The organism is Desulfothermus okinawensis JCM 13304, assembly GCF_054654515.1.
In genome coordinates this window covers 1-57,671 of record NZ_BAAIEW010000021.1, presented here as the reverse complement: position 1 = coordinate 57,671, position 57,671 = coordinate 1, and the positions used below count along the sequence as shown (strand labels likewise).

The 57,671-nt window shown below is 36.9% G+C and carries 55 protein-coding genes and 1 pseudogene (1 of these 56 running past the window's edge); 12 read left to right on the top strand and 44 right to left on the bottom strand.

All coding sequences use genetic code 11. The features are described from left to right. The 9 genes from ACYQ0O_RS09145 to fliR form a co-directional block, all read right to left on the bottom strand. Positions 1-177, bottom strand: partial view of a hypothetical protein gene (locus tag ACYQ0O_RS09145; RefSeq protein WP_459892331.1) — the beginning only. Its footprint begins 255 nt before the window's first position; only the first 177 of its 432 coding nucleotides appear in the window; the start codon lies at positions 175-177; its stop codon lies off the left edge, out of view. A 1-nt stretch (position 178) separates the two neighbouring features. Continuing rightward, positions 179-499 (bottom strand): hypothetical protein, encoded by a 321-nt coding sequence (locus ACYQ0O_RS09140; RefSeq protein ID WP_459892329.1) that lies wholly within the window; start codon positions 497-499, stop codon positions 179-181. 11 nt (positions 500-510) lie between these two features. Continuing rightward, entirely contained in the window at positions 511-1,251 is a 741-nt protein-coding gene (locus tag ACYQ0O_RS09135) for a flagellar basal body-associated FliL family protein (protein WP_459892328.1), read from the bottom strand. Next, positions 1,251-2,045 carry a FliA/WhiG family RNA polymerase sigma factor gene (locus ACYQ0O_RS09130; protein WP_459892327.1) on the bottom strand — a complete coding sequence of 265 codons (795 nt, stop codon included), beginning with the start codon at positions 2,043-2,045 and terminating at the stop codon, positions 1,251-1,253. Before ACYQ0O_RS09130 ends, ACYQ0O_RS09135 begins: the two co-directional genes overlap by 1 nt. Next, positions 1,996-2,817, bottom strand: a complete 822-nt coding sequence (locus tag ACYQ0O_RS09125) for a MinD/ParA family protein (protein ID WP_459892341.1) — start codon at positions 2,815-2,817, stop codon at positions 1,996-1,998. Before ACYQ0O_RS09125 ends, ACYQ0O_RS09130 begins: the two co-directional genes overlap by 50 nt. A 97-nt stretch (positions 2,818-2,914) precedes the next feature. Then, positions 2,915-3,955: a flagellar biosynthesis protein FlhF gene (locus ACYQ0O_RS09120; protein ID WP_459892325.1), complete on the bottom strand. Its 1,041-nt coding sequence runs from the start codon at positions 3,953-3,955 to the stop codon at positions 2,915-2,917. Beyond that, a complete protein-coding gene (gene flhA, locus ACYQ0O_RS09115; protein ID WP_459892323.1) occupies positions 3,945-6,050 on the bottom strand; it encodes a flagellar biosynthesis protein FlhA in 2,106 nt (701 codons plus the stop codon). The genes ACYQ0O_RS09120 and flhA overlap by 11 nt, the downstream gene beginning before the upstream one ends. A 193-nt stretch (positions 6,051-6,243) precedes the next feature. Next, a complete protein-coding gene (flhB, locus tag ACYQ0O_RS09110; protein WP_459892321.1) occupies positions 6,244-7,317 on the bottom strand; it encodes a flagellar biosynthesis protein FlhB in 1,074 nt (357 codons plus the stop codon). A 91-nt stretch (positions 7,318-7,408) separates the two neighbouring features. Further along, positions 7,409-8,182 (bottom strand): flagellar biosynthetic protein FliR, encoded by a 774-nt coding sequence (gene fliR, locus ACYQ0O_RS09105; RefSeq protein ID WP_459892319.1) that lies wholly within the window; start codon positions 8,180-8,182, stop codon positions 7,409-7,411. A gap of 212 nt (positions 8,183-8,394) precedes the next feature. Between fliR and ACYQ0O_RS09100 the strand changes: the two genes are divergently transcribed. After that, a complete protein-coding gene (locus ACYQ0O_RS09100; protein ID WP_459892317.1) occupies positions 8,395-9,576 on the top strand; it encodes an acetyl-CoA C-acetyltransferase in 1,182 nt (393 codons plus the stop codon). A 150-nt stretch (positions 9,577-9,726) separates the two neighbouring features. After that, a complete protein-coding gene (locus ACYQ0O_RS09095; RefSeq protein WP_459892315.1) occupies positions 9,727-10,398 on the top strand; it encodes a phosphatase PAP2 family protein in 672 nt (223 codons plus the stop codon). A 4-nt stretch (positions 10,399-10,402) separates the two neighbouring features. Here ACYQ0O_RS09095 and ACYQ0O_RS09090 read toward each other — a convergent pair whose 3' ends face one another. From ACYQ0O_RS09090 to ACYQ0O_RS09010, 17 genes are all read right to left on the bottom strand, one after another. Further along, positions 10,403-11,134, bottom strand: coding sequence for a thermonuclease family protein (locus ACYQ0O_RS09090; protein ID WP_459892313.1), 732 nt, complete (start codon positions 11,132-11,134; stop codon positions 10,403-10,405). After that, on the bottom strand, positions 11,124-12,878 hold the full coding sequence (gene rpoD, locus ACYQ0O_RS09085) for an RNA polymerase sigma factor RpoD (protein WP_459892311.1): 1,755 nt from the start codon (positions 12,876-12,878) through the stop codon (positions 11,124-11,126). The genes ACYQ0O_RS09090 and rpoD overlap by 11 nt, the downstream gene beginning before the upstream one ends. A gap of 169 nt (positions 12,879-13,047) precedes the next feature. Beyond that, positions 13,048-14,727 carry a DNA primase gene (dnaG, locus tag ACYQ0O_RS09080; RefSeq protein ID WP_459892309.1) on the bottom strand — a complete coding sequence of 560 codons (1,680 nt, stop codon included), beginning with the start codon at positions 14,725-14,727 and terminating at the stop codon, positions 13,048-13,050. A gap of 236 nt (positions 14,728-14,963) precedes the next feature. After that, positions 14,964-17,282, bottom strand: a complete 2,319-nt coding sequence (locus ACYQ0O_RS09075) for an endonuclease MutS2 (protein ID WP_459892307.1) — start codon at positions 17,280-17,282, stop codon at positions 14,964-14,966. A gap of 213 nt (positions 17,283-17,495) precedes the next feature. Next, positions 17,496-17,696 (bottom strand): 30S ribosomal protein S21, encoded by a 201-nt coding sequence (gene rpsU / locus ACYQ0O_RS09070; protein ID WP_459892305.1) that lies wholly within the window; start codon positions 17,694-17,696, stop codon positions 17,496-17,498. 167 nt (positions 17,697-17,863) lie between these two features. Continuing rightward, positions 17,864-18,043, bottom strand: coding sequence for a hypothetical protein (locus ACYQ0O_RS09065; protein ID WP_459892303.1), 180 nt, complete (start codon positions 18,041-18,043; stop codon positions 17,864-17,866). Between the two features lie 15 nt (positions 18,044-18,058). Next, a complete protein-coding gene (locus ACYQ0O_RS09060; RefSeq protein ID WP_459892301.1) occupies positions 18,059-18,334 on the bottom strand; it encodes an HU family DNA-binding protein in 276 nt (91 codons plus the stop codon). A 172-nt stretch (positions 18,335-18,506) separates the two neighbouring features. Then, positions 18,507-19,268 (bottom strand): 16S rRNA (adenine(1518)-N(6)/adenine(1519)-N(6))-dimethyltransferase RsmA, encoded by a 762-nt coding sequence (gene rsmA, locus ACYQ0O_RS09055; protein ID WP_459892299.1) that lies wholly within the window; start codon positions 19,266-19,268, stop codon positions 18,507-18,509. Between the two features lie 132 nt (positions 19,269-19,400). After that, positions 19,401-21,452, bottom strand: coding sequence for an elongation factor G (fusA, locus tag ACYQ0O_RS09050; RefSeq protein WP_459892297.1), 2,052 nt, complete (start codon positions 21,450-21,452; stop codon positions 19,401-19,403). A gap of 279 nt (positions 21,453-21,731) precedes the next feature. Beyond that, on the bottom strand, positions 21,732-22,628 hold the full coding sequence (locus tag ACYQ0O_RS09045) for an MBL fold metallo-hydrolase (RefSeq protein ID WP_459892295.1): 897 nt from the start codon (positions 22,626-22,628) through the stop codon (positions 21,732-21,734). 11 nt (positions 22,629-22,639) lie between these two features. Then, the gene (locus ACYQ0O_RS09040) at positions 22,640-23,410 is read right to left on the bottom strand and encodes an acyl-CoA dehydratase activase (RefSeq protein ID WP_459892293.1); all 771 of its coding nucleotides are present in this window, start codon (positions 23,408-23,410) and stop codon (positions 22,640-22,642) included. Positions 23,411-23,548: 138 nt separating this feature from the next. Beyond that, the gene (locus ACYQ0O_RS09035; RefSeq protein ID WP_459892291.1) at positions 23,549-24,766 is read right to left on the bottom strand and encodes a 2-hydroxyacyl-CoA dehydratase subunit D; all 1,218 of its coding nucleotides are present in this window, start codon (positions 24,764-24,766) and stop codon (positions 23,549-23,551) included. Between the two features lie 12 nt (positions 24,767-24,778). Then, positions 24,779-25,906 carry a 2-hydroxyacyl-CoA dehydratase subunit D gene (locus tag ACYQ0O_RS09030; protein WP_459892289.1) on the bottom strand — a complete coding sequence of 376 codons (1,128 nt, stop codon included), beginning with the start codon at positions 25,904-25,906 and terminating at the stop codon, positions 24,779-24,781. 63 nt (positions 25,907-25,969) lie between these two features. Further along, complete coding sequence (locus tag ACYQ0O_RS09025) at positions 25,970-26,734, bottom strand: Mut7-C RNAse domain-containing protein (RefSeq protein ID WP_459892287.1); 765 nt, start codon at positions 26,732-26,734, stop codon at positions 25,970-25,972. Beyond that, positions 26,721-27,524 (bottom strand): nucleoside triphosphate pyrophosphohydrolase, encoded by an 804-nt coding sequence (gene mazG / locus ACYQ0O_RS09020; protein WP_459892285.1) that lies wholly within the window; start codon positions 27,522-27,524, stop codon positions 26,721-26,723. Before mazG ends, ACYQ0O_RS09025 begins: the two co-directional genes overlap by 14 nt. A gap of 140 nt (positions 27,525-27,664) precedes the next feature. After that, a complete protein-coding gene (gene ldhH / locus ACYQ0O_RS09015; protein WP_459892283.1) occupies positions 27,665-29,785 on the bottom strand; it encodes an L-lactate dehydrogenase (quinone) large subunit LdhH in 2,121 nt (706 codons plus the stop codon). Positions 29,786-29,796: 11 nt separating this feature from the next. Then, on the bottom strand, positions 29,797-30,261 hold the full coding sequence (locus ACYQ0O_RS09010; protein ID WP_459892281.1) for an LUD domain-containing protein: 465 nt from the start codon (positions 30,259-30,261) through the stop codon (positions 29,797-29,799). A 250-nt stretch (positions 30,262-30,511) separates the two neighbouring features. On the opposite strand from ACYQ0O_RS09010, the gene ACYQ0O_RS09005 reads away from it, so the two are divergent. From ACYQ0O_RS09005 to ACYQ0O_RS08980, 6 genes are all read left to right on the top strand, one after another. After that, positions 30,512-31,591, top strand: a complete 1,080-nt coding sequence (locus ACYQ0O_RS09005) for a TRAP transporter substrate-binding protein (RefSeq protein WP_459892279.1) — start codon at positions 30,512-30,514, stop codon at positions 31,589-31,591. 61 nt (positions 31,592-31,652) lie between these two features. Then, positions 31,653-32,153: a TRAP transporter small permease subunit gene (locus ACYQ0O_RS09000; RefSeq protein WP_459892277.1), complete on the top strand. Its 501-nt coding sequence runs from the start codon at positions 31,653-31,655 to the stop codon at positions 32,151-32,153. Further along, positions 32,153-33,478 (top strand): TRAP transporter large permease, encoded by a 1,326-nt coding sequence (locus tag ACYQ0O_RS08995; protein ID WP_459892275.1) that lies wholly within the window; start codon positions 32,153-32,155, stop codon positions 33,476-33,478. The genes ACYQ0O_RS09000 and ACYQ0O_RS08995 overlap by 1 nt, the downstream gene beginning before the upstream one ends. Positions 33,479-33,491: 13 nt before the next feature. Continuing rightward, positions 33,492-34,871 carry an FAD-binding oxidoreductase gene (locus ACYQ0O_RS08990; protein ID WP_459892273.1) on the top strand — a complete coding sequence of 460 codons (1,380 nt, stop codon included), beginning with the start codon at positions 33,492-33,494 and terminating at the stop codon, positions 34,869-34,871. Then, positions 34,871-36,127, top strand: coding sequence for a (Fe-S)-binding protein (locus ACYQ0O_RS08985; protein ID WP_459892271.1), 1,257 nt, complete (start codon positions 34,871-34,873; stop codon positions 36,125-36,127). The genes ACYQ0O_RS08990 and ACYQ0O_RS08985 overlap by 1 nt, the downstream gene beginning before the upstream one ends. Next, positions 36,096-36,809, top strand: coding sequence for a FadR/GntR family transcriptional regulator (locus ACYQ0O_RS08980; RefSeq protein ID WP_459892269.1), 714 nt, complete (start codon positions 36,096-36,098; stop codon positions 36,807-36,809). The genes ACYQ0O_RS08985 and ACYQ0O_RS08980 overlap by 32 nt, the downstream gene beginning before the upstream one ends. A 6-nt stretch (positions 36,810-36,815) precedes the next feature. On the opposite strand, the gene ACYQ0O_RS08975 is transcribed toward ACYQ0O_RS08980, so the two are convergent. From ACYQ0O_RS08975 to ACYQ0O_RS08895, 17 genes are all read right to left on the bottom strand, one after another. After that, a complete protein-coding gene (locus tag ACYQ0O_RS08975; RefSeq protein ID WP_075068996.1) occupies positions 36,816-37,376 on the bottom strand; it encodes a CvpA family protein in 561 nt (186 codons plus the stop codon). A 266-nt stretch (positions 37,377-37,642) separates the two neighbouring features. After that, positions 37,643-38,266 (bottom strand): YkgJ family cysteine cluster protein, encoded by a 624-nt coding sequence (locus ACYQ0O_RS08970; protein WP_459892267.1) that lies wholly within the window; start codon positions 38,264-38,266, stop codon positions 37,643-37,645. Beyond that, positions 38,248-38,787 carry a hypothetical protein gene (locus ACYQ0O_RS08965; protein ID WP_459892265.1) on the bottom strand — a complete coding sequence of 180 codons (540 nt, stop codon included), beginning with the start codon at positions 38,785-38,787 and terminating at the stop codon, positions 38,248-38,250. The genes ACYQ0O_RS08970 and ACYQ0O_RS08965 overlap by 19 nt, the downstream gene beginning before the upstream one ends. Positions 38,788-38,797: 10 nt before the next feature. After that, positions 38,798-39,949, bottom strand: coding sequence for a class I SAM-dependent RNA methyltransferase (locus ACYQ0O_RS08960; protein ID WP_459892263.1), 1,152 nt, complete (start codon positions 39,947-39,949; stop codon positions 38,798-38,800). Next, a complete protein-coding gene (locus ACYQ0O_RS08955) occupies positions 39,949-41,043 on the bottom strand; it encodes a uroporphyrinogen decarboxylase/cobalamine-independent methonine synthase family protein (protein WP_459892261.1) in 1,095 nt (364 codons plus the stop codon). The genes ACYQ0O_RS08960 and ACYQ0O_RS08955 overlap by 1 nt, the downstream gene beginning before the upstream one ends. Then, complete coding sequence (gene queF / locus ACYQ0O_RS08950) at positions 41,036-41,446, bottom strand: preQ(1) synthase (protein WP_459892259.1); 411 nt, start codon at positions 41,444-41,446, stop codon at positions 41,036-41,038. The genes ACYQ0O_RS08955 and queF overlap by 8 nt, the downstream gene beginning before the upstream one ends. A gap of 28 nt (positions 41,447-41,474) precedes the next feature. Next, positions 41,475-41,657, bottom strand: coding sequence for a DUF2283 domain-containing protein (locus tag ACYQ0O_RS08945; protein ID WP_459892257.1), 183 nt, complete (start codon positions 41,655-41,657; stop codon positions 41,475-41,477). 67 nt (positions 41,658-41,724) lie between these two features. Continuing rightward, complete coding sequence (locus tag ACYQ0O_RS08940; RefSeq protein ID WP_459892255.1) at positions 41,725-42,825, bottom strand: deoxyhypusine synthase family protein; 1,101 nt, start codon at positions 42,823-42,825, stop codon at positions 41,725-41,727. 182 nt (positions 42,826-43,007) lie between these two features. Continuing rightward, positions 43,008-43,883 (bottom strand): agmatinase, encoded by an 876-nt coding sequence (speB, locus tag ACYQ0O_RS08935; protein WP_459892253.1) that lies wholly within the window; start codon positions 43,881-43,883, stop codon positions 43,008-43,010. A gap of 53 nt (positions 43,884-43,936) precedes the next feature. Further along, on the bottom strand, positions 43,937-44,482 hold the full coding sequence (locus ACYQ0O_RS08930; protein ID WP_459892251.1) for a pyruvoyl-dependent arginine decarboxylase: 546 nt from the start codon (positions 44,480-44,482) through the stop codon (positions 43,937-43,939). Positions 44,483-44,607: 125 nt separating this feature from the next. Continuing rightward, entirely contained in the window at positions 44,608-45,252 is a 645-nt protein-coding gene (locus ACYQ0O_RS08925; protein WP_459892249.1) for an SPOR domain-containing protein, read from the bottom strand. Between the two features lie 3 nt (positions 45,253-45,255). Next, entirely contained in the window at positions 45,256-46,914 is a 1,659-nt protein-coding gene (argS, locus tag ACYQ0O_RS08920; RefSeq protein ID WP_459892247.1) for an arginine--tRNA ligase, read from the bottom strand. A gap of 13 nt (positions 46,915-46,927) precedes the next feature. Continuing rightward, positions 46,928-47,836 carry an ACP S-malonyltransferase gene (gene fabD, locus ACYQ0O_RS08915; protein ID WP_459892245.1) on the bottom strand — a complete coding sequence of 303 codons (909 nt, stop codon included), beginning with the start codon at positions 47,834-47,836 and terminating at the stop codon, positions 46,928-46,930. 103 nt (positions 47,837-47,939) lie between these two features. Next, the gene (locus ACYQ0O_RS08910) at positions 47,940-50,897 is read right to left on the bottom strand and encodes a DEAD/DEAH box helicase (RefSeq protein WP_459892243.1); all 2,958 of its coding nucleotides are present in this window, start codon (positions 50,895-50,897) and stop codon (positions 47,940-47,942) included. Then, a complete protein-coding gene (locus ACYQ0O_RS08905) occupies positions 50,894-52,273 on the bottom strand; it encodes a sigma-54-dependent transcriptional regulator (RefSeq protein ID WP_459892241.1) in 1,380 nt (459 codons plus the stop codon). Before ACYQ0O_RS08905 ends, ACYQ0O_RS08910 begins: the two co-directional genes overlap by 4 nt. 200 nt (positions 52,274-52,473) lie before the next feature. Next, positions 52,474-53,952 (bottom strand): sensor histidine kinase, encoded by a 1,479-nt coding sequence (locus tag ACYQ0O_RS08900; RefSeq protein WP_459892239.1) that lies wholly within the window; start codon positions 53,950-53,952, stop codon positions 52,474-52,476. Next, entirely contained in the window at positions 53,868-55,046 is a 1,179-nt protein-coding gene (locus ACYQ0O_RS08895) for a pyridoxal phosphate-dependent aminotransferase (protein WP_459892237.1), read from the bottom strand. The genes ACYQ0O_RS08900 and ACYQ0O_RS08895 overlap by 85 nt, the downstream gene beginning before the upstream one ends. Positions 55,047-55,187: 141 nt before the next feature. Here ACYQ0O_RS08895 and ACYQ0O_RS08890 point away from each other — a divergent pair, with 141 nt between their 5' ends. Genes ACYQ0O_RS08890 through ACYQ0O_RS08875 form a run of 4 tightly spaced genes read left to right on the top strand, consistent with a single transcriptional unit; the run spans position 55,188 to position 57,411 of the window. Further along, positions 55,188-55,451, top strand: a complete 264-nt coding sequence (locus tag ACYQ0O_RS08890; protein WP_459892235.1) for a LysO family transporter — start codon at positions 55,188-55,190, stop codon at positions 55,449-55,451. Beyond that, the gene (locus tag ACYQ0O_RS08885; RefSeq protein WP_459892233.1) at positions 55,448-56,050 is read left to right on the top strand and encodes a LysO family transporter; all 603 of its coding nucleotides are present in this window, start codon (positions 55,448-55,450) and stop codon (positions 56,048-56,050) included. The genes ACYQ0O_RS08890 and ACYQ0O_RS08885 overlap by 4 nt, the downstream gene beginning before the upstream one ends. 6 nt (positions 56,051-56,056) lie before the next feature. After that, positions 56,057-56,803 (top strand): tRNA1(Val) (adenine(37)-N6)-methyltransferase, encoded by a 747-nt coding sequence (locus ACYQ0O_RS08880; RefSeq protein WP_459892231.1) that lies wholly within the window; start codon positions 56,057-56,059, stop codon positions 56,801-56,803. Next, entirely contained in the window at positions 56,797-57,411 is a 615-nt protein-coding gene (locus ACYQ0O_RS08875) for a DedA family protein (RefSeq protein ID WP_459892229.1), read from the top strand. Before ACYQ0O_RS08880 ends, ACYQ0O_RS08875 begins: the two co-directional genes overlap by 7 nt. Positions 57,412-57,450: 39 nt before the next feature. Here ACYQ0O_RS08875 and ACYQ0O_RS08870 read toward each other — a convergent pair. Then, positions 57,451-57,671 (bottom strand): annotated as a pseudogene (locus tag ACYQ0O_RS08870) (hypothetical protein); the annotation flags it as partial.

Below are 57,671 nucleotides of genomic sequence, written 5' to 3'. Positions count from 1 at the left end.
TTGTTCATTAAAACTTAATTTGTCTAAAAGTTCTTTTTGAGACTGTTTTAATCTAAGTAGAAAATCTTCAGATCTTTTTAAACGGTAAAAAATAAAGATAATTGTTGTGAGTAAAAATACTTCTATTATTGTTGAAATAATAAGTAAATATGTGGGAATCTGCATCTTCAAGTCCATATTAAACCTTTATATCCACAAATCTTCCCCTTGTTCTGTCCTTTAGGTCTCTTTGTTCTTCACTTTGCCCTTTGTCTTTGCCACGTCTCTTATTTCTATTTTCCTCATGCCCACCTTTTCCTTCTTTATCTCCTCCCACCTTTTGAAAATTACTCCCCTTTGAGGACTCTTCGATCTCTTTGTTGACCATCTCTTGCTTTTTTTCAACTTCCCTTTGAATACCTTCCTGTAAATTAAAAGGACCCTTTTGAATATCTCCCTGAATCTTTTGTACCCTTGGAACCTGTGATATTACTACTGAAAAATCAAAATTTCCAGGCATGTTAGTACCTTTTATTCAATCAAATAATCTTTTAAATATATTTTTTTTATCTTTCCATAAACAAGGTATTGATTGATTATTGATAAAATATCATTTTTTAATAGGGGAATATTTTCTTTTTTTAGAAAAAACTCGAAATTCTTATTTTTTAAATAGTAATATACTGCATCCCTAATAACTATTCTCTTTCTATTTAACTCCCAGCTAAGGCTACCAGATTCATATGACAATATCAATGTTATATGCAAGTACCTGTGGCCATCTGCCACTGGATAATCAACCCAAAAAGGTCTTAGTGTGAGTTGTTCTACCCGCGGCTTTGGTGGAGGAGGTTTCTCTTTTACTTCTATTTTTTTTTCAGGAGCTTTTTTTTCTTCCTTTGGAGGGGCTTTCTCTCCTTTGAAAAAGAAAAAAAATAACAGGGCAGCAACTAATATAACTCCCCCTCCAATTCCTAAAAAGATAATCTTTTTTTTCCTACCAAGGGATGTGTCTTCTTCCTCTTTTTCTGAAACCTCTTCTTTTTTTTTCTCCTCTATCTCTTGCTTAACTTCTTCTTCCTTTTTCTCTTCTTCTAACTCTTCTTCCAGAAAAGGGGCATCGTCTAAATCCAGTTCTACCTTTTGCTCAGGCCTTGATGGAGTTTTTTTTATCTCTCCTACAGGGCTGGACTCAGACTTATCAGATAGAACCTCGTCTAACTCTTCATCTATCTCCTTTACATCTAACTCTAATTCTTTTTCTTCTGCCATTATGGACCTCGTCCTTTTATGAGAAACTCCTTTAACTTTGATATGGCCTGGGAGTGGAGTTGAGAGACTCTCCCTTCAGTTATATTTAAGACCTCTGCCACTTCTTTCATTGTGAGCTCTTCAACATAATAAAGCGATAAGACCATTTGCTCTCTTTCTGTTAACTTTTCTATATAATGTGAAATCTCAGAAATTAATTCTTTTTTTTCAAGGAGGGTCTCTGGGTTATCGTCCCCACTATTTAGGATATGACTTATAGCATCTATGCTTATAAGCAAATTATTGTTTATTATTTCAAGGAGATTTTCTATATCTCCCTCTTCAAGTCCTGTTTCTTTTGAAATTTCTTGAGTGGTTGGCTCGCGTCCCAGGGATTGCTCAAGATTGTACTTTACATTTTCAACTAGTTTCACATTTCGTCTAAGTCCCCTACTGAGAAAATCTTGACGTCTTAGTTCATCTAAAATAGCCCCCTTTATCCTATTCTCCACAAAGGTTTCTAATTTTACATTTTGGGAACCATCAAAATTTCTCAGGGCCTCCATTAGTCCAACGCACCCAGCAGAAATCAGGTCGTCTAGCTCAACATTGACAGGGACTTTATTCTTGATCCTATAGGCTATAATCTTGACCTTCTTGATTAGAGAATCAACCACCTGTTCCTGTAGTTTTGACCCTAATTCCACCCAACTGGACACTCCATTTAAATAATTTGATATCCCATTAAGTGGAGTCCCGCCACTGTCATTGACCCTGGAATAGGAGTTTTTTCCAAAAGAATTTGATGTTCCCATCTACTTCATTTTTTATATTTTTTATAGTTAATAAATTCTCTACAATATTACTTAACTCTATGGATGCAACACTTTCGGGAAATTTTTTGCAAAAAGGTACCTGCAATCTCACTGCATCAACTACCGTCCTGTCCTTTGGAATATATCCAAGATAATTTAGAGATACACCCTTTAAAAAACGATCACAAGCCATATACAACCTTTTAAAAACTTCCTTTGCCTGCTTATTATTTGAACACATATTTATAATTATAAAAAAATCATTAATACTGTGTTGTTGATTTAATACCTTTATTAGGGCATAGCTGTCTGTTAGAGATGTTGGTTCCGGGGTCAAGACCACTATTCTATATTGAGTTGCCATATTAAAGTAAAGCACATTGTCATTTATTCCTGCCCCAGTATCAACTATAAAAAAATCCAACTTATCTTCCAATGGATCCAGTGCGTCCAGAAATTCCAATTTCTGTCCTGGTGAGAGCGTTGTTAGTTCAAGTACACCTGAAGGAGCCGGGAGTATGGAAAAATCGTATTCAGTTTTATATAAAACCTTATCCAGGGTTATCTCATTTGAAAGCAGGTGAAATATATTTAATTTTGGAGTGATACCCAAAAGCACGTCCACATTTCCCAAACCTAAATCTGCGTCTAACAATATGGTATTATGACCCTTTTTTGCAAGAAGATATGCCAGATTTACTGATATATTTGTCTTTCCAACTCCACCTTTTCCTGAGGTTATAGATACAACAATGGGTATCTTTGCTGAAATGGAGGGATTGATATTAGGTCCTGGTACAGAATAGCTCACAACATCCTCCAATTTATGACTTTACAATCCAACTCTACCTTCATCCTTCTACCTTTTACTATAAAATTTTGTGTTTGAAAACTATATTCCACAAGTTGATTTTATCAACAGGTAAAACTGAATTTTTCAGCTGGGGCCCACTTGTTATCATTGAGATAGGCAGTTGGGTCTTAAAAGCAGTATATATCATGGTACCGAATATACATGCTTCATCTAGTTTTGTCCATATAAGAGAGGTAAGCCTGTCAGAGAGGAACTTTGCCAGATAGTGATCTATTTGATGGGTGGAATAAAGGGGACTTAAGACCAGATGAACACTTAGGTGATCCAGGAGACTCAAGGGAGATTCCTCCCACCAGGAATCTAAATTCATTTCCCTTCTTAGACCTGGGGTATCAATGAATACTCTGTCAAACTCCCCAAGGTCTGCCGCTAGGGCAGTAGCATCCCTGAGTCCATTTAAGTCTCTATAACAAAAATTTGAAAGCTCTGCATAGTGTTTCAAAAAGAGTTTTCCCTTTCCATGGTAGTTATCCACATTAACCAGGCAGATTTTGGCATCTGGCCTGTATCTTTTGAGTCTCAAAGCCAATTTTAAGATAGTGGAGGTCTTTCCAACACCATGTGGTCCAACCATCACATGACATTTATTTGACTTAAATAAACTATCTATGGAAACCGTCTTAACCATCCCATTTAAAATGTCCATAAAGGACCTTCCATTTCTCTTGAGTAGAGAAATCAAGCTCACTATAAAATCCTGGCCCACGCCCTCTAGTTCTAATTGTCTTATGGCGGCCTTTTGCCTGGAAGATAGTGAAGGTATATCCAATGAATCCTTTAATAAGGAAAATATATGCTCTTTAAATTCCTTCCATTCCCTGTACCAGATCTCCTCAGTCTTAAATCCCTGGTTGCTCTTTTTTTCTTTTTTTTCAGAGGAGGTATCCAGGTCCTTTGCAGCCATTACAATATAAACTTTTTTACCATTCACCTCCTCTGTCTTTGTATTGAGAATTATTGCACTGTCTCCCATTTCTAATTTTATTTTCTGGAGTATCTCATGATGTGAATGTCCTCTGTAGGTCTTAACTTGCATTGTTTAACCTCACTATTGCTACAGATTCTAATTTTACGTCTGATGGTATTTCTCCATGGGACAGGACAGGAAGGTATGGAATGAATCTGGTTACCAGCTTTGCCAAATGGGGCCTAATCTGGATACCTGTTAGAAGTACTGGCTGCCCATCTCTTACCTGAACCTTTTCAAAGGTATTTGAGATAGCATTTATAATTTTTTGTGCCAGTTGTGGAGGCATAGATAAATAATAATTCCCTCCTTCTGTCTGTCTAATGTGCTCTTTTATCATATTTTCTAAAGAAGGGTCTAGAGATATTACGTTTAATACACCATTACTACTTAAATATGGAGTTACAATCGTCCTGGCGAGCTTTTGTCTTACAAATTCAGTCAACTGGTCAGGATCTTTTATGGATGTACCATAATCAGCCAGTGCTTCAACAATTGATAACATATCCCTAATGGACACACCTTCTGATACCAGATTTTGAAGTACTTTTTGTACAGTACCAAGGGGCAATATATCTGGGACAAGTTCTTCCACTGCCTTTGGAGCACGCTTTGCCACTGTATCCAATAGTTCCTGGGTCTCCTGTCTGCCAATGAATTCGTGGAGATGTTTTTTAAATATTTCACTTAAATGTGTAGCTATCACGGTAGGGGGATCCACAACAGTGTATCCTGCTAAAATTGCCTCCTCTTTTTGTTCTTCAGTAATCCACATTGCTGGCAAATTAAATGCAGGTTCTTTTGTAGCAATGCCTTTTATCTTCTTCTTTGCACCTCCTGGATCCATTGCCAGATAGTGATCAGGCAAAACTTCTGCAGTTGCAACTGGATTTCCCTTGATCTGAACCACATATTGGTTTGGCTTTAAATTTAAATTATCTCTAACATGCATAGAGGGAATAACAACCCCCATCTCAAGGGCTATTTGTCTCCTAATTGACCGTATCCTCACAAGCAAATTTCCATCCTGTTGTTCATCAACAAGTGGTATCAGACCATAACCAACTTCCAGGGACAAAGTATCTAAAGGAAGTAAAGATTTCACATCTTCTGGGGTCTCTATCTTTTCTTTCTCCTTTTTGTCTGATTCTTCTGTTATTTCAAGCAACCTTTTTGCATATTTCTTTGACAAAAACCCAAGGCCACATACAAGTGAAGCCAGGACAAAGAAAGGAATTGTGGGCATACCTGGAACCATCCCAAAGATCACAAGGATTGAAGAGACCAAAAAAAGCGCCCTGTAACTATATGTAATCTGCTCAATCAGTACAGAACCCAGACTTCCCTGATCAGCAGAGCGAGTAACTATAAAACCCGCTGCAGTGGACATGATAATGGATGGAATAATAGACACAAGTCCATCACCTATGGTGAGAATAGTGTATGTCTTTGCCGCTGTTAACCAGTCCAAATCCTTTTGAAACACACCTATAAAAAATCCACCAATTATATTGATCAAGGTAATCAAAATTCCTGCATTCACATCACCTTCAACAAAGTTACCAGCACCATCCATAGCTCCATAAAAATCCGCTTCCCTTCTAATCTCTTCCCTCCTCTTTCTGGCCTCTTCCTCAGTTATAATTCCAGCATTAAGGTCTGCATCAATGGACATCTGCTTTCCTGGCATGGCATCTAAAGTAAACCTGGCGGCCACTTCACCAATCCTTTTCATACCACGGGCAATAACCATTTTATTTAAGGCAAATAAAATCAAGAACACCACAAGACCAATGGCATAATTTCCCCCAACCACAAAAAAACCAAAGGCCTGGATAACCTTACCAGCTGCGGAAGACCCTTGATCCCCATATAATAGTATCCTCCTTGTGGTGGCCACATTTAAAGCAAGCCTGAGCATTGTGGCAATCATGACAACCGAGGGAAATACCGTAAAGTCTAGAGGTGATTCAACAAACATTGCTGTTACAAGCACAACCAGGCTAAAGGATATACTTAGAGTAAGCATTAGGTCCAGAAACAAAGGAGGCATGGGAATGAGCATCACAAAAAGTATCAGGGCAACACCAAGAGCAAGTAAAATGTCTCCCTGTCTTAACAGATGTCCCAGATCAAATCTGATCTTCAATGCCTCTTTCGCCATAATTTTGACCTAACCTTTTTTTTAAAAATTCAATGGTCTAAGTTAGATACCACAAATCCAACTTAAACAAAGTTTATACGAAGATTCCTCCACCACTCTTATGGTCTGTATAATATTAATTTGTAATTACAAGAAATTAAGTTCTAATTATAAATCAGAGTCAATTAATTGTCCTGTTCTAATTTTCTGTATGTTACCTACTACTATATTTTTTCCTGAATTTCTCTAAGCTAGCAAGCACCGAGGCAACGGCCCTGTATAGTTCTTCTGGAATCATCTCTCCAACTTCCACACTCTTATACAATGCCTGTGCCAAGGGCTTATCTTCTTTAATGGGGATATTGTGCTCTTTAGCTATATTCTTTATCCTCTCAGCAATGGAACCAGCACCCTTTGCAACCACTATGGGGGCAGGGGCCTCATTTACGTCGTATTTTAGGGCCACAGCAAGGTGGGTGGGGTTTGTAATAACAACATCTGCCTTTGGCACTTCGCTCATCATCCTGGACATCATAACTTCTTGCATCTTTCTCCGCTGTTTTCTTTTTATTTCTGGATTTCCATAAAGTTGTTTGTGCTCATCTTTTACTTCTTGTTTGGTCATCTTAATACTCTCTTCATATTCCCACCTGGTATAGAAAAGATGTATAATGGCCATAATTATTAAAGGAACCATCAAAATCCATGTAACTTTATAAATGAGAAATAACATATTTGATGCAATAGAAGGGATATTTTGAAAAAACAGGGAAGGGAGGTATTTAATCTGATTTTTCACAGTAAAATATGCAAGTGTTCCAACCAGTCCCACCTGAAAAGAGCTTTTTATGATCTCAACTCCAGTATTTAACGAGAAAAACTGATTCTTCAAATTATTTACTATGTTAAATCGTCCCCATATTGGTTTTAATATCTTGGTTAGAACGATCTTTCCGATCTGAAGCCTAATTGCAATAACACTCATTATTGCAATTAATAGAACAATTGGCAGAATTATAATAAGGAGCTTTTTCATACAATATAGGAGCAAATAATAGGTGGAGTTCTTTGTAATTTCCATTTTAAAGCTACTCATTATAAATCTAAATACATCAAATATATTTTCACACATAAATTTTATTAAAACCCTCAAACCAATAATACCTGCCAAAAGTACCACTACCTTTGATACTTCTTCACTTCTAGGTACCCTACCTTCTTCTCTTCTAACCTTATCCCTTCGCCTTGGGGTAGCCTTCTCAGTCCTGTTTGGATCTTTTTGTGGCATATTAAATCCTTATGCTGTGTCTGTGAACTGTGTCTGTGGTCTGTAACTTTCACCTACACCCACACATACACACATAATCAAGGTCTTTCTCTTATAACACCATTAGCGACTTCATAATTTGGTCTAAATTTACTATTAGATCCTTTAAAAAATAGGCAAGTAAATTAAATAATATACCCATGAAAAAGAAACCAACTGCAATCTTTATTGGGAAGCCCACAAATAAGACATTTATTTGTGGGGCTAACCTGGCTACAATACCCAGGGAGCAACTAACTAAAAGTTCTGCTACCATAACTGGGACAGCTATTTTTATTGCAAGGACAAATATCTGGGAAGAAAAATATATTAAGCTATCAAATACATGGGGATTTACCAAAATAGCCCCTGGTGGAACAATATCAAAACTTTTTGCAAATCCAGCCAGTAAGTAGAGATGCCCATTAAATGTCAAAAACAACAAAAGGGAGAGCATATAAATTAGTTGTGCAGTTATGGCAATGGAGGTTCCTGATAAAGGATCCACCACATTCATCATTGCAAAGCCCATCTGATATCCAATAATTTGACCTGCTAGTTCTGTTGCTGCAAAAAGGCATCTAATTGCCAGGGATAGAACCATTCCAAAAATCAATTCCCCAAAAATCATTACAAAAATCCCAAAGGGATGGGCTGGGAAATAAGAACTACTAAAATGTAGATAAGGCCAGAGACCAAGGGTCATAATAAGACACAGGGCAGCTTTCACCATGTTAGGCACGCCCTTGCCACCAAAAAAAGGTAACAAAAATACCACCACACTGATTCTAATAAGGGTTAATAAAAAGCTTAAAAAAGCTGCGTAGTTAAAATTAAAAATATCCATATGGGAAGTTCAATATTTAAAATTCAAGGTTCTCAGTTTTTAATAGCAAATTTCATACCTTTATAGCCAATTGAAGCTACAAATAACTAACGCACAAATTGGGTTGTAAAATCAATCAAAATGGTTTAGACATGGGACAAAATTGCTTTAGATAAAAAAATAAAATATTAAACAACATTGAACTTTGAACTATAAAACCAGGAGGTAGAGACATGGAAAGACCAGTAATAGTAAGCGCAGTGAGGACCCCTGTTGGGTCTTTTGGTAAATCTTTAAAAGATGTACCTGCAGTTAAGCTAGGGACAATTGCTACAAAAGAAGCAATAAATAGGATAAACTTAGATCCAAATTTGGTAGATGAGGTAATTTTAGGTAATGTACTACAAGCAGGACAGGGGCAAAACCCTGCGAGACAGGTTGCAATACATTCAGGAATACCCCAGGAAAAAGTGGCTTTTACAGTAAACAAGGTATGTGCATCTGGACTAAAATCTGTGGCACTGGCTGCACAGTCTATAATGCTCCAGGATGCTGATGTAGTTGTTTGCGGTGGTATAGAAAATATGTCCATGGCACCATACGCCCTTGCTAATGCAAGGTGGGGACATAGGATGGGGGATGGAAAACTAGTTGACCTCATGATCTTTGATGGACTCTACGAAATATTTAACGGATATCACATGGGAATAACAGCTGAAAATATAGCTGAAAAATACAACATCTCCAGGGAAGAACAGGATGAGTTTGGATATGAATCCCAGATGAAGGCAAAGGCAGCATTAGAGGCAGGAAAATTCAAAGACGAGATAGTACCAGTTGAAATACCTCAGAGAAAGGGAGACCCCATAATATTTGATACAGATGAACACCCAAGACCAACCACCACCATGGAGGCACTGGCAAAGCTAAAGCCAGCCTTTAAAAAGGACGGAACAGTTACAGCTGGAAATGCCTCAGGAATAAATGATGGAGCAGCTATTTTAATTGTTATGTCAGAGAAAAAGGCCAAAGAGCTTGGGCTTGAGATTCTGGCATACATCAAGGCCTATGCAGCTGGAGGTGTAGATCCAGCATATATGGGTCTTGGTCCCATCCCTGCTACTAAAAACGTACTCAAAAAATCAGGAGTAAAATTAGAAGATATCGACATAATAGAATTAAATGAGGCATTTGCATCACAGTCCATTGCATGTATAAAGGAACTGGGTCTTGACAAATCAAAGATAAATCCAAATGGGGGAGCAATTGCCCTTGGACATCCAATTGGGGCATCAGGAGGAAGAATTCTTATAACACTTTTATATGAAATGATGAGACAGGACAAAAAACTTGGCCTTGCCACCCTATGTATTGGGGGTGGGCAGGGATTTGCCATGATAATTGAGAGACCATAATGAGGGAGCGCGAGAAAGACTGTAAATATTGAGGGTTCAAGCTGGCCAGCTGGGTTTATATGCGCTCGGCCTGGTCAGCTTGAGTTTGTTAGATATTGAACCTTCAGCCTCATATTTCCCAAAAGTGTAGGAAACCAACTAAATACACACATGAAAAAGCATAAAATCATCTCAATAATGCTACCAGTGATTCTTTGTATCCTTTTATCCATAGTTTTAAGCTTAGACCACATGGAAATAACACTTTCAAAATATTTTTTTGATCCAGGTAGGGGATGGTTTTTAAGAAATGCTCAACCATGGAAATTTTTGTATCTCTATGGCCCAATTCCAGCGATTATCATGGCAGGTGCAGGATTTTTGACCTTTGTTAGTGGATTTTTTATAAAAAAAATAAAAAAATACTCTCGCATAGGTCTATATTTATTTTTAGTAATGGTCATTGGTCCTGGGATAATTGTAAATGGAATCCTAAAAGGCCACTGGGGTAGGCCTAGACCAAGACAAACAAAGACCTTTAATGGAAAACTCCCGTACCGAACTTTTTGGCAAAAAGGTACATCTGGAATGGGCAGATCATTTCCTTCTGGACATGCCTCTGTTGGATTCTATCTTTTTACCCCATATTTTGTATTCAGAAAAAAACAAAAAAAATGGGCTTATTTTTTCCTTACCCTTGGCATAGGGAGTGGACTCTTAATAGGCCTTGCCAGGATAATACAAGGGGCCCATTTTATAACTGACATCATATATTCGGGATTAATTGTTTATTTAACGGGGCTAGTTACAGCAATGGCCATGCATGTGGAAAACGAAATCTAAAAAATCATTCCCTTGGCCAAGGGGTACACAGTCTACAAGGTGCATACCCCTTATAAAAGGCCTCATAAAGGGAAGAAAATTTTACTCTATGCTTCCAATAAATTTTTCGGCCCAACGGACAGCTCAAGGTGTGAAATCTAAGTTCTTTTCTATTTCCAATATATCTTTTATTTGCTGCATCCATTGTCAAAATCCTTGCCCAAAAACCCCTCCTCTGGTCCATGGCCATCCTTTGAGCATTTAAAAATTTTTTGGCCATGTCCTTTTCCAGGTCATGGTGGGGAAAATAAAAAGCATACCCTTCCTTTATCATGAGTAAATTTAAAAAACGACCATCTGGAAGGTATACATAGGCAACAAATCTCCCATATCTGTCCTTGGTTAAACCATATCTTTTTATTATCACGTAACGTTTTTTTATTAGTTGAATAAGCCTTTTTTGGGCCTCTTTTGCATAATACTGGTCTCTCTCTCCTCTTTTATGGGCGATCTCCGGACTATCTATTCCCTTTAAACGAACAAATTGGTTTCCTGCTGTAATAAAGGTATCCCCATCAACTACCCACCTAACCTTTACCTTCCACTCATTTGGAATAGATCTGGAATAACCATTGAACTGTGTCTGTGATCTGTGAACTGTGATCTGTGAACTGTAACTTTCACACACACATGCACATACACACACAGATACACACATTAAGATAAGGGATAACACATCAATTTTTTTATAAATCATAATAGGCCTTTAGAATCTGACTTCTAGATGGGTGTTTTAGTTTTCTCAGGGCCTTTGCCTCTATCTGCCTTATCCTTTCTCTGGTCACATTAAAGAGTTTTCCTACTTCCTCCAAGGTGTGATCAGACTTTTCCCCAATACCAAATCTCTTTCTAATAACCTGCTCTTCCCGTGGGGTCAGCTCTGATAAAATCTTATCTATCTGTTCCTCTAACTTTGAATGCACCACTTTTTCAGCAGGGGCAACAGCCTTTTTGTCTTCAATAAAATCACCCAGACTTGAATCTTCTTCATCTCCAATGGGGGTTTCAAGGGATATAGGCTCCTTGGCAATCCTGAGTACCTTTTTCACCTTTTCCAATGGATAATCCATCCTTTCTGCTATCTCTTCAGGAAGTGGTTCTCTTCCAAGCTCCTGCACAAGGTATCTGGATGTCCTGATAAGCTTATTTATGGTCTCTATCATGTGGACAGGTATCCTAATTGTCCTGGCCTGGTCAGCAATGGCCCTGGTTATTGCCTGTCTTATCCACCATGTGGCGTAAGTGGAAAATTTGTATCCCCGCTGGTATTCAAATTTATCCACAGCCTTCATAAGACCAATGTTTCCTTCCTGAATTAAATCCAGAAACTGAAGTCCTCTGTTTGTGTATTTTTTTGCAATACTCACAACCAAACGTAAATTTGCCCTGATAAGTTCTTGTTTGGCCTTTATGGCATATTCATTCCCATACTTCATTCTCCAGAGAATATCCTCTAACTCATTGATGTCATGACAACAATTCTCTTCCAGCCTCTTTAAGATCTCTACCTTTGCAGTGAGCATTTCTTTAAAAGAAAAGAGCTCTTCCACAGTCATATTGAGCTCTTCAGCCGCAACTATTGGTTTTATTTCCCGCTTATCCAGTCTTGAAAACAGTTCCTCAATCTCTGCCTGGGTCTTACCAACTGATATGATATAGGCAGAATAATCCCTCCTGCAGTTATTCATCTGCCTAACATAGTCTTCAATATGCTCAATGACTTCATCAACTAGTTTTTTCTCAAGTTTTATTGCCCTAAGCCTATCTACTATCTCCATCTTTAAGTCTAAAAATCTGTCGGCCAGGGCCCGGGTCCTCTTATTTATTGTGCAAAGATCATTTAGCTTCTTATATAAGTGCTTCTTCTTTTTGTATATCTGTTTGATTTCCTCAAGAAGGGAAATAACCCTTTCCCTTTGGTTCATTTCCTCCTCAGTTGGATCGTCCTCTTCAATTGTCTTTACAACATCTTTTAATTTTATATGTCCCTTTTTTAATTCTTCCCCTACATTTATTAAATACTCTACTGCAACAGGAACTTCAGCAAAGGAATATAGGACCTCTAATTCCCCTTGTTCGATTTTTTTGGCAATCCTAACTTCCCCTTCTCTATCCAATAGGGGCACAAGCCCCATCTCATGCAAATACATCCTCACAGGATCAGTGGACCTGGACGGCTCGCTTATATCTTTGTCCTCTTCTGCAGGGAACTGCTCGAAATCCAGTTCTATGTCCTTTACAATCTCTATCTTCTTATTGGTCTGCTCGTCTACTATGGAAATCTCAAGTTGTTCAAAAAGGTTAATTATTTCTTCAAACTGCTCTGGTTCATTTATATCAGAAGGAAGGGCGTCGTTTAATTCTTGAAAAGTCAAAAAACCTTTTTCCTTACCTTTGGAAATCAAGGCCTTAATGTGCTGAATTTCTTTAATGCTTTTCATTCTCCCCCCTTTTTATAATTCAAAGTTCAACGTTCAAAGTTCAAGGTTTATCAACATATTAGATATGTTCTTCGTACAAAACCTACAAAGCACTAACTTCTAGAACCTCAAGCCTCCCAATTTCCATACCTTAAACCTTGGACATTGAACTTTGAACACCAATTAACGCCTAATTTTTGGCTCCCTTTAAAAGTTCATTTATCTGAGAAAGATAATATTCTATTTTTTCGTTATCTTTTTCCATTTGGGCACGCATTAGCTGCTCTCTACACTCCACAATTTTCTTTTCCCTTTGTTTTCTTTTCAAAAATCTCTTTAATTCTGACCAAAGCTTCTCAAAATCTTCATCCCTCTCTTTAAAAAACAGGGACTCAATGTAAAAGGACCGCTCTCTATCATCTAAATTATATAGGACTTCTTCAGGAGTATAGTAGTTTAGCTTTTCCCATAAAGTCTTTGAGAAATCATTCTTTAGATAATTACCAGCACCCAACTCTTTTAATTTCTCTAAATAATCTGGAAAGCAAATGGCAAACCGTAAAACCTCCACGTCTCCAACACATATGCTTGTCCTTTTCAAGAATTTGTCTGAACTAGCTGGAGCTTCTTTAATATTTCTCTTTAGTTCAACTTCAGGTATACCAAATTCCCTGGAGAGTTGAGGAAGATAAAAACCCAAAAGCGCAGGATCTTCAAAAGAGCTGACAAAGTCTCTACACCAACTAATAACTTCCCTTGGTGAATGTGTTAATTTAATCATCTTCGCACAAAAGGCAAGACCTTCATTTGCGCTTTTCAGTAATTTGTCAAGTCCATTATTCCCATATTTCTGGAGATATGTATCCACATCTTCACCCAGAGGCAATTCCACTACATCCACCTTTGTTCCATGGGCAAGAAACATCTGAGCACTTTTTAATGCTGCCTTCTCACCAGCCTCATCACCATCAAAAATAAGTATTGCCTTGTGACTCAGCCTGGATAATTTTTTTACGTGAGATTCTGTTAGTGCAGTCCCTAAAACTCCACAGGAATTTTTATATCCATATTGGTGTAACCTGATTAAATCAATATATCCTTCGGTCAAGATAACACTTTTTTTTAGGCTAATTTCCCTCCTGGCCTGATAAAGACCATATAAATTCTCCCCTTTTTTAAATACCTCATTCTCACTTGTATTTAGATATTTGGGCTCTCCATCTCCTATTATACGACCACCAAAACCTATGCATCTGCCAGAGACATCAAATATTGGGAAGATAATCCTATCCCTGAATCGGTCATATATTCTATTCTTCTCATTTTTTACAACAACCCCTGCCTCCACACAGGAAGTTATGGAATACCCTTTTTTTATGAGATACCCTTTAAGGGCATCCCAAGAAGCTGGAGCATACCCTATTTTAAACTCTTTTATTAATTCTTCAGTTATATTTCTGTCCTTAAGATATTTAATGGCAAAATCGCTTTTTCTAAGAAATCTTCTAAAAAAGTCCAAACAAACACTATTTATCTCAAACAGGATGTTTCTCTTTGAAGGAAGAATCCTATCTATTTTTTTTAAATCAACATCAACTCCAGCCTCTTTTGCCAGCTCCAATACACCGTCGTAAAAATCCAACCCATTTATATTGCAGTAAAAATCAATTATATCTCCAGAGGCATGACATCCAAAGCAGTGGTATAGGCCTAAATTTGGATCAATATAAAAGGAAGGTTTTGTCTCCTGATGAAATGGACAAGGTCCCCTAAACCTTGCCCCTACCCGCTGCAAGGGAACATATCTCTCAACCAAGGATAAAACATCTATTCGATCTTTTATTTCTTGGATGATTTCTTTGGAAATCATACTCAACACTAAAATCCAATTTTTTAAATGATCGTGGGTAGTACCTCGTTTCTACCACTCCACCACATTCCCCTGCCTTACTCCCAATGCCCAAGCCACTACGTTCATGTTTTTTAGATTTTATGTCCCATAATATAGTGAGTAGTGAATAGTGATTAGTGACAGGTTTGGGTCAATAATTGGTAGTGGTTAGAGGTGGACAGCCAGTTCACTAATCACCAATCACTATTCACTTTTTAACGAAGTTTAACAATTGTAACTCCATCTCCACCCCTATCTTCTGGGGCAAAATAAAAGGAATCAACATTTGGGAGTTCACGCAAAATTTCATGTACCCGGCCCCTTAGGATACCCTCTCCCCTACCATGTATGATTTCAACAGAACTGGCACCACGATATATGGCCCTGTCTAGAAATTGGAGGAGCTCTACCTCTGCTTCTTCTACCCTTTTACCTCTAATATCCAGGGATGAAAAGGACATTTTGTCTCTATCTAGTCTCACCATTACCTTTGGATCAGATCCCTTTTTCTCTCTTGATTCTATCAGGTGAACCTCATCTAATCTCACCCAGATACTCACTCCTGAAATATTCAATTTTATCCTGGCTTGTTTTATGTCTATTTGTTCCACCACCCCTTTTTTTGACCATGGAATATATAAGAGCTCAGAGCCTAACTCCAATTTATTTATGTCTATGGATTCACTAGAACCCATCCTATCTTGATTTGAAACCTTTTTATGTATCTCTTTTTGCAACCTCTGTCTGTATTCCTGTAATTTTTTTTGGGCAAGCTTTCTCTGAATCCTCTGCTCCCTATATGCTGTAATTATTTCCTTAACTCCACTACTTATTTCATTTATTAACTCATTTACCTTTTTTTCAAATTTCTCCTTGAGTCTTTTTCTTTCTCTCTCAAGTTCTATCTCCTTTTGCCTTAAGTTTATGAGTTCCTTCTCCCTTTCAACAGCAAGGACATTTAATTTCTCAATAACAGAATTTGTCTTTTCATCATCAATAAGGAGATATTTTTTGGCCCTCATTAAGATCTCTTGAGGCATACCAAATTCTTTTGCAACATCAAGGGCCTGGGAAGTCCCCACCTGATCATAAGCTATCTTGTACAGGGGCTTTTTGGTCTTGGGATCAAATAGAACTGTTGCTGCCCTCACTTTATCATTGTTTAATGCATATACTTTAAGGGATGGAAAATGTGTAACAGAAAAAATCCATGCACCCCTCTCAAGCAAACAGTCCAAAACAGCCTGTGCCAGGGCAGAACCCTGTGAGGGATCTGTACCAGATCCAAACTCATCTAACAAAACCAAAGTGGATTTTCCCACCTTAGGCCAAATATCCCTAATTTTCTTAATCTGGGCAGTAAATGTGCTTAAATTCTCATGCAAGGACTGTTCATCTCCTAAAAAAACAAAGATATCTTCCCAAAAGGGAATACTACTACCATCCAAACATGGAACAGGAAGTCCACTATAGGCCATCAACGCACAAAGTCCCAGAGTCTTTAAGGATACAGTCTTCCCCCCAGAATTTCCACCAGTCAAGATAAGGGCCCTCTGGCTCTTTTCTAAAATTATATCCACCGGTTCAATCTTATCCCCATATTCAATAAATAATATTGGATGTCTTACATCCCTTAGAGAAACACTACCCTCATCTATGTTTATTATATTGCCCTTGATTTTCTCAGAAAATAAAATCTTCGCCCTTATTATATCCACATCAACCATCAACTCATATAGAGTTAAAACTTTATCTATATCCCCAGTTAAAAGAGAGGTTAAATATTTTAGAACCCTATTTATTTCTTCCCTCTCTAATTTTCTAAGTTCTTGTAATTTATTATTTAAATCTATTAAAAACAGCGGCTCAAAGTAGCATGTCTCACCACTTTGAGAATAGTCGTGGACAATTCCCTTAATCCTACCCTTAAAATTTGATTTCAAGGCAATTACATACCTGTCTGAAGAAATGGTAAGATATTCATCCTGGAGCATCTGAGATATATTTTGATCAGCAATAAATTCATTTATTTTTTTTGTACACTGCCTTTGAATCTTTCTTATCTCCCCCCTTATTGATGCAAGATTCGGGCTGGCATGGTCTTTTATGTGGCCATTTTGATCAAAACACCTCCTTAATGCCTGAAAAAGTTTTTCAGGCCAGGGTAAAGTAGACAAAGAAACAAACAAAACTGACAGGGATTCTTGATCCAACTCTTTAACCAAGTCCTTTAACTTGCTCGCCTTGTCCAAAAAAACAGAAATAGCCCAAAAGCCATCTTCATCTAATACTTTACCAGAATTTATGTGGGAAAATATTCCATCCAGAGGGGGAAAATCCAGAGGGAGTCCTTTAAACTCATCCTTATACTCAAAGGCCTTTTTTAAAGCAGCAAGTTCTTTTTTTACATATGTCTCATCTATACCAGGCCTGATATTTAAGGCCTTTTTTTTACCACTTTCTGAGACACAAAAATCTGAAATAAAATTTAAGACATTGTGATATTCCAATAAATCAAGGGTATTTTTTTCCATGGGCAATCCACTTTTTGGACCCACCCGCTAACACCTCTCAAGACTATGGTTTTGCCCTTATATCCTCCACACTTTACTTTTTATCAATACCTTGAGGTGCTGTGGGCAGGTTTATATATTTAGCTAGGAACAGTTAAATTATTATGGAAGGAAATCAAAAAAAGGAAACACCCCCTATAAAGGGGCGTTTCCCCAGACTTTTTCCAGAAAAAACTAAATCAAACCTGCTTTTCTTAGCTTTTTCATAAGCCTTTTTCTAGCAGCAGCCTCTTTCTTTTTCTTCTTTACACTGGGTTTCTCATAATGCTGCCTCTTTTTCAACTCTGAGAGGATCCCTGCCTTTTCGCACTGCTTTTTAAACTTCTTTACGGCAATCTCAAAATTATCGCCATCTTGTAAAAAAACTCCTGGCACTAAGCTCACCCCCTTTCTAGATAAGTAAAACACTAAGAATCAAACTTTAAAAAAAATCCTTTTTAATGGCAAGAAAAAAAGGAGGTGTAAATACATATCCACCTCCTTTTCTAGGCTTTTACAAATAGAGTAACTGATTATTTTACTAGCCAAACTCTGAACTCAGCTTAATCAATTTGGCTTTTTTCTTTAAATACCTCTATTAGAGATTTAAAAACTACCAGTCCCACTCCAGAGCCAATAACCATAAGTATAATGTAAACTATCCCAAAGAATATTGCATGATCAGGTCTCCACCAGGGCAAGTCCTGGGGCAACATTGAATGGATTGTTTCGCCAGGAAGCATATTTTTCCCCTTGAGTTATTGTTTAACAGCTTCTTTTAAGAGTTTTCCTGGTTTAAACTTAACCACTTTAGCTGCAGGAATAATCATTTCCTCACCGGTCTGAGGATTTCTACCCTTTCTTTCTTTTCTCTGAACCACCTCAAAGGTACCAAATCCTGTGATTGTGAGTTTTTGATCATTTTGTAAGATCTCTTTGATGGCATCAAGGCAAGCTGCTACAGCTTTCTCTGCCTCTGTTTTTTTCATTTCTGCCAGTTCTGCAACCTTTGCAATAAGATCTGCCTTTGTCATTATATCTTCCTCCTTTGATTTTTGGGGCCTTTATGTTTTTTATTCAGCCTACTAAAACTTTAATCCAGATTTGTTTCAAGTAACTAACGTCTAATAGATAGGAAATCTAATATTAAATAAAAAGCTCTGTCAAGCTATTATCCCTCAATTCACAAGCAAAAAACTCTCCTGCTCAAAAAATGACCTGGGAAATTTCAATATAATCTTCTACACTTAACATGTTAGGACGCATATGTCCCCTGAGGCCTCTTTTTTCAAAAAGAGCCTTCAACTCCCACCCCCAATAGCCTTTAAGGAGATTCTTGATTTGCTTACGGGGACTATTAAAGCATATTTTCAAAGTGCTTGATAGCCTTTTTTTTAAGTAGTTGTCTAGAAAAATCTTCTTTGGCTTAAGAGAAATTACCTGGGACATTACCTTTGGCCGTGGATAAAAACAATTTGGATTTATTAAAAATTCTAATTTCACATCACAAAAGGTCTGCACCCAAACAGATATAGGACCATATTTTTTTTCACCTACCCTTGATCCTATTTTTTCAGCCACCTCCCTTTGCACAGTAAACACCATAATATCTATGTCCGTTAACTGAGAAGTTAGATCCCATATAAGTGTTGTGGAAATATTGTACGGCAGGTTTCCAACAACCTTGTTAAATTTCCCATTTATCCTTGACCAGGGGACATAAAGGGCGTCTGTCAGTATCACTTCCACATTCAAATTCTTTTTTATGAAAAAGGCAAGTTCCCTGTCTTTTTCCACGGTCAGGAGAGTATCACACCTATTAGCAAGATATCCGGTTAATGCCCCTTGCCCTGGTCCAATTTCAATTATCTTGTCATTATCTGTTGGAGATATTATCTTAACTATCTTTTTTAAGATATTGTGATCTATTAAAAAATTCTGACCTAAGCTCTTTTTGGGAAAAAACATATAATAGTTACCATATATAGTGATTAGTAACAGGTTTTAGTTAATAACTGGTAATGGTTGGTGGTGGGTAACTACTTTACTACTTCTCCACTATACCACTATACTACTCCACCACTATAAACAGATCCACATCTAATCAAGCACATCAAACTTCTCAAATTTCATTATAAAACTTGCCCTACCCTGGGTAGCAGATCTAAGGTCAGTTGAAAATCCAAAGAGTTTTCTCAAAGGCGCCAGGGCCTGGACCACTTTATCTGTGCCCCTCTCAAACATATTTTCAATCTTTCCACCTTTTATCCCAATTAGGGAAATAACGTCGCCAACAAACTCTTCTGGAACATATATTTCCACGGCCATAATGGGTTCCATCAACACAGGTCCAGCACTCTCAAGGGCCTTTTTTAGACCACTTGCTGCAGCCATGTGATATCCAACCTCTGAGGACTCTTCCCTTAAATTACCCATGCCCAATATTGATACCTTAACCCCCTGAAGGGGACTTCCCTTTAATACTCCGCTCTGCAGGCCATCTCTTATAGCTGTTTCTGTTGCTATAACAAATCTGTCTGGATAGGTGGAAGTATCCACCTCAAATATAACTTTGTTATCTCCATGCCTGTCTATTGGCTCTACCTTTAGTTCCACATACCCATAGTGCATATTTTCTCCAAGTTCTCTAAAAAATTCCTCTTTGACTTTGGCTGTCCTGGAGATTGTCTCACGATACACAACTTGAGGCGTCCCTGCCCTGAACTCCACTTTGTATTCCCTCTTTAGCCTTTCCTGAATCACCTCTAAGTGTAATTCTCCCATACCTGATAGGATGATCTGGCCAGTCTCCTCATCTACTTTCATAAAAAGAGTGGGGTCTTCTTTTAAAAGTTTATTCAAGGCATCTATTAATCTTTCCCCCTCAGCACTATTTTTGGGTTCAAGGGCAATAGAGATAACTGACTGGTAATCGCTTATCTTCTCCAAAATTATTTTGTTATCTTCAAAGCAAAGGGAGTCTCCTGTCCTAACGTCTTTTAGTCCAGCTCCACCAACAATTTCACCTGCCCTTGCCATATCAATCCGCTCTTTTCTATCTGCGTGAAGGGTAAAAAGCCTGGCTATTCTTAAAGTTTTTCCCTGAGTTGCATTATACACTATATCTCCAGCCTTCACAGTCCCAGAATAGACCCTAAATAGAGAAAGCTGCCTGCCTGACTCCATGGTAATTTTAAACACAAGGGCTGAAAATGGAGCAGTGGAAGATATGGGAAATACCTTTTTCTTTTTTGTATCAGGATCAATTCCCTCTAATTGCTTTACCTCCACAGGTGATGGCAAATAGTCACAAATACCATCTAAAACTGGCTGTACCCCTATCTTTTTTAAGGCTGATCCAACAAAAACTGGAGTTAGTTTTAGCTCTATGGTTCCTTTTTTAAGTGCATCTTTTATTTCTTGTATGGTTATTTCTTCTTCACCTAAATATTTTTCCAATAACCCTTCATCTATTTCTGACACGCTCTCAACTAGTTTATCTCGCCAAATCTGGGCCTTTTCAAGCTGTTCATTGGTAAGGTCCTTTTTTTCAAAGACCTCACCTTCTGTATTGGGATCAAAGCATAAAAATTTCATCTCTATGAGATCTATAATGCCCTCAAAATCCTGACCTGCACCCCAGGGAATTTGGACAGGCACTGGATTAGCCCCTAATTTTTTCTTCATCTCATGGAGCACATTCTCAAAATTTGCACCTATCCTATCCATTTTATTGATAAAGGCTATCTTGGGCACATGATATTTTTCAGATTGTTTCCAAACAGTTTCGCTCTGGGGCTCAACCCCGCCCACAGCACAAAAAATACCAACTGCCCCGTCCAATACCCTTAAGGCCCTCTCAACTTCTATTGTAAAGTCCACATGACCAGGGGTATCTATTATATTTATCTGTTTGTTTTGCCAATGACAGGAGGTACACGCTGATGTTATGGTGATTCCACGCTCCTGTTCCTCAGGCATATAATCCATGGTGGCAGTGCCCTCATGGACTTCACCCATCCTGTGTATCCTTTTGGTGTAATACAAAATCCGCTCAGTTAAGGTGGTCTTTCCTGCATCAATATGGGCAATAATTCCTATATTTCTTATAAAATTTAAATATTTATCAGATCCCTTTGTCTTCTTAGACATAAAACACCCCTCATCAAGATTCAACGTTCAACGTTCAAGGTTCAAAGTTCAAAGTTCAAAATTTCAGGTATTCTTCTCCCTTCACCCTTCTGCCTTCACCTTTCACTAATTACTAATCACTATATTCAAGGTTCAATGCTTGTTGGCCTTATAGAGTTAAGTGTTTAGCGCCAAACGTCAAGATATAATGGCAAAGTTCCGTATTATTGTGTAGTAGTAAAGGGGTGGAGTGGTATAGTAACAAATAAAAGAACATTAACGTCTATCTATCAGGAAATGTCAGGACTCCATTTTAGCTATATATTTTAACATCTGTCCAACTACTATTGAGATAACCTCCCGTGGCAAAAATTCCGTCTCCATCTTTGACATTAGCAGATTTGTTACATCCTCTGTGGCAGCAGAAATATCACCATGCCTTTTGTATGTATCTTCCAAGATCTTTCTTGTTAGTTTTGCTGATTCAATGGATTTTTCCATAAATTTTTTTGCATCTTCTCCCACCATTGCCCCAAAGTGTTCTGCCAGATGGACATTGACATCTAATTTGCTCATCCTATTTAAGCTATCAAGATATTTATCAAAATTGGAATTGGCTGCAGTAAATACATCGTCTCCCATGGGAATGCCACCTGCATCAGAAGCAAACAGGGCCTTTAAATTGGGTTCATAAAGGGCAATGGAGCAAGAAGAATGTCCTGGAACTTCCAACACCTGGAGGCTAAAGTTTCCCACCTTGATTATGTCACCATCAGAGACTACCTTTTCAACTTCCAGGGCAGGAAAATCCAGCCCAAGCTCCTTTGCCTTTTGCTTCATATTTTGTTTTTCCAAGATAATATCATTCATAAACTGTATAGAGGAAATAACCTTTTCCTTTGAAAGTAGATCCTTTGCCCTTTTTGACCCATAAACCTCAATCCATGGCCACTTTTCCTTTAAGTATGGCAAAATACCAATGTGATCAAAATGGGAGTGGAGGATCACTGCTTTTTTGATCTTTTTGGGATCAACATCAAATTTTTCTATCTGTGAAACCACATCCGGGGCTATGTATATCATCCCACCCCCTAAAATAGCTGCCTCATTATCTCCGTCCAATAAATACACATTGGATTCTGGCCTGCCTAATAGATAAATACCATCAATAACCTTTCCTGGTTCCACCATCCTCATAACTCTCCCCCTTAATTTTGTTTTTGCGCAAGATAAGCTGCGCCAATGGCCCCATTTAATTGTGCATATGGGCTAATGATTAAATCCTGTCCCACTTTTTCAGAAAGTTCCTTAACCAACCCTTTATTTTTGGCAACACCACCTGTTAGCATAATTGGAGGTCTAATATCAAGCCTGCTTGCCATTGAATATACCCTGGAGGCAATTGATCTGTGGATACCAGCAATTATATCTTCCCGGGATTTTCCCTGAGATATCATTGAAATGACTTCTGATTCAGCAAACACAGTACATAGACTACTGATTTTCACTGGATCCTTTGCCTCCATTGATAATTTCCCAAACTGATCTAAATCCACCTCCATGGCCCTTGCCATTACCTCCAAAAACCTTCCAGTTCCTGCAGCACACTTATCATTCATGACAAAGTCAAGTACCCGCCCATTTTTATCCAGGGATATTGCCTTTGAGTCCTGGCCACCAATATCAATTACTGTCCTAACATTTGGTTGTAGAAAGTGGGCGCCAGCGCCATGGCAGGTGATTTCTGTTATCTTTTTATTTGCAATATCCACACTTTCTCTGCCGTATCCAGTTGAAATTATTCTGTCTATTTTATCCCTAGAAATACCTGCTTTTTCCACTGCGTTGTACAAAATCTTTTTCCATGCCTCTTTTACATTGTATCCAGTAAAATCTATGGCAGTTGCAATAATCTCCCCGTCTTTTAATATTGCACATTTAACAGTAGTAGAGCCAATATCTATACCTGCAGTGATCATGCGAAAACCTCCAAAAAAAAATGTTCAAGTTCAATGTTTAAAGTCTTTTGTGAATCAAAAATAACCACTTTATAATAATCAAAACAGATTTTCACCAGATTCATTGTTCCCATTTAATTCTAACTTATGAATTCTCAATTAACTCCCAAGTATTTCACAAAACGCATCTATCCTGCTTTCAATCTGTGCATCTGAAAAGGATCTTTGGTCCAGCATGTCTGCTTCTATTATTAAGATTGGCAGTCCAGTCTTCTCCCTTACTATCCTCTGAATATCGTACTGCCCAAAGGAGTATGGCTTGCAACTCCTGTTTGAATGCATAACAAGACCGTGGACTCTGTATTTATCTATCATTTTTATTACCTCCTCAGCCATGATATCAATTCCCTGGTTAAGGTAAATCCTGATGTATGCAGTTGCAATTGAGCCTAAAAAATCATCTTCATCAATGTATTTAAGGGAGCTACACCAGGCAGATGTATATGTGTCAGCTACCAAACATACATCCCTTTCAGCAAATTTTTCAGAAAGCCATTTTGTCTTGTACCAGATTGGCAAATTATCCCAGAGGATTCTATATTTTTCCCCTGGAACAGCGCATATTCCATTTTTTACCCTATCTTCCATTTCATCCAGTAATTCTCTATAATAATTAACGCAGACATCAGTTCCCCTTAAAGTAACAATTAGAGCCAGGTGGAAAAATGCATCAAAGGCACTCATTGGTGCTGGAGAATGTACTGTTGTATCCAAAATTTTTTGCCACAGCCTTTGTGCTTCTATTGATAATCTGCCCACTTTTTCCAGTGTATCAAAATCCATCTTTTTCCCACATACATTCTCTAAAAATAAAAAAAGCTCATCAAATTGTTTCTGGACATATTCCTTTATTTCTTCAGTAAAGTCCTTGTGACACATTGGAGTATCCAGAATAAACAAAGGCACATCAAAATACCTTGCCTGTATTTCATACCATTTTACAACAGTAGAGCAGATATTGTTGCAGCAAATCAACATATCTGGCTGTGGCAGATGTCCAATTGGCCCTTTTTCTCCCCTGCTACATGCAATGTCTGCAGTTGCATAAGAGCAGAGATCACAGGAATATCCAAGGGATTCTGCAGAAGATACGAGCTTATCCCCCATTTTTGATGCACCAATCATTGCCCCGTGATTTTCTGGATATATGGGAATCACATCCATAGCGATTAAGGGTTCAACAGGACCACCACTGGTTATCCATGCAACCTTTTTGCCTCTGTTCTTTGCATCAAAGGCCTCTAAGAAATAATTTGTCATTATTTCTTTCATCTTTGACTTCATCTTAATTGGCTCTTTTCTATATTGTATATCCATAACAATCTCCCCTTATATGGTTTCTAAAAATGCTTCTATTCTGGTCTTCTCAGGTCCTTTTATTTGATTTTTTTCATTGGTCTCCAGAAGAAGTATAGGTATGTTGATCTCTTTTTTCATATCTGGAAAATCAAACAAATGGGGATCACAAAATTTTGGAACCATAAATATTATGCCCTGTGCATTGTATTTTCCTATGAGCTCTTTTAGATATGAAAACCTTGCAAAAGGTCCCATATATTTTGCTGCACATATTGGCCTTTTTAACAGACTATGAGAAATGGCACTAATCCAGTTCCCCTTTAATTCAACCTGTCGTTGATATGGTCTTATGCCAGAACAAAGATCATCATAAACAACCTTTGCACCTGCATTGTCCAAAATCTCATATATCCCAGAAAAACAGCATATGCTTCCAGTTAAGATTATCCTTTTTTTATTTGAGGTTGAAAGACTTAAGTCCTTCAACATATTTAAGAGGTTACCTATCTTTTTTGCAAAGTCTTCTCTATCCATAACATATGATGCAAACAATATATTGTGAATATCTTTATTTGTAACATCATCTATTGACTTAAAAAGGTCTGTTAGCTCTAAAATGGTTGTTCTGATCTTCTCAAAAAGTTCTAATGTCAAAGACATCTTATGGCTATACTCTGTAATATCTTTTCTCTCTCCCTGAAAATCAGGAGATATCTCCTCCATAAATCTCACAAGATTGATAATCTGGTCCTCCATGTATTTTTTTGATGCACTTGAGTCCAACCTTGCTGGTACCATAAAATCAAAATGCGTAAGATCTGTATTTAATCTCACTATGTCTGATATTCTCTGCATGGTGTCACATGTGTTTGAAAAAACCACATGGGCGGCAGGTAATTTTCTTGACAGAATGTCTTCTAATATTGCCTTTCCTGCAGGGCAACAATATGGTTGCAGATGAGAATTTGAGAGTTCCTGGGTTTCAGATATGCCTAAAATCCTGACAGGATGGAACCCAAATGCCCATATGACCTCTTCTGGCACATAAGAGCAGGTATAGAGCACAATATTTTTCCCTTGTTCATCCAGTGTCTTTAAATAAGAAACTGGATCTTTTGCTATTTCTTCAAATTCTCTTAAAATAGATCTTATCTCCATGACTTTCTCCCTAGATAATATCTAATGTTATAAGTTTTATTTTATTTAAAAGAACTAGTTACACTAAACCAGGTTCTTTAACAAGTTTTTCATTTTTTCCACATGAGACCCTGGCCAATAAATTTTATTGCACCTTGGACAGACTGAAAATTCATTGAAATACTTTTTTGTTTTTGGTTCCAATCTATGAATTATTTTGTCCTTATCCACGGAAATTAATTTTTCGTTGCAAATAAGACACCTTGAAAAAGGGCTATAATTTAAATCAAGATTAAAAAATTTTATCACCTCTCTTAATTGATCTTCAGGTAAACTGGCCTGAATATATTTTCCCCATAGTATTTTTTTTCGCTTAAGTAGCTGAAGGTCCTTGGATAACACTATTCTTTTTTGGGTATATGCTATTTCAGCTATTTTTTCATCAGAGACTTGCCAATCAAAAAAACAGTCATATCCAAACATCCTCAAAAACCTAGCAAGCTTTCCAACGTTTGCGTCAACCAAAAATTTTAGCTCTTCTATTGGCTCTTGAAATAAATAATTATCCCTTTCAATGGGTATCTTGTGAGGATATACGTGGATATGTTCTTGATTTTTAGGAATGTGGGAAAAATCTATTCTTCCATTTTCACACTTAATTAGGCCTATTTCTGTATGCGGGATGCCAAGGGCCTCGATTATGTCTTTTATTGAGGCCCGTCTATTAAGTGGATAGGCTATCTTTTTTTCATCTTCATTAGAATCTAGGATATATTTTTTACTACATCTAAGGCCATTTTTAAGCCATCCCAAAAAACTTATATAAAGAATAGGCTCATGGACAACCATTTTGACTTTTTAAATCCTGTTCCCTTTGTTTTACTTCATCCCAGAGTTTGTCCTTTTCCTTTTGGGAAAGTTTCTCAAATTCAAGGCCCTTATCCTTTGCCAGAGAAATCATTTTATAAAATCGATCAAGGAACTTACAAATGGACCTCTGAAGAGCAGCATTTGCCTTTATCCTGTTTCTTCGTCCATATTCCACCAGGGAAAACAATAGGTCTCCAAATTCCTCCTCCATTTCTTGCTGGTCTTTTTTTTCCTTTGCATGGAGAAACTCCTCGAGCTCTCTTAACAGGCTATCTTTTTGATCTCTATCTGTAAGCCAGGTAAATCCCATTTTCTCTGCCTTGGAATGGATTCTATACGCCCTGATTAACGGAGGTAGAGATTTTGGTATGGAATCCATTGGATTTTTATCCCTGTGATTTTTTTCTTTTTGTTTTATCTTTTCCCAATTTCTTAAGATCTCTTCCTCTGATGAAATTCTTATGTCCCCGAAAACATGGGGATGTCTGTTTTTCATCTTTTGTACATTTTTAAAAAACACCTTATTTACATCAATACCAAAGTCCCTGTTTAAAAGGTAAGTTATAAAAAACAATAAAAAATAGACATCTCCGAGTTCTTCTTCAATCTCTAGGATATCTTTTTTTCTTATTGCCTCAACCAGCTCAAAGACCTCTTCAATCAAATATTCACACAGAGAATCAGGTGTCTGTTTTTTGTCCCATGGACACCCATTGGGCCCTAAAAGGGCAGATATAACATGAAATACCTCTTTTGGATCGAACTCCATAACTAAAAGACCTCCACTATACAATTTAAACATCAATTGATGTGATCAATTATCAGAGATGTTTTCAAAAGGAAATAATAAATTTTTAGGCAGGTTAATAAAGACCTTAATGATCAAAGAAAATTATCTAAATGAGATCGTCATGTTAAGTAAGAAATCTCAGTATATTTTTGCAGAAATTCTGAGACATGCATAACTGGAGTAAAAATTCCCCTTTTCTTGAGTCCTCCTTCAATTTGCAACACACAACCAGGACAATCTGTCAAAACAATATCAGCATTTGTGGCCAGGATGTTTTCTATTTTATTATCAAGTATCCTTTTTGATATCTCTGGAAAATCAAAGGAAAAAGAGCCACCAAAGCCACAACATTTGTCACTGTCTTTAAGTGGCACAAAAAAGTCCCCTAAAATATCCTTTAGAAACCCTTCAGTTGAAAAGCAAAGTCCTCTTTCTTGATGACAAGGGGTGTGGTAGGTTACTTTGTAATCCTGGTTGTATTTTATTTGTACACCTCTTTCATACAAAAATTGCGATAAAGACTTAATCTTTGAGCCAAGTTCAACACTTTTTTTATAATCTCTCGGGGAACTAATGGTGTATTTATGGAACTCTTCCTTTATTGTAGAGCCGCAGGTTGGACAAAGAACAATCACATTTTGATCTATACTTTCATCAAAAAAAGTTAAATTTTTAAAAATCGTATTTTTGCCAACAGTCCCAAGTCCTGAATGAAGAGATGGAAGTCCACAACATACCATTTTTTTTGGTATATTTACTTTAACATCTATTTTGTCTAAAACTTTTAAAAGATATACACCCATATAGGGATAAAAATATTCTATTGCACATCCTGGATAAAAAATAATATTATCTTTATACTTTTTACCTGTGTCTTTATAATATCCTCTATATAAATTTGTAAATGACTTTGGAGCAATGGCAGGAAGCACTCTGAAATCTTTACTTTTAGGCAAAAATAAAACTTTTTGTATTTTATTATCCTCTACAATTGGCTTTTGTAGATGTCTTCCAATAGTTGCAAGAGAAGAAAAAATAAATGATTTGGACATTACCTGGGAATATAAAATTTTTTTATAAGCAGGAATAGAATATTTTTCAGAAATTGTAGAATTAATGTCAAATATTATAGATTGAAGATTTATACCTGCAGGACAGTTTACTGAGCATGTCTTACATCCAATACACATCTTCATAAGTTCATTTGCAATCTTTTCATCTTCATAAAAGCAAGTCAAAATAAGTCCTATTGCACCCACATATGTAGAACCAAATACATGTCCTCCTACAATTTCATATACTGGACAAACATTTGCGCAGCTACCGCATCTAATACACTTTAGGGCCTCTTTTAGGGCTGGGTTTTTCAAAATAGGAAGCCTGCCATTATCTAAAAATACAAAATGGACCTCTTTATTATTTAACGACGGATATGTACCTGAAATCCAGGTAACATACGTGCTAATTATCTGACCTGTTGCACTCTTTGGAAGGGCCCTTAAAATCTTTAGGGCATCATTAAAATTTCTCACGAGTTTTTCATATCCCAAAAGGACTATATGTACATCAGGAATAGTGGTTGTAAGTCTTGCATTACCCTCGTTGGTCACAATAGCAATGGTCCCGGTTTCAGCTATGGCTAAATTAGCACCAGTTATACCAACTTTGGCCTTAAAAAAGTATTCTCTCAAGGTATATCTTGCAATCTTAACCATATTTTCAATATTATTTTCATCAACTTGTTCACCTTTTAATTCTTCAAGTAATCTAGCTACTTCCTGTCTGCTTTTATGAATTGCAGGCATAACCATATGAGACGGTCTCTCTCCTGCAAGCTGCAAAATCCACTCACCAAGATCAGTTTCAATAGGTGTTATTCCATTATTTTCTAAAAATCTATTTAGCCCTATTTCTTCAGATGTCATAGACTTTGATTTTACAATTAAATTTGCACTATGTTTTTTACATACATCTAAAATATATTCATTTGCATCTTTTGCATCTTTTGCTGCATAGACAAAACAACCCTTACTTTGGACATTTCGCTTGAATTGTTCATACAGCGAAATAACTTCATTGTATGAATAATCTTTGAGTTTATTTATCTGTTTTCTGATATCATCAAAATTATGGCCTTCATAGGCCTTTGTTTTTGCAATCTTGTAATTTTCCACAAAGGATTTTAAATTTTTATACAAGACCTTATTGGATATGGCCCTTCTAATTTTCTGTTTAACCATGGGATAAGCTCCTATTTATCCTGAATAATAAAAATATTTACCTCACACGGCCCATGAACACCAATTGTGAGCACTCTCTCAATATCCGCTGTCCTGCTTGCCCCAGTTATAAAGGCTATGTAACTATTCTTTTTGGTAAGCTCCTTTAAAAATCCTTCAACGTCTTCTAAGCGCTCCATTATCTTTGACTTAAAAACAACTATATCCAGCTTTTCAGCAAGACACGTAGCCTTTCTAATCTCTAAATCTAAAGAGTTGATCACAACAGAGCCTGTCTCAGCTATTCCATAATTGGCCTCTATCAGAGCACAAGAAATCCCCTCCTTTCCCATATCACATCTCTTGAACTGAGAAAACGAGGGCAAGTACACAAAATCATAATCTTTTTTTAAATCTTTTTCCCTGAGCTCATCTTCCTTTACCAAATAATTTTTACTCCCAACTGCCTTTGACTGACAAATAAATTTTTCAATCATAAAAAAAATCCCCGCATATAAATAATTGGTAATACCAATATATCGATGTTTATATTTTTGTCAATAGGCATATTACATATAATAAATCCAGTTATTATTTTTTAAAAAACAGGTTAACAAAAAATGGATTTATTGTTAAATGGCTTTACCAATTTATAATCATTTTTTAGAAGCTATACCGTATTTATTTAAATAATCAGGTTTTAATTTGGTCTGTCCATTTAATAACAACTAAAAAGGAGGGTTTGTTATGAGGATGTTTTCAAAGGTTTTAAGTGTGACTGTTTTATTTATTTTTTTAAGTGTTACAACCTTTGCAAAGACCTATCACTGGAAGTTGGTAACCACATGGCCCACAGGTATTCCCTGGCATCAAACAGTTCTTCATTTTGCAAAGACAGTGGAAAAACTCTCAAACGGTCAATTAAAGATCAAAGTATTTCCCGCAGGTTCAATTGTCCCTGCATTCCAGGTATTTGATGCTGTTAGAAACGGGGTAGCTGAAATGGGGCATGACTGGCCTGGCTACTGGAAGGGTAAAGACCAGGCATTTGTAGCATTTGCATCTGTTCCTTTTGGCATGAATAACGTGGAGTATTCAATCTGGCTCATGTCTGGAGATGGGATGAAACTGGCTAAAGAACTTTATGGTAAATATGGACTTATCCCTTTAATGGGAGGAAATTCTGGCCAGGAAATGGGATTTTTTACCAAAAAACCAGTCACAGAGGTATCTCAATTAAAAGGTATGAAAGTTAGAACAGTGGGGTGGGCAGCAGACATATTAAAGGACATGGGAGTATCTGTAACTCCACTACCCGGGGGCGAGATATATTTGGCCTTTGAAAGGGGAGTCCTAGATTCAGCAGAATTTTCCACCCCATATATTACCTTTCCCATGGGTTTTCAGGACATAGCCAAGAACGTAATGGTTCCAGGTTGGCACCAAACTGCTGTTCAGCTCATGTTTGAAGTCAACAAAAAAGCTTACGACAGACTGCCAGATCACCTAAAGTATGTATTGCAGATAGCGTCTAGAGAACTACAGCTATGGGATTTAACAACAAGCGAATATAACAATGCCCTTGCAATTGAAAAATATCAAAAACAGGGGGTAAAATTTAATAAATTATCAGACAAATCTCTCAATGAGCTGAGAAAAACAACAAAAAAATATCTAGACAAACTTAGGAAACAAAATCCTTTTTTGGACAAAGTACTAACATCTCAGGAAAATTTTATAAAGCACTATTCAAAATGGAAAGACTTAAGAAGTGGAGTATCTGCTTATCCCTATGAAGAATATATAAAGGGAAAACACTATGAATAATCTTATGAACAGGTAAAAAAAGGGGAGAGATAGTATCTCCCCCTTTTTTACAGGAGGTTATATGAAAAAAATAGCAAAAGCCATAGATTGGTTAAATGAAATTATTGGCAAAATAACCAGTTATATAGTGTATGTTTTACTTTTTGTAGTTGTATATGAAGTGGTAAGGAGAAAGGTCTTCAATAGTCCTACAATGTGGGGATTTGAATTCAGCTATATGCTCTATGCTGTTATGTTTCTAATGGGTTTTGGATATACATTAAAACACAAAATGCATATTGGAATAGATGTATTTTATTCTAGATTTAGTACCAGAGTACAGGGTATTTTAGATTTAATAACATTTTTTATATTTTTCATTCCATTTACACTCATTGCCATTAAATCGTCCTGGATATTCATGTTGCAATCATGGCAAGGTATGGAGCATAGCCAGTCTCCTTGGGCTCCTCCAATTTATCCCTTTAAAACATTTATGCCCATTGCCTTTTTCCTCTTATTTCTACAGGGAATATCTGAAGCTATTAAATCCTATTATAAAATCAAAGGAGAAGAGATATAATGGATCCAGAAATTCTGTCTATTGCAATGTTTGTGCTTTTATTATTTGCCGTGTTTTTAGGTCATCCCCTTGGAATTACCCTTGGCGCACTGGGGATCATTTTTGGCATCTTAGGATATGGTCCTGGTGCCTTTTTTATCCTTGCAAACAAGACCTACGGCCTTATGACCAACTATGTACTTGTTGCAATACCGCTATTTATTTTAATGGCGCAATTTTTAGATAAATCTGGCGTAGCAGAAGATTTATATGAAACCATGTACATTGTGCTAGGTCCAATTAGAGGAGGTCTTGCACTGGCAACTATAGTTGTTTGCACTGTTTTTGCTGCAACAACGGGCATTATTGGGGCATCAGTTGTTGCCATGGGCCTTCTGGCAGCCCCTGCCATGTTAAAAAAAGGCTATTCTAAAGAACTGACCGCAGGGGTCATCACTGCTGGGGGTACCCTGGGAATATTAATTCCCCCGTCTATTATGCTGGTGGTATATGGAGGGCTAATTGGCATGTCTGTTGGAAAACTCTTCATGGCAGCCTTCCTGCCAGGCCTTTTGCTTTCATCTCTGTATCTTATTTATACATGGATATACTGCACATTTATAAATCCAGATGCAGGGCCACCAATTCCAAAAGAAGAGAGGACACACACCTTAAATCAAAAAATAATAATGACCTTTAAATCAATGATTCCCCCTCTATTTTTGATATTTGCAGTGCTTGGTAGTATTGCTGCAGGAATTGCAACCCCAACAGAGGCTGCTGGACTTGGATGTGTTGGAGCATTGATACTAGCAGCACTAAACAAAAGATTAAACCTTTCTATGTTGCAGGAAGCGGGATATTCCACTCTTAAAATCACTTGCATGGTGATGCTCATATTTGTTGGTGCTAACTTCTATACCTCTGTTTTTATGGGTCTGGGAGGAGGCGATGTTTTTACCAGCCTGATATTCGCTATAAGTTCCAATAAATGGGTTATCTTGAGCATAATGATGTTTATAATTTTTATTCTAGGGATGTTTGTAGATTGGTTGGGAATACTCCTTTTATGTGTGCCCATCTTTACTCCTCTTGCAGTTGACCAACTCCATTTTGACCCACTCTGGTTTGCAATGATTGTTTCCATTAACCTTCAAATGTCATTTCTAACTCCTCCTTTTGGATATGCACTCTTTTACTTAAAAGGTGTGGCCCCAGAAGGGATGACAATGGCTCATATATACAGAGGAATCATTCCATTTGTTGTTCTCCAGGCTATAGGGCTCGTCCTCTGCATTGCATTTCCCCAGATAATCACCTGGCTACCCTCTGTGGTATTTAAATAATCTGGAGATTTTTATGAACAAAAACCTAATAAAAAAATTAAAAGAAATATTACCAAAAAAAAATCAATTACTAAATAGTGAAGCCCAATGTGCTCTTTTTTCATATGATGCTGCCTTCTGTAAAAAGTGCTTGCCGGATATAGTAGTGTTTCCTGAAAACAAGGAACAGTTAAAAGAAGTTGTTCACCTTATGTATGAAAATAATGTCCCCATAGTTACAAGAGGCGCTGGTACAAATTTAAGTGGAGGCACAGTCCCGCTAAAAGGTGGTTGCGTATTAGTCACCACTAAAATGAATAAGATCAAAGAGATTAACTCAAATGACCTATATGCTGTAGTTGAACCAGGAGTAATTACAAAGACATTGGCAGATGCTGCCCAAAAGCACGATTTATTTTATCCTCCAGATCCAGGGAGCATGAGTATATCCACTTTAGGTGGAAATGTTGCGGAAAATGCTGGAGGCCTTAGGGGCCTTAAATATGGAGTTACCAAAGACTATGTCATGGGTGTAAAATTTTTAGATAGTGAGGGGAATGAAATAATCGGTGGAGGAAAAACAGTAAAACTTGTTACTGGCTTCAATCTCCCAGGTCTCATGGTGGGATCAGAAGGCCTCCTTGGAATAATACATGAAATCACATTAAAACTTATTCCCAAACCAGAATATTCAAGGTCAATGCTGGTAAAATATAAGTCAATCCAGGATGCTTGTGAAACTGTATCTCATATTATAGCCTCTAAGATACTACCCTGCACATTGGAGCTAATGGACAATTTCACAATACAAGCAGTGGAAGAATATGAAAAAATTGGTCTTCCAGTAGATGTGGATGCATTACTTTTGATAGAAGTAGATGGCCATAAGTTGGTTGTAGAAGATGAATTTAACAAAATAAAAGACGTGTGCAAAAAGCATAGGGGAGATATTTTTGAGGCCATAGATAAACAACAAAAAGAGAATATATGGACAGCTAGGAGAAATGCACTTTCTTGCCTTGCCAGGCTAAAACCCACCCTTATTTTAGAAGATGCAACAGTCCCCAGGAGTAAAATACCCAATCTAATGGAAGAAATTCAAAGTATTTCAAAAAAATACCAGATTACCATTGGAACTTTTGGACATGCTGGTGACGGTAATCTTCACCCTACTATTTTAACAGACAAAAGGGACAATGAAGAAATGTTAAGGGTTGAAAAGGCTATTGATGAAATTTTTGAAAAGGCATTAATGCTTGGGGGAACATTGAGTGGAGAACATGGAATAGGCATCTTAAAAGCAAAATACCTGGATAAGGAGATTGGGAGAGCTACACTAACTTACATGCAAAATTTAAAAAAAGGAATAGATAGTAAAAATCTTCTAAATCCTCACAAAATGGGAATTATGTAATGAATATTACATTAATAGATGAGCTAAAAGAGTTAGAACAGCTAGTAATAAAATGCATGAAATGTGGAATGTGTCAGGCTGTATGTCCACTTTATAAGTGTAATTTTTTTGAAGGTTCAGTTGCAAGGGGAAAAATCAGTTTAATTGAATCCTTATATTATGGGAATATTAAAGATGCAAAAAACACCCTTAAAATACTTGATTACTGTATAGCGTGTGGCAGATGTGAAAAAAATTGTCCCAGTGGAGTAAGTACAGTTGAGATCTTTTTAAGGGCAAAATCTATTTTGCGAAAAATACAAAAGTTGTCTATGTTCCAGAAGTCAATATTAAAATTATTGCTACTGCATCCACATTTAATAACTAAATTATCCCCTATACTACATTTTGCGTTTAAAATTGGGACAAAAGAAATTCAAAATGATATATACCAGGTAAACTTTAAATTATTTGGAGACAGATATACAAAAAGCATAAAAAAAACATTTTTTACAGAAAGTTATGGGGGAATAAATAAGGCAAAGAACGAAAAAATGGCCGTAATTTTTTATCCAGGATGCGCTATTAATATGATCTTCACTGACTGGGGAGAAAAGATTATAAAATTATTAAACAAATTAGGAGTTACTGTAATTGTACCAGACATAAATTACTGTTGTGGCATTCCTGCTGCTACAATGGGAAATATCGATATCATGAAAAAATTACTAAACCAGAATTATACTTTTTTTAAAAAACACAAAGTAAATTATGTAATAACAGCTTGTCCAACTTGCAATTATACACTAAGCGATCTAAATTCCGTAGTAGGATTAACTAAACCTGATGTAACATTTATTGATATATTAATTTTTTTGAAAGAAGTATTGAATATAGATATCAATACCCAAATTCAGGAAAAAGCCAGCTTACATGTTCCATGTCATTATCAATCAAAGGATATTCCCAAAATGAAAAAATTTGTCTCAAACATATCAAAGAACTTTATTGAACTCTCAAACCAGGATTGTTGTGGTTTTGGTGGTACATTTAATTTAAAAAACTATCATGATTCTCTGTCATTATCCTTAAAAAAAGTTCAGGAAATCAAAAAAAAGGACATTAATCTATTGTTTACACCGTGTCCTGGCTGTGTTATGAATTTGACCAATGCAGTAATGCACGAAAAACTAAATTGTAGAGTAGCCCATCCCATAGAAATTCTTTACGAGGTAATAGGGGAAAATGTTTCAGAAGATAAAACCCAAAAGAATTAGTGATGAGATATTTGAGCAGATCAGGAAATTAATTGTTGAAGGTAAATTAAGGCCAGGGGATAAACTTCCTCCTGAGCGAGAATTAGCCACTCAAATGGGTGTTAGCAGACCAACCTTAAGGGAAGCCATAAACAAACTAGAAGCAAGGGGACTTTTGGAACAAAAGCAAGGTGGTGGGACCTTTGTAAAGTCCCTTGGAGATGAAACCCTTGATTTTGCATTTGAAGAATATGCCAATAAAAAAGATGCAATAGTGGATTTAATGGAGGTTAGAAAAATCCTGGAGACCTGGGCAGCATATGCTGCTGCTGAGAGAATTACTAATGAGGAATTAAGACAACTGGAGCAATACTTAAAAGAAATGGAGGAGGCTTTAAAAGAAGGTCAAATAGGGTATGATTCTGATGCAGATTTCCACTCTACCATATCCTATGCAACTAAAAATATATTCTTAATACATATTATGAATACCATCTATCAATGGATAGAGAAGATCTCATACGAGGTTAGAAGTAGACTTTATAATAATTATTACAAACATGATCTTTTGTACAAACAACACAAAGCTATATATATAGCAATAAAAAACAAAGATGCTCTAGAGGCCTACTCTGCAATGCTCACCCATATGAATTATGTTATGGATTCCGTAAAAAAAATAGTTGAAGATAAAAATCTTTAAGTACTATTATTTATTAAGCTCAGGGTGTCTTAATTTATACCATACAGACCCCTTCCACACCTTTTCCATCTCCTCTGTCTTGGACATGAACTTTCTTTTTACATCATCAGGGATTATGTAGATTATCTTTTCAGTTACCATGGATATATATGGAGAGAGCCGTGAAGTGGTGATCAATGAATTTTTGGGGCTCAGAGTAAGGGTAAGCATGAGGATTATAAGACTACACACCAAGGTCCCTTTAACAAATCCAAAAACACCTCCACCTAATCTGTCCAGCCACCCAAGGGATAAGGTCTTTAAAAGTTCCCTTATCATGGCGCCAAGGAGATATAGAATCAAAATAGACCCAATGAATAAGGATGCAAATGCAATAATATTTGCAACTTGAGGGTCTGAGACTATTTTAGTAATGTAATCAGTCAACCTGGTGTAAAAATTTATCGCTATTAAAAAAGAGCCAATTACCCCCACAATCCCTATTATTTCTTTAACTATTCCCCTGATAAAACCCCTGATTAATGTATAGGAGAGTATTATTATAAAAATAATATCCAATTTGTTCATGTGCTATTCCTCTCAACTAAAAAATTTATTTTAAAAATTGAATCTCAAAAATCCTCATTTTTGTCAAATCTGCTGATTCCACTAACTCCAAAGTGTGTATGTGATCTGTGTATGTGTATGTAGTCCAAGGATGAAGGGACCCTTCTACCTTCATCCTTTTGCTAACAACTAACGACTAATAACTAAAGACTAATCACTATTCACTATCACTTAACTCATAACCCAATCAATAATCGGAGCTAAAGGAATAGGCAAATAAAAATATATTAAACTATCATATTTTCTACAATTTTTAAAAGTTCTCTTCCAAATAGAAAATCAAGCTCCCTGTTAGCACCTGTTTTTTCTGTTATATATCTTCTAACCTTCATATCATATGAAAGTATTTTATTCAATTCTTCTTTTTTATGTTTATCTTTGCTGTTTTTATATGAGAAATAGATCCTGAAAAATTTTTTTAAATTGGTTATTCTATCATGTTCTTTTATTATCTTACCCATTGCTGATTGTTCTGGCACTATGTGGAATCTATTTATCCTATCCTTACAATAAAAATTTAAAATATCATCTGTATCCCAGCACTTTAATATCCTACATTCCATTGGCCTGAATTCATATATTGTGCACAGGTTATTTTCACCATCAAAATAAATGCATTCTGAAGTACCGTCTTTTGCCTTTATTTTAACTATTTCCTCCTCAAGATATATGAGCCTTCCAGCTACATTGTCATAAGCAACCTCTCCTTTTCTAAAGGTAATTAAATTTACAGGGGAAATCCTGCCAGAGTCTATATACTCTATATCCTGAATATGGATAGTAGGGGGATTTTTTCTACAACATGTTCCACACCTTTTGCATTGCAAATTATTTATCCCTCTTTTATCCAAGAGCGCATCTCCTCTAATTCTTCTTCCCACGAAGGATCAAATTTTAGTTTTAGAAATTCCATAAATACATTATCAAATATATCCAGGGCCTTTTCAACTAAATAGACCTTTTCAAAAAACACCCCATCGGGGTCTTCATCATCCTGTATCTTTTTGGCGACCTTGGGGGTCTTAAAAGAAGAGAGGGAAAAATCTTCGCTCTTTATAAAAAAGCTCCATTCCTCTCCATTGTATTCAATTATAATCTTTGCAGAACATACCTTTTTGCCATTTTTGAGTCCCTCCCTTACCTCTTTGAACATGGAATTTTTACCAGAAGACATTGCACTTTCTTTAAATTCCCCATCTCCTCCATGTACAACGATCTTATCTCCCATTGTCAAACTAAATATCTCCCCATCCCTGGTCTCAAATGCACCATTATTTTTTTCACTCTTAAACCACAACCACGTCAAAAAATCCTCACCTATTGCCATAGAGAGTTTACTGGACTTTATCTCATCTGCAATATTTTCTATCATTTTCTAGCTCCTATTGGTCCCTATCTAAAATTAATGTTGCTTCCATATGATATGTCTTTGGAAACATATCAAAAAGCGCCATTTTTTTTATTCTAAAACCATTTTTTAACACAGGTCTTATATCCCTTGCTGTATTTACTATATCACAGGAGACCCAGATTATCCTTTTTAAATTCGTGTAGTTAATGAGTTCATGCACAAATTTTGATCCACCAGAACGTGGAGGATCTAAAATTACGCACTCCACCCCATGTTTTTTAATGAGTTCATAAGGTGATTTTTTCCCTAAGTCCATTTTTTTTACAACCAGCTCTGCACCACTGGATCTTTTGAATTCACCCAGAACATTTACTGCCAGAGGATTATTTTCAACTGCAACCACATTTTTCTTGAGTTTAGTTAGGGGCACAGAAAAGTTTCCACATCCAGCATAGAGATCTGCAATATTGTCAAATTCATTTGCAGCATGTATTACAAAATCGACCAAGCTCTGGTTTAAATCCCAGTTGGCTTGAAAAAAAACAGATGGATGAACCTGTAAATTTATATGGTAATCATAATAGGGAAGGATAAGTGGTCCATTATCAAATTCTGTAAATACATCCCTGGTTAAGGGACTGCCACTTATTATTACCTTTTTATCTCGCACAAAAAATTTTTCCCTTAACCTCTCATTTAGGGGATTGGAAAAAAGAAGACACCCCCTTATGGGCACTAACTCATTTGTCTTGAGTTTCTTAAAATGGGCCTTTTTATCTGCCACAAAAACCTGTCCCCTCCACCTGTATCCCCATTTCTTTGGTGATGGGAATACTATAATCTCTTTTTCTTTAAAAAGATCCCTGCTAGTCCTCAAGGATCTTTGAAATTCCTTTATAAATATTTCCTTTTTAAGCTCCAACTCAAATCCATCTTCAATTACCCCAAATCTACAACCACCACATAGGTGGGAAACTTCGCATGGATGGGGAACCCTGTATTTAGATGGACTAAGTATTTTAACGGGCTCTATTTCCACATAATCTTTTTTCTCCTTCACTACCTTACCCAAAACCCTCTCTTCTTGTAGCACAGGTGGGAGTATTATTACCTTTTTACCAGAACTTAATCGCCCAAGCCCCCTTCCCCTCCATATGAGTCTTTCCACAATCACTTCAATCATCACAAAAATCCAAACCTTTTCCTTAATATCCTGGATACTTCTATGGTGTAGTAAATTGCCCTTTCCATGAGTTCTTCTTCTATACCCTGCTCAATTTCCTCTGCTTTGTGGTAGGGATTTTTTTTAAGATCTGTTAAATCAGCATTCTTTAAACAGCACCTGGCAGGGGCAATAAGGGATCTTTTAGCAACATCTATCAAAGAAACCCCTCCATAAAACTCAACCTGTTTCATATAACCCATAAGTTTATCTGCCAGGGTATCTGGAGACTGACCATCCAGAAATACAGAGACAGTTGGAACAAGGCCCCATGATATTGTTTTTCCCTGTTTTACAAATTTTCCAAGGCTAGATGCTGCAGACTTTGTCAATATCTCCATCTGATAAACTTCAATTGAAAGCACATCAATATCAAAGGCCGTCAAAAAATCCATATCCACATTTATACAGAGATGAAGTCCCCTTGGCCTGGGAAATTGGGAAAACAGATCTGTCAATTCTTTTTTCGCCTGAATATCCGTATAACCAGAAAAGGAGGAAAAGGTCCAGGCTATTGCTGGCTCATCAATCCATATGAATGCGTTTTTATTCTTTTTCTTCAACACTCTATCCTGCCACAATATCTTATTTTTCACATAGTGAAATAAAAGCTCTCTTACATCGTCATGATAAATTATTGGCTTGTTTTCTTCATCCAATATCCTGAAACCAAGGTTGATTGGTCCTGTAACCTGTCCTCTAATTGCGGGATATTCAGATAAATCTGTGTTTAAAAATCTATAAAAGGTAAGACTGTGTTCTTTTTTAATCTCAAAAAAAGACTCTTCTTCCATTTTTAGGGAGTAATCACCCAGATCTTCATAAAATTTTGCCCTGTTAAAACGCACCTTCTTATTTTCAAAATCAACTATAATCCCTGGAAAGCCATGGGAAAACTGAACCCACATATCCTCTTTAAAATCTTTCAGGGGAAGCTGTGGCCAGAATGGGATGTCCAGACTCAAAGCAAGCTTAATTGCCCTGGTTACGTCCAGATGGGGCAGTATTCCCATTGATGTGGTATTTAGATAACCCAGAGATGTCCAGTTATTCATGGGGATATTTTCCTTTCTCCAGAGACCCATAAACTGCGGTGGTTTTAAAACCTCCTCTTATGTTGTATATGGTTGTAACTTTTAATCGCTCTGTATCCAGGACCTTTTTTAAATCCTCGTATATCCTCTTTGTTGCCTCTTCCTGATATATCCCAACTTCCTTAAAACTAACCATGTAGTATTTTAAGGATTTAAGCTCAACACATTTACCTCCATCTGGATAATACTCAATTATCACCCTTGCCACATCAGGAAGCCCACTAAATGGACACACTGCCACAAATTCTTTTGTTTCTGTTTTTATATACTCATCTTTTCCATCAAAATCAAAGGTCTCTAAAAAATCAGCCCTGATATGTTCATGTCCCTTAAATGGAAGCTTAAGTCCTTCTGCCTTGGGCATCTTTCCCCCTTTTTTTATTGTTCAACGTTCAAAAAAGCGTCGTCTTTAGATCAATTTTTTTGGAGGCATTAAGAATTTCAATACCTACTATCTTGTCCTCGGAAGTTATGTCTAAATTCACCCCTTTGGAAATTTCTATAACCCCTGCTGGAGTTTCCTCACTCAACTTTAGATACAAGGCGTCTACTTCATCATCATAGTATACTTTCATTTTTCCTCCCTCTTTAACATCATGGATCACTTGTCTCTATGGAGAGCAGCGGGATACCAGTCAACATTTAGTTTGTTCTTGTCTTTGCCCTATTTTTCAATCTCCTATCAAGCCCCAATATCAAAATGGGCCAGGCGATTGTTGCGTCGCATAAAACCTCTGCGAATTTTCCACCTTCATCTTTTGGAACAAACTTCCCCCAGGAGATTCCCTCCTCATAAGTACATCCAGAAAGACCTCCCCAATGAACAGGCTCAGGGCAGATCCTGACTCCATATTGAAATCTTTTAACCTCCCACTTTAAATTGGGAAATTGTTGAAGGCTCATCTCTAAAAATGGCCCCACCTGCTGTGCCCAGTTCCTGGGAACACCCCCACCAATGGTAAATATACCTATCTTTTTTGCATTGGATATACGGTTGGTATAGTGAAATAAATCAATATAGGGATTAAATACAAAGGGCAATTTTTCTGGATCAAAATCATGGGACAAGGAAGGATCCTCTGCCAAAAAATTGCAGGCAATGCTGAGTGCAAGCTCTGAATCTGTAAACGCAGGGATATAGACGGGTACGTCCTTTTCATAGGCACTTTTTAAAATTCCACTGTCTTTATAATTTTCATGTAAATATCTGCCAAGTTCTCTGCAAATTATATAAGAAGATAAGTATTTTTTTTCTTTTAATCTCTTAAACACCTCCCTTACAACAGTTTCTGAATGGATAAAATTTTTTTCAGGCTCCAGGGTATCATAAACCCTGTTTAGACCTGCCTTACAGAGCTCTTTATCATCCATTTCCCCAAAATAATATTTATAGTGTTTCATCCCAATTGCTTCAATAAATCCATGAGCCATGAGGGCACCAGTGGAAATAATAGATTGAACCCAACCTTCATCAATCATCTTGCATATGAGTTTACCCATCTTGGCAACGGTCATTGCTCCTGAAAAGGTGGCAACCACATGGCACTCTGGATCAGTAACCATTGTGTATAAAACATCCAGCGCCTCTCCAAGTTGTCTTCCACCAAATGCAGTCTTAGACATTGCATCTAAAAGTTCATCAAAATCATCTATCTCGTCTGGATCAAAGGGCTTAAGAGGGGTTAGTCCTGCCTCTTCTGGATCTAAATAACTCTCTATGGCTCTCACAAATTGTTTTTTCATCTCTTAACTACCTCTATCCATTAAAAAATTAGTTACATGCTGATGGTATTATCTTATCTTCTATTATTTATTATCTGCTTATTCCATTAACTCCGAAGTCTCAAGCTTTGATGTATCTGTGTATGTGGTCTGTGTCTGTGATCTGTAACTTTCACATACATCCTTCTACCTTTCACTATTCACTAATCACTGTTCACTATAAAGTAGGCACACAATATCCGATTTATAAGCTTTACCACAGTGGATTCAGACACCACCTGATTGGGAATAGGTGCCAGTTCACACACATCCATTCCAACTAACTCTATATCCTGATTACATAAATATATCCAGAAATCATAAAGCCAGGAAAATGGAATACCTCCAGGCTCAGGGGTGCCTGTTCCAGGTACCACAGATGGATCTACTCCATCTACATCAAAGGTTAGATATATTGGTCTATTATTAACAATTTCCTTTACCCTTGTTGCCACATCTTCAGGTGAGAGTTTTAAAAGATCCCATGAATAAAAGGTTGTTATGTGAGGATCATTTTTTAACTTCTTTGATTCTTCCCTGCACAAACTCCTTATGCCAATTTGAATTAGGGGTATATCCAGCTCCCTTACCCTTGCCATTACACATCCATGGGAGTACTTACTTCCCTGAAATTCATCCCTTAAATCAGTATGGGCATCAATTTGTATTACAATTACGTCCTTATACACCTGTTTGTAAAATTTAATTGGCGCCAGGGCAACAGAATGGTCTCCCCCCAATGTAAGCAGAAAATCTTTTTCAGGATCTAAATTGGTGTTTAAATAATTAAAAAGAGACTCAAAAACGTACGCTGGACCTTCAACTGGGGGTTCAAAATAGTCCAGTGTTTTAAATCTAACAACATCTAACAGGTCTGTATTTAACTGCTCATCCCAGGTCTCAACCTCCAATGATGCCCTAAGTATTGCCCTGGGACCCTCTTTTGTCCCTGTTCCATAGGAAACAGCACCTTCATAGGGAACTGGTAATACCACTATTTCTTTGCCCAGACCCTCATTATCTGCATATTTTGAGTACATATATTTCACCTAATGAAAATTCAATATTCAAAGTTCAATGTCTTCCACAAAGTTCATGGTAAAAACACCACCGCTGATATGGTAGTTGTCCACATACCACCAACTCCCCTTGTAACACATGGGGCAGACATGGAGTCTATTATCTTTCCACTCATAAGGTAAATTTCCCTTCGCTCATCATAATCCTTTTCAGGATCAAAATCTATCCCCAGGGTAGTTGCAAGCATTGTAGATGCCAAATCTTCAGCAAAATCTCCTATTTCTTTTTCATCTGCTCCAAAAGCGTGATGTTCTGCAATATATCCATAATGGGACTCATCTGCGGGAAAAGCAATTCCCACTGCAGCCCCAACCAATCGTCCCTTCTCATTGGTGGCATTTTTTGCCATAACACAATATGTTATTTGCCCTGGTTTTAATTCCTTTATTCCCTCTTCAATGGGAATCACCTGACATTTTGGAGGGAAAATACTTGAAACATACACAAGATTTTGCTTTTCTATTCCAGCATCCCGAAGGGCCAGCTCAAAGGACTGAAGCTTATTTTTATGTATACCAATCCCCTTTGTAAAAAAGGCCTTTTTGGGAACAAATGTCATCTTTTGCCTCCTTGTCTGTGTCTGTGTATGTGTATGTGTCTGTGTATAAAGTTCAACGTTCAAGGTTCAATGTTCAACGTTTTAGTACCCTTCACCTTACCACTATACCACTATACCAAAAATAGCTAAAATCTGTTTTTTTCCCTGATAATGTATTTTTTAAAACCCATTTTTTCAATTAATTCCATCTTTGTTTTTATATCATGGATCCCGCCCTTTAGCACAACTAACACCCTGTAAAAGTTCTGGTCATTTATTTTTACACCCTCAATTTTTGCCGGGATATTTTTGTGGTTTAATCTATCTGCCAGGGACATGGCATCTTCTTTCTTCTTAAATGAGCTTATTTGTATTACATACTTGTAATAGGTATTACTGTCTCTTTTGTTATTCAACCTAACAGACTGAGACTTGCTCTTGTTATATCTTTGTGCATAAGATACTTCTTTATCTATACTATTTTGTCTGACCTTTTTCAAAAAAGTTAGCTCAGTTGGACTGAGGACCTTTTCTTTAGAGGTATTATTTTTACTTTGTGTAGCTTTTAAAGGAGAGGACAATACCTTTTTCTTTAGAGGGGTGATAACATCAATGGGCCCATATCCTCTACCCACGATAACCCCAAGAATAAAGGCCCACACTATAGCCAGAAAAAAAACAAACCCTGCAAAAATACATCCTCTAATATTCAGGGTTACATGGAAACCACCTTTAGTTGATTTCTTTTTTGTACCAGTCTGAGCCCGACTCTGGTTCTTTGCTTTTGCCAATTTCTACATCCTTTCAGGGGCATCAACCCCAAGCAAAAAAAGAGATGTCTTAATGACCTGACCAATACCCTTGAGAAGATATAACCTTGCTTCTGTAAGTTTTCTGTCTTCTGCACCAAGTATTGGATATTTATTGTAATATTTGTGAAAAAGGCCTGATAACTCTATTACATAAAAGGTAAGTATATGAGGTGAAAGCAACCTTGCACACGTCAAGACAGTCTCTTTAAACTCATTTAGTTTTTTTAGGATCTCAATCTCTTCCTGCTCATTTAGTCTATTTATCACCTGGCCTGGTTCTGATTCCATGAATATATCCCGTTCACTTGCCTTTGCAAAGACAGAACAGATCCTTGCATGCGCATATTGGCAATAATAAACTGGATTTTCCATTGTCTTTTGTTTTGCCACTTCCAGGTCAAAATCAAGATGGCTATCGCTCTTTCTAGACAAAAATTGAAACCTGGTGGCATCCACACCAACTTCCTCTATTACCTGGGAAAGGGTTACAAACTCCCCTGCCCTTGTTGACATGGAGACCTGTTTTCCACCACGTACCAGATTGACCAGTTGTATGAGTATCACCTGAAAATCTTCTCTACTTTTACCAAGTGCCTCAATTGCCGCCTTCATCCTGGGGATGTACCCATGGTGATCTGCTCCCCATATGTCAATTAAGAGATCAAATCCCCTATCTATCTTGTCTTTATGATATGCAATATCTGATGCAAAGTAGGTTAGATCCCCATTTGATTTTTTCAACACCCTGTCCTTATGGTCTCCAAATTTGGTTGATAAAAACCAGAGTGCCCCATCTTTTTCATATATAAGTCCCTTATCTTTTAAATATGAAAACATCCTGTCCACTGCTCCACTCTCAACCAGAGACCTTTCAGAAAACCATCTATCATGATGTACTTTAAATTTTTTTAGATCTTCCTGAATTTCCTTTAAAATTATGTCCTTACCTATATCTGAACAAATCCCTATGGCCTTATCTTCAGGTAAATCAAGCAGGCCTTTGCCATATTTTTCTACTACCCTTTTGGCAACATCCACAATATATTCACCCTTATAAGAATCCTCCTCAAGGCCATCATTAAAGCCCATAAGTTGTCTATATCTAGTATATATACTTTTGCCTAAAATCTTTATCTGCCTTCCTGCATCATTTACATAATATTCTGTGGCAACATTATAGCCTGCAAACTTTAATATGCGAGATAGACTATCACCAACTGCCGCCCCCCTGCCGTGGCCAACGTGCAAGGGGCCTGTTGGATTTGCTGACACATATTCAATTAGGACCTGCTTTCCTCTGCCAAAATCACTTTTGCCATATTCATCTTTTGATTCAAGGATATCCAGAATTTCCTTTTGCCAGAAAGAATTGGACAAGGTGAAATTTAAAAAACCAGGACCTGCAATATCTATTTTTTCTATATATTCCTGCTCATTGCTTAATATATAATCCTTAATCTTTTGAGCAATATTTCTTGGGGAATCTTTGAGTTTTTTACTTAAGAGCATGGCAATATTTGTTGCAATATCCCCAAATTTCTTCTCCCTTGGAGGCTCAATCTGAACCCTTTCAGGAAAATCCCAACCAAAACTCTTTATGGCTTCCCTTAAAATAGTTTCAAGAAAACAAGTAGCATTCATAATGGTAGTCCCCTTAACTATCAATTGATTCACAATCCCATTGTTCTTTCTTATCCACTAAAATCCTCCTGAGCAGGCCACACAAAATCCCTTTAGGGCCAAGCTCCAACCACTTCCTAACCCCCATCTCCCATTGATTATCTATTATTTGATTAAAATATACTGGACTGATCATCTGTGTTTTCATTATATCCTTTATCTTCTCTCCCTGGGTTTCCACTAAGGCAGTTGCATTAAAAAATATGGGTACTTCAGCATTGTTAAATTGAAACCTGTCCATATATCTGGCAAGCTCTTTTGCTGCATCTTTCATCAATAGAGAGTGGAAAGCACCAGAGACTGGAAGGACAACAGCCCGAGCCCTTCTTTGCTTTGCAATCTCAACTGCCATCTCTACAGCTTCTCTATCACCGCTAATTACCAGTTGTTTAGGACTATTGTAATTGGCAATACATAAAACCTTTTCTGAATTACTGGCTGCCTCATGGACAATTTTTTCCACATCTTCTTTTGTGAGTTTTAATATTGCAGCCATCTTTCCTGGAGAATCCAGACCTGCCTCATACATGAGTTTTCCCCTGAGAGACACCAATTTAAGTCCTTCATCTAATCCAAGGACCTTAGACACAATTAGGGCTGGATATTCACCCACACTGTGTCCTGCTAAAAAATCTACATTGGGCCTGTATTTTTCCCATAGACTGATACCTACAACACATAGGGCTGGCTGCTGGTATATGGTTTTGACCATTTCCTCTTCATCCCCATCCCAGTATATCTCCCTGAGTGGTGCTCCTGATATTTTTTCTGCTTTTTTCCAGAGCTCCATAATATCCTTATCACTATCAGCCAGGTCTTTTCCCATTCCCTTTTCTTGAGAGCCCTGACCTGGGAATAACACACATATTTTTTTCTCTTGCATAAATACCTCTCCTAAATGTTTGGTGATGGTCATGATACTTAAACCGCTCAAGGGAGGTAGGTCAACAAAATAACATGCACAAAAATATACAAAAAACTCTACATCACCAATTGACCTCAAGTCTCACTTTGTTGCCAGACCTATTGGAAAAATAGATAAATCCCCTCTCCTTACCAAATAAATATACATCCCTGGTCACTTCCACATCCTTTTTGCAATATTCAACGATTCTGTCTATCTTTCCCTGTTTCCACCACCTAAGGGCCAAAAGACCATTTGCACTCTTTCCCACATTTAAAGTTGATTTGGCCACATTGTCCAAAGAGATTCTATATCCAAGTCTTTTGTGTATTTCAATTAATAGATCTAAGGTAGGCAGGGATGTTAAATCAAAGGATGCATATGGACCAAGTACTGAATAGTCAAACTTCTTTATGTTGTATCCAATTATTAAATCAAGTCCTTTTAACTCATCAAATAACCTGTCTAAATTTTCTTCATAAAAAACCAGATAATCATCTTCTTTAACGGAATACAAAACTGCACAACTGACCCTCATTGCATGTGCATTCTTCCACCCACCAACTTCTTGAGCGGACTTCTGGGTCTCTATATCCAGCACCCCGAAATTAATATTTTCTTCTCCATAACCATGCTTTCTTAACATATTGTTTCTTACCTCAGAATGCTTGCAGACAATTTCAGATAAGGATTTCTGGCTACTTCTTTGATTATTAGAAAAATTATTATAAACAAGATCCATAATATGTTTAGTACACTCCTTGTCCAGAGGACGATTACCTGATCCACATTTTGGAGAATGAATACACTTAAAACAACCCAAGCTGCAGTCGCAGGAAGACAAAATATCCCTTGCTATTGAAAATAAAACATCTATTTTCTCATATCCTTCCTTTGATATACCTATCCCGCCTTCAACACCATCATATATAAACACTACTGGAGATTTTAATTCTTCATTATAGTCCATGGAAATTCCACCTATATCATTCCTATCCATAAGCACCACATAGGGCATAACCCCAATTAATAAGTGTTCTAAACCGTGTATGCCTCCCATAAAATGCATATATCTTTTTTCTGCATTCTCTTTAAATTCAGATGGGAACTGGATCCACAATCCCTGGGTTTCAAAATCAAGGGGATCTAAATTAAGCTCATTAAAAGTTAGCAGACTGTGGTCTTTTATCCTCCTTTTTTCAAATCCCAGAAAAACCTCTTTAATCTTAAGTCTACCAAATTCAATCTTTAATTTATTAAACTCTTTTGTATCATGAGTATCTAAAATTGAAGTGGATTTTTTCACAATGAGTTTTGTGAAATATTTTACATTCACACTTTTTAAGACCACCTGCTTTTCCAATACATTTAAATCTTCTACTTTATATGTCCTGGTATTGTGAAGGTATATAGCCCCTGGATATGTCTCATGATATGCCCTGTATCTATCAATTGTTCCAATTACTGTTCCATCATTTTTTATTATTATAAAATTATTTGAACCTGACCTTAAATGTACCTTTTTGTGTATATGAGAATCTGTTGAGTAAATTTCCCCTGTTTTCTCATCCTGAATTAAAAGACCTCTATCTATAAGCTTTTCAATACAACTTTGAACATTGAACTTTGAACTTTGAACACTAAATAGAGCACCTCTTTCCCTTTGCCCGTTTGTCTCTCCCATTTTTATGGGCATCTCACAGGCTGCACACATGAGGTGTCTTGTCATTATCTGTTCATTATACGGGTTTATGGAAACATTTTCTGGTGTTAATTTAAAAAACTTTTCAGGGTGGGATAGGATATATTGATCTAAGTTGTCCTCTCCTCCAATTAACACAACCCCACTTTTTTGCATTTTTCTGCCTACCCTGCCTGATCGCTGAAAAAAAGACATAATTGAACCAGGATAGCCAACAAGTATACAAAGATCCAGTCCACCAATATTAATACCTGCCTCAAGTGCTGAAGTAGAGACTACCCCGATTATATCTCCTTTTGCCAGTCCTGCTTCAATCTCCCTTCTATCTTCAGGTAGAAGTCCAGCCCGGTACACACTTACCTTATGCCCAAGGGGACCTAGTCTTATTTTTGTCCAGGAACCAATTAGTTCTGTTAATTTTCTTGAATTTGTGTACACAATGGTCTTTATCCCCCTTAACACAGCAGACTTTAGCAACATAAAACCGGTTTTTGCTGGACCATATAACATTGGATTTATGAAAATATATTCCTGATCTCCCTTAGGGGCTCCACTTTCTGAAATCAAGATAGCTTTTCTACCTGTCAATTTTTCAATGAGCTCTTCTGGATTTCCAATTGTTGCTGAACAAAATATAAAAATTGGATAAGCACCAAAGAAATTACATATTCTAATGAGCCTTCTAAACACCCAGGCCATGTGGGAACCCATAACCCCTTTGTATGTATGAACCTCGTCTACTACGATAAATTTGAGGTTCATAAAAAACTCTTTCCAGCTAATATAGTTTGGCAAAATACCCACATGTAGCATATCTGGGTTGGTTATAAGTACATTGGGGGGATTTTGTCTGACCCTATACCTCTTAAAATAGGACACATCCCCATCATATACCTCTAAAGTAGGCCCATTTATACATGGAGGCAGGAGTTTTATAAAATTTTTAAACTCCTTTAACTGGTCCTGGGCAAGGGCCTTTAAGGGAAATAGATATAAGGCAGTTGTTGAATTATCTTTTAAGTACTCATTTAATACAGCCAAATTGTAGATAAGGGACTTACCACTTGCAGTGGGGGTGGCAACTGCCACATCTGTGCCCTGATTAATTAATTTAAGCGCACTGGCCTGGTGAGAATAGAGTTTTTTTATTGAATTCTTTTCTAAGAGAACCTTTATATCTTTATTTAAGAAATCTAAAGTTTCATAGTCTGGGTCATTTCCTTTAATCTGTCCTGTGTAAACTATCTGATCTTTAAATATCTTAGAGGCCCTTAAGTCATAGAAAAACCTATCCAGCGAAGGGAGGTTGCTGTGAGGATCATTTTTCTTATGATTCATGGTTTTACTGAGATATTGTATTTCTTCATCTTATATTGAAGCAAGCTCTTTGAAATACCCAGCATCTTTGCTGCCTTTACCTGAATAAAATTGCTTTTTACAAGGGCGCGTTTTATTAGGGCTGCTTCGATCTTTTCCAGGGATTCACTTAAATTGATATTGTCAGGGAGCATGTCCACAGCACTTTTAAATTGCCTGGACTCATCCTTTAATTCTGCTGGGAGATCTTCAGCAGAGATTTCATGGGACTGTGTTAAGACCACTGTGCTCTCTATGATATTCTCCAGTTGCCTCACATTGCCAGGCCAATTATATGCGGTTAAAAGTTGCATGGCATCAGGGGTAAAACCCTTTATCTGTTTTTTGTTTTCTTCACTGTATTTTTTCAAAAAATGGATAGCCAATAGGGGAATATCTTCTGTACGCTCCCTCAAAGGAGGAATTTGGATATTAACCACATTTAGCCTATAATATAAGTCTTCTCTGAATCTACCTTCTTCTACTTCTTTCTTTAAATCCTTATTTGTTGCGGCTATAACCCTGAAATCTGACTTCAAGGTCTTTATCCCTCCAACCCTTTCAAATGCATGTTCCTGGATTACACGTAGCAATTTGGGCTGAAGTTCAATTGGAAATTCTCCAATTTCATCTAAAAAAATAGTTCCTCCATTGGCCAGTTCAAATTTTCCCCTTTTCTGGGCAATTGCTCCAGTAAAAGAACCTTTTTCATGTCCAAAGAGCTCACTCTCTAACACCCCTGGATTTAGGGCAGTACAATTTATTGCAATAAATGGCTCATTTTTCCTTGAAGAACAGTAGTGTATGGCCCTGGCAACCAGTTCCTTTCCTGTTCCAGATTCACCGGTTATAAGTACATTTGCATTGGTTGCAGCCACTTTTTTTATAAGAATGTGCAACTCTTTTATTGCTGAACTAACTCCAATTATCTTTTTTATGCAGTGGTTCTCCTCAATGGATTCTAATAGTAGTCTGTTTTTTCTATAGGCATCTGACATCTTGACTGCCTTACTCACAGAAAGCAAAAGATCGTCATTGGAAAAGGGCTTATTTATATAGTCAAATGCCCCACACTTCATTGCTTCCACAGCCCCATCAACAGAACCATAGGCGGTCATTATAATCACAGGCAAATGGGGATGTATTTCCCTGACCCTCTCAAGTAGTTCCTGGCCATTTATACCTGGCATTTTAAAATCCGTTATAACCACATCAACTTCTGATTCCTTAAGATACATAAGGGCCATTTCTGGATCCTGCATTACAGTTACTTCATATCCCTCTTCTGAGAGAAGGGCATCTAACAATATCAAATAGTTTTTTTCATCATCCACTACTAGTATGTGGGGAGAAGACATATGATTTGACTCCTGTATGTAGTTAAGTCTGTGTCTGTGATCTGTGTCTAAAGTTCAACGTTCAAGGTTCAATGTTTTAGTACTCTTCATCCTTCTACCTTCTACTAATCACTAATAATAACTAAAGACTAATCGCCCTTCTACCTTTCACCTCTCACTATTCACTAATCACTAACCACAACCTGGGTCCGTGCCCAGTGCTAATCTGGAAATTTGAGTTTAACCAATCCACCATTTTCATTTTTAAGCTCTATTTCCACCCCATGTCCTTTTAAAATATTATAAGCAATGGGAAGTCCCAGTCCAGTACCAAAATCCTTTGTGGTGAAAAATGGCTCTAAATACTTTTCCATAAATGGTTCTTCAAATCCTGGACCAGAGTCTTTGATTATAAGTGAATCTTTGTCCCATTTAATTTCTATCTTTCCATGAGCATCTATTGCATCCATTGCATTGTTAATAATATTGTATATTGCCCTGTATAAAAGATTTTTATCTCCTTTTATTGTAAGGGTTTCTGGAAGATCTATCTTAAATTCAATATCTCTTTTGATTGCCTCTTGTTTAAAAAATGCAATACACTCATTTACAATAGTTACCAGGTCTATTTCTTCTAGTTTTGGCTCTTTTGGTCTTGCGTAATCTAGAAAGTCATTTACAATATTTGAGAGCCTCTTTGACTCCTCAAAAATTGCCTTAGACAGCTTAGATGCAGCCCCTTTTTCATTTGCAAATTTCTTAGAGAGCATCTCAGCACTACTTTGTATTATTCCAAGGGGATTTTTTATTTCATGGGAAATGGTTGCCACCATCCTTCCCATGGATGCGAGCTTTTCATTTTGATATACTGCCCTCTCCAGCTCTTCCTTTTCTTTAATCCTCTCCTGAAGTATCCTATCGGCCCTGAGTATCACCACATAGAGTAAAATAAAGAGTATTAGTGAGGAGAAAAAAACAGCTATTGTTATTAAAAATTGAAAATAGTAGATGGTTTCATAGTCCTCGGATATGTCCTGGGAAAATTCTAAGATGCCCACCACTTCTCCAGCATTTTTAGGAAAAAGTTCCCGCTCGACCCTTAAAGGGAATAGAGTCACAAGTACAACAGATTTTTTTTCAAGTTTAAATGGCCAGATATTAAAACCCCTTTTTTTAATTACCTTAAACTGAATACCTCTGCTTAAAGCATCTTTAAATATAGACATGGGCTTTTTTGTCCCCAAAAGGTCTTTGTTAGTAGAATAAGACACCATGCCCTTTAAATCATATATCTTTATGTTCAGGACCTTAAAACCATGTATAGTTGACTGAACAACAAGATCCAGACGCTCATATTGCTCTTTTTTTCTCAGTTCCACCCGTCCAAAACCAAGGACTGTGGGGAGTAAAAATCTCTGATAAATCTGATGGTTTAGGTTCTCGGCCAGGAGTTTTGCAAATTGTTTGTCCTTTTTTAGCACTGTCTCTTTGGCATAATTACTGATAATAACAGTTAAAAAAAGTCCTGAACCTACAATCAATATAAGAGAGGTCCAGGACAAAAATTTTGCCAGTTGAAAGGGATGTGCTGGATCTGGAGTGAGCCTGGGGATTGTCATAGTGCTTTTAATGCCTTTTCTACTTGATCCATTGCTTTTTCCAAAACAGAGATATCCACTGCATATGAAAACCTGATACACCTATCATCTCCAAAAGCAATTCCAGGAACCAGGGCAACATTTGCTTTTTCCAGAAGGTATTCACACAATCTTTGAGAACTATTGATCTTGTCTGTGTACAAATTATCTACCCTTGGAAAAACATAAAAGGCACCCATTGGCTCTGGGCATATAATCCCTTCAATTGAATTTATCCTGCCAAGTATATAGTTTCTCCTCTCAAAAAACTTTTTTCTGTTTTCTTCTAAAAAGGATAAATCTCCTAAGAGGCCCCTTAGGGCAGCCATTTGAGATATTGAGCATACATTTGACGTGGATTGCCCCTGTAATTTTGACAGATTCTTTATAACCAAGCTATCTGATATCACGTATCCAATCCTCCACCCTGGTACAGCAAAGCTCTTGGCAAGACCATTTACTATGGCCACTTTGTCGGGGTATTTTTTAAACCACTTTGAGGCAGATGTGGGATGAGCTGGGGGGTATATAAGCTGGTCATATATTTCATCAGAAATTATAAAAATGCCCTTGCTTATTGCAAATTCACATATCTCATCAAATTTATCCTGAGAATAATGACACCCTGTTGGATTTGATGGAGTATTTAAAACCAATATCTTGGTCTTTTCTGTGACATATTTTTCAAGCTCTGAAGGTGAGGTCATAAAATTGTTTTCAGCCTCTGTTGGAACTATCTTTGGAGTCCCTCCTGCCAAAATCACCATGTCAGGGTAACTGAGCCAATATGGAGCTGGAATCAATACCTCATCACCAGGATCTACTAAGATCTGCATAAGATTGTATAGACCTTGCTTTCCTCCATTTGTAATAATTACGTTTTCCCTCTTTGCACCTGCATTATAAAATCTGTTATAATATTCACAAACAGCGTCCAACACCTCTGGAAGTCCAGCAGCAGGTGTATATTTTGTCATCAATTTATCAATGGCCTCCCTGGCTCCTTTTAGAACACTTTCTGGAGGGGCAAGATCTGGTTGTCCAACAGCTAAGCTAATTACTTCTACTCCCTGGGATTTAAGTTCTGCGGCCTTGGCATTCATGGCCAGGGTAGCTGAGGGCTTTACCATTGAAATCCTTCTGGAAAATTCTGCCATATATATCTCCTTGATTTTTTATGTTAAAATCTGTTTGAACTTTTTAGAATTTCCCTATACTTTTTCTTTTGCTTGAAAAAATTTTGTAGCAAAAATAAATGTCCCTGTAAACTTACTGAACACATGGCTGGAGGATTTTAAATGTATAAATTAATTCTTTTTTTTATTGTAGGGATAATCTTTGGAGTTTTTTTAAAAAAACATAATGCATTAATAAGAATATGCCAGAGATTGTGCGAACTCTCAGTATTTTTACTTCTATTTATACTTGGTTTTTTAATGGGTTCAAATCCATCTATCATGAAAAACCTGTTTTCAATGGGATATGATGCCCTTATCATATCTGTATTTTCCATAATTGGAAGCATCTTGCTTATTTTGCCAATTGAGAGGAAGATAAAATGAGATTTAGCGCCTTGTTGCTGTGTTTTTTTTGTGTGGGAATTATATTTGGAATTTTTCACATAATACCAAGAGAGACTATTATAACATACTCTGTAGAAGATTATCTTTTGTATATGTTACTTTTTCTTGTGGGCATCTCAATTGGGAGCGACCAATCTGCCTTAAAGGGAATATTTAAAATAAATCTCATAACAGCCCTGGTACCAATACTAGTTGCAGTTGGCTCGATTTTAGGAGCAGCTGCTGCTTTTTTCCTTGTATCTATTCCTGATCTAAAAGAATGCATGGCCATTGGAGCTGGCTTTGGATACTACAGCCTATCCAGCATTATAATTGGTAAAATAAGGGGAGAGGCAATAGGTGCTATAGCCCTTATATCAAACATAATAAGGGAGGTTGTGACCCTGGTCTCTGCTCCAATACTCGCAAGATATATTGCAAAACTTGCCCCAATTGCATCAGGTGGAGCAACTTCCATGGACACAACACTCCCTGTTATCTACAAATATGCAGGCAATAAATATTCTTTAATCTCAATAATAAATGGCGCAGTGCTAAGCACTTTGGTTCCCATTTTAATACCCATAATTCTCGCTTAAAAATATATGTATCCAGAAAAATTTCCCAGAGGACTTTTGCAACCTGAAAAGGGACACAAATTCTCGATTGACTCTGTTTTTTTATCCTGCTTTATAAGACCAAAAAAAAGGGACAAAATAATCGATCTTGGCTGTGGATGCGGTGTTATCTCCATAGGTGTTTTATTAAAAAATCTTAAATTAGACCTAAAAATAGTTGGGCTCGAGGTGGACAGGGCAATGATTGAGTGTGCCAAAAAAAATGCAAAAAACTTTGGGGTTGATAAAAATTTTATTTGTATTTTGGGGGATGTAAGAAGAATAAAAAAAACAAAAGGACTAAGGGCAGGGGAATTTGATTTAGGGGTCATAAATCCCCCATACAGAAACAGACAAATGGGGAGGGTTTCACCCAATTTAGATAAAAATAGGGCTAGATTTGAGGAAGGGGCCACATTAGATGATTTTATTTATGCTGGAAACTATCTGGTAAAAAACAGGGGAACACTCTGCATTGTGTATTTAGCAGAAAGAATGGGTTATCTATTTTCTGTTCTAAAAAAATATAATTTTGAGCCAAAAAGAATTAAATTCATCCATGGACACAAAAAAAAATCATCAAAAGTATTCTTGATTGAAGCAGTAAAAAATGGAAGCCCATATTTAACAGTTGAACCGCCACTGATCCAGTACAGAGATGATTCTGGAAAAAATGAATACACCCAGGATGTCCTTAATTTTTGTCCATTTTTAAAGGGAGATTGTAAATGGTAAACGAACTGGTTCAGTTAGCCAGGGGACTTGCTTATTCACATCCGATTCTATGCTACAGCTTTGTATTTCTAATGTCCTATTTGGAGTCCTTTGCATTTGTAGGTCTTGTTATGCCTGGTGCTGCCTTTGCATTCTCAGTTGGTCTTATGGCCTATCATGGAATTTTAAATATCTATTACTCCATTTTTGCAGGGGCCATTGGTGCTATCATGGCTGATTTCTCGAGCTTTTTTCTGGCAAAGTTTATAAGAGACAGAAAAACATTTTTAAAACTTTACAAAAAATACTCTGAGTACATAAAAAAAGGAGAAGAATTTTTTAATAAATATGGAGGAATAAGTGTTTTTGTGGGAAGGTTTATAGGCGTTTTCAGGCCTGTTATACCATTTGTTGCAGGTCTCTTAGATATGAAACCTGTTTTTTTTATTATTTTCTCATCACTTAGTGGAATACTCTGGGGTATATCCTATTTTGGATCAGGCTACCTGGTTGGAATGGGAATATCATATCTGGATTTCACAGACTACAAAGTGATTATTCTTTTGCTTCTTATTATTTTATTTGTTTATGTATTTACAAAAAGAATGAAAAATAACACTGAGGGATGATTTATAAGATAAACCTTCTTTTCAAAATTTATTGCCACGTCAATCAATAAACTTAAATACCACAATTAAGATTGTTATCATTGTAAATCCAAGACTCATAAACTTAAACATCATATCAAATCTCTTGTTAATATCTTCAAATCTTTTATTCATATCATCAAAGCCCTGTTTCACTACTTCAATTAAAACTTTTAGATCTGATTTGGTCTCTTCATGTTTATATTCAACTTCTTCTATTTTAGATATCTTTTCGCTAAGTA

What these genes read in the sequence shown, in the direction of transcription:
- ACYQ0O_RS09140 (WP_459892329.1), bottom strand. Translation starts at nt 499, where the DNA reads ATGCCTGGAAATTTTGATTTTTCAGTAGTAATATCACAGGTTCCAAGG.
- ACYQ0O_RS09135 (WP_459892328.1), bottom strand. Translation starts at nt 1,251, where the DNA reads ATGGCAGAAGAAAAAGAATTAGAGTTAGATGTAAAGGAGATAGATGAA.
- ACYQ0O_RS09130 (WP_459892327.1), bottom strand. Translation starts at nt 2,045, where the DNA reads ATGGGAACATCAAATTCTTTTGGAAAAAACTCCTATTCCAGGGTCAAT.
- ACYQ0O_RS09120 (WP_459892325.1), bottom strand. Translation starts at nt 3,955, where the DNA reads ATGCAAGTTAAGACCTACAGAGGACATTCACATCATGAGATACTCCAG.
- flhA (WP_459892323.1), bottom strand. Translation starts at nt 6,050, where the DNA reads ATGGCGAAAGAGGCATTGAAGATCAGATTTGATCTGGGACATCTGTTA.
- flhB (WP_459892321.1), bottom strand. Translation starts at nt 7,317, where the DNA reads ATGCCACAAAAAGATCCAAACAGGACTGAGAAGGCTACCCCAAGGCGA.
- fliR (WP_459892319.1), bottom strand. Translation starts at nt 8,182, where the DNA reads ATGGATATTTTTAATTTTAACTACGCAGCTTTTTTAAGCTTTTTATTA.
- ACYQ0O_RS09100 (WP_459892317.1), top strand. Translation starts at nt 8,395, where the DNA reads ATGGAAAGACCAGTAATAGTAAGCGCAGTGAGGACCCCTGTTGGGTCT.
- ACYQ0O_RS09095 (WP_459892315.1), top strand. Translation starts at nt 9,727, where the DNA reads ATGAAAAAGCATAAAATCATCTCAATAATGCTACCAGTGATTCTTTGT.
- ACYQ0O_RS09090 (WP_459892313.1), bottom strand. Translation starts at nt 11,134, where the DNA reads ATGATTTATAAAAAAATTGATGTGTTATCCCTTATCTTAATGTGTGTA.
- rpoD (WP_459892311.1), bottom strand. Translation starts at nt 12,878, where the DNA reads ATGAAAAGCATTAAAGAAATTCAGCACATTAAGGCCTTGATTTCCAAA.
- dnaG (WP_459892309.1), bottom strand. Translation starts at nt 14,727, where the DNA reads ATGATTTCCAAAGAAATCATCCAAGAAATAAAAGATCGAATAGATGTT.
- ACYQ0O_RS09075 (WP_459892307.1), bottom strand. Translation starts at nt 17,282, where the DNA reads ATGGAAAAAAATACCCTTGATTTATTGGAATATCACAATGTCTTAAAT.
- ACYQ0O_RS09065 (WP_459892303.1), bottom strand. Translation starts at nt 18,043, where the DNA reads ATGCTTCCTGGCGAAACAATCCATTCAATGTTGCCCCAGGACTTGCCC.
- ACYQ0O_RS09060 (WP_459892301.1), bottom strand. Translation starts at nt 18,334, where the DNA reads ATGACAAAGGCAGATCTTATTGCAAAGGTTGCAGAACTGGCAGAAATG.
- rsmA (WP_459892299.1), bottom strand. Translation starts at nt 19,268, where the DNA reads ATGTTTTTTCCCAAAAAGAGCTTAGGTCAGAATTTTTTAATAGATCAC.
- fusA (WP_459892297.1), bottom strand. Translation starts at nt 21,452, where the DNA reads ATGTCTAAGAAGACAAAGGGATCTGATAAATATTTAAATTTTATAAGA.
- ACYQ0O_RS09045 (WP_459892295.1), bottom strand. Translation starts at nt 22,628, where the DNA reads ATGAGGATGGTGGAACCAGGAAAGGTTATTGATGGTATTTATCTATTA.
- ACYQ0O_RS09040 (WP_459892293.1), bottom strand. Translation starts at nt 23,410, where the DNA reads ATGATCACTGCAGGTATAGATATTGGCTCTACTACTGTTAAATGTGCA.
- ACYQ0O_RS09035 (WP_459892291.1), bottom strand. Translation starts at nt 24,766, where the DNA reads ATGGATATACAATATAGAAAAGAGCCAATTAAGATGAAGTCAAAGATG.
- ACYQ0O_RS09030 (WP_459892289.1), bottom strand. Translation starts at nt 25,906, where the DNA reads ATGGAGATAAGATCTATTTTAAGAGAATTTGAAGAAATAGCAAAAGAT.
- ACYQ0O_RS09025 (WP_459892287.1), bottom strand. Translation starts at nt 26,734, where the DNA reads ATGGTTGTCCATGAGCCTATTCTTTATATAAGTTTTTTGGGATGGCTT.
- mazG (WP_459892285.1), bottom strand. Translation starts at nt 27,524, where the DNA reads ATGGAGTTCGATCCAAAAGAGGTATTTCATGTTATATCTGCCCTTTTA.
- ldhH (WP_459892283.1), bottom strand. Translation starts at nt 29,785, where the DNA reads ATGGTTAAACAGAAAATTAGAAGGGCCATATCCAATAAGGTCTTGTAT.
- ACYQ0O_RS09010 (WP_459892281.1), bottom strand. Translation starts at nt 30,261, where the DNA reads ATGATTGAAAAATTTATTTGTCAGTCAAAGGCAGTTGGGAGTAAAAAT.
- ACYQ0O_RS09005 (WP_459892279.1), top strand. Translation starts at nt 30,512, where the DNA reads ATGAGGATGTTTTCAAAGGTTTTAAGTGTGACTGTTTTATTTATTTTT.
- ACYQ0O_RS09000 (WP_459892277.1), top strand. Translation starts at nt 31,653, where the DNA reads ATGAAAAAAATAGCAAAAGCCATAGATTGGTTAAATGAAATTATTGGC.
- ACYQ0O_RS08995 (WP_459892275.1), top strand. Translation starts at nt 32,153, where the DNA reads ATGGATCCAGAAATTCTGTCTATTGCAATGTTTGTGCTTTTATTATTT.
- ACYQ0O_RS08990 (WP_459892273.1), top strand. Translation starts at nt 33,492, where the DNA reads ATGAACAAAAACCTAATAAAAAAATTAAAAGAAATATTACCAAAAAAA.
- ACYQ0O_RS08985 (WP_459892271.1), top strand. Translation starts at nt 34,871, where the DNA reads ATGAATATTACATTAATAGATGAGCTAAAAGAGTTAGAACAGCTAGTA.
- ACYQ0O_RS08980 (WP_459892269.1), top strand. Translation starts at nt 36,096, where the DNA reads ATGTTTCAGAAGATAAAACCCAAAAGAATTAGTGATGAGATATTTGAG.
- ACYQ0O_RS08975 (WP_075068996.1), bottom strand. Translation starts at nt 37,376, where the DNA reads ATGAACAAATTGGATATTATTTTTATAATAATACTCTCCTATACATTA.
- ACYQ0O_RS08965 (WP_459892265.1), bottom strand. Translation starts at nt 38,787, where the DNA reads ATGATAGAAAATATTGCAGATGAGATAAAGTCCAGTAAACTCTCTATG.
- ACYQ0O_RS08960 (WP_459892263.1), bottom strand. Translation starts at nt 39,949, where the DNA reads ATGATTGAAGTGATTGTGGAAAGACTCATATGGAGGGGAAGGGGGCTT.
- ACYQ0O_RS08955 (WP_459892261.1), bottom strand. Translation starts at nt 41,043, where the DNA reads ATGAATAACTGGACATCTCTGGGTTATCTAAATACCACATCAATGGGA.
- queF (WP_459892259.1), bottom strand. Translation starts at nt 41,446, where the DNA reads ATGCCCAAGGCAGAAGGACTTAAGCTTCCATTTAAGGGACATGAACAT.
- ACYQ0O_RS08945 (WP_459892257.1), bottom strand. Translation starts at nt 41,657, where the DNA reads ATGAAAGTATACTATGATGATGAAGTAGACGCCTTGTATCTAAAGTTG.
- ACYQ0O_RS08940 (WP_459892255.1), bottom strand. Translation starts at nt 42,825, where the DNA reads ATGAAAAAACAATTTGTGAGAGCCATAGAGAGTTATTTAGATCCAGAA.
- speB (WP_459892253.1), bottom strand. Translation starts at nt 43,883, where the DNA reads ATGTACTCAAAATATGCAGATAATGAGGGTCTGGGCAAAGAAATAGTG.
- ACYQ0O_RS08930 (WP_459892251.1), bottom strand. Translation starts at nt 44,482, where the DNA reads ATGACATTTGTTCCCAAAAAGGCCTTTTTTACAAAGGGGATTGGTATA.
- argS (WP_459892247.1), bottom strand. Translation starts at nt 46,914, where the DNA reads ATGAATGCTACTTGTTTTCTTGAAACTATTTTAAGGGAAGCCATAAAG.
- fabD (WP_459892245.1), bottom strand. Translation starts at nt 47,836, where the DNA reads ATGCAAGAGAAAAAAATATGTGTGTTATTCCCAGGTCAGGGCTCTCAA.
- ACYQ0O_RS08910 (WP_459892243.1), bottom strand. Translation starts at nt 50,897, where the DNA reads ATGAATCATAAGAAAAATGATCCTCACAGCAACCTCCCTTCGCTGGAT.
- ACYQ0O_RS08905 (WP_459892241.1), bottom strand. Translation starts at nt 52,273, where the DNA reads ATGTCTTCTCCCCACATACTAGTAGTGGATGATGAAAAAAACTATTTG.
- ACYQ0O_RS08895 (WP_459892237.1), bottom strand. Translation starts at nt 55,046, where the DNA reads ATGGCAGAATTTTCCAGAAGGATTTCAATGGTAAAGCCCTCAGCTACC.
- ACYQ0O_RS08890 (WP_459892235.1), top strand. Translation starts at nt 55,188, where the DNA reads ATGTATAAATTAATTCTTTTTTTTATTGTAGGGATAATCTTTGGAGTT.
- ACYQ0O_RS08885 (WP_459892233.1), top strand. Translation starts at nt 55,448, where the DNA reads ATGAGATTTAGCGCCTTGTTGCTGTGTTTTTTTTGTGTGGGAATTATA.
- ACYQ0O_RS08880 (WP_459892231.1), top strand. Translation starts at nt 56,057, where the DNA reads ATGTATCCAGAAAAATTTCCCAGAGGACTTTTGCAACCTGAAAAGGGA.
- ACYQ0O_RS08875 (WP_459892229.1), top strand. Translation starts at nt 56,797, where the DNA reads ATGGTAAACGAACTGGTTCAGTTAGCCAGGGGACTTGCTTATTCACAT.